Here is a 42,325-nt window from a genome sequence, read left to right on the forward strand (position 1 = left end):
CTCAGGTAAAGTTTCCATTAAATGATCAAGTTTAGCAGATTGATTAACTTTTTTAGCGCCGTCAAGTGACAGTAACTTAGGATGATTACATACTTGTCTTAGCTTTAATAACGCATCTAAAACTTCTATCTGACTACGTTTTAAGCCCTTCTCAGCAATAATATCCTTTAAGCGACTATCCATGGCTAAACGCACTGACTCATACAACTCAGCTTGTTTACCTTCAATACGCAGGGTTTGAATTATTATCGTTTTCGACGGTAGTTCAGTGGCTATTTTGTCTTTGGTTCTACGTAAAATAAACGGTTTAATGCGCTGATTTAATAACTGCTTACGCTCTTGATCACCATGTTTCTCTATAGGGTTTCTAAAAATTTTGGTAAATTGCCTTTGTCCGCCTAAAAAACCGGGCAGTAAAAAATTAAATTGTGCCCAGAATTCACCTAAATGATTCTCCATGGGTGTACCGGTTAAACACAATTTATGCTGCGCTCTGAGTGACTGAAACGCTTGGTATAATTTAGTTTTTGGGTTTTTTATATAGTGAGCTTCATCAAGAATAAGGTAATAAAATTTATGCTGACAATAAAGATCTAAATCTTTAGTGAGTAAGGCATAGCTGGTAATAATTAAATCAACGGGATTTTTGACGTCTTCATTACCTTCAAGCCTTTGCAGGCAACCGAAGTGCTGATAACGTTTAGTACCGTGTAAGACTTGATAAGAAAGTTCAGGGGTAAATTTTTCAATTTCATTGGCCCAGTTAAAAATAACACTGGTGGGCGCAACAATTAATACCGGCTTAGTCAATCGGCCTTGCTGCTTTTCAATTAATAAGTGCGCCAAGGTTTGAATGGTTTTACCTAAACCCATGTCATCAGCCAAAATACCGTTTAATTGATACTCCCGCAAAAACTGCAACCAGTTGAGTCCTTGATGCTGATAAGTTCTTAACGTCGCGTTTAAACCTGTCGGCAGTGCCACAGCAGTTATTTTTTGAAAGTTTTTTAGCTTATCTGCCAGCTCTCTTAACCTACTTGCGCCTGCTGTTATCATGCCTTGGTCATCTAGCATCGATAACGTTTGATGTCCTTGAAAGCGTGATAGCTCCATGGTGCCGTCTTTATTTAACGCATTAGGCATAAAGAGTTCAATAAACTGCTTTAATATTGGCTGTACGCTTTGATAACGCAAGGCAACAAATTCACCATTGTCTAGGTCAACATAAATAGGAGTGTCGGGCGAAATAAGCGGTTCTTTTGCGATAACTAAACCATCTTGATCTACATTTTCGTGAGTAACTTGTTCAGGGGCAACCTTGTCGCGATCAGCTTTGTCACGGTCCAAGAGGGCCGATCTAGGTAATTGTTCAATAGCACCCAGCAAAATAGGAAACGCGGGCATTTTTTTACCATCAATGGTTAAGTTTAACCCTAACGAGAAAAAATCATGATCATCGGTTTCAATCACTTCGGCATCAAATATGCTATCGGTGGCGAGTGATTTATAATAAAAAGCATCGGCAAAGCTAATATGCCAGCCTAAATCTTTAAGTAAGGGGATTTCTTGATCTAAAAACTGATGCCAAGCATAACGGCCTTGCAACATCATGGAAAATTTAGGCGTTTTATCGGCAAGTGAAGCGTCTTTATTCAAATACTCGGCATTAATAAAAGCGTAACGCTTAGGGATAGGCACAGGGCTAAACTTTAACTTGGTCAATTTATCAATAACCGCTTGCTCAAAAGCTAAGTCTCGATAAATCTTTACCTCAATTGAAGCCTCGCTTGAGTTCTTACTAGAACTATCACTTGAACTCTCGTTTTCATCCTCACTATCACCATCAGGTAAGCTTGCTGGTGTAATCGTAACACTCTCATTATGCGGATTAACTAAATTACCCTGATAGGAAAAATTAACCCTCACATTACCCGTTTGTGGATTTTTTTCTAGCGGAGTAGAAAAGTACAAATGCACGTCGGGCTTGGTTAGGTCTTGTGAGAACTGTGTTTTGGGTTTAGGTAAGCGTTGCACAGCATCACCTAACGACATAGACAGCTTATTCATTACCCAAGGCAATCTATCTTCTTCAAAAATGGGTGAGTTAAGTAAGTCGGCTTCAAAATCACAGCGAGTATTGGTATTAATTTGTCCAAAGCAATTTTTTTCTTCATCATAAAAACAAAGTGGTTGTGCTTTAATAATTTGAATACTGCTTGAAGGCTCATTAAAAACCAGCTTTAAAGTATGTAAATTATTATCCAGTGCTAGCCACTGCCATTCAGCTTCTATGGGCTCACTTAAGGTAATGGCTTGATCTAAATTGAATTTTGTATCCCAAAAACAGCGATTTGTTTTTATAATCTGTGCAAATAAATCAAAATACTTAATATCATCGCCAAATTGGTTAGTACGCATAAGCTCGGTAATAACCGCGACATCCTCGTTAGTCGCATAGGCACTATTAATTAACGAACTGGTAGAATATTCACTGCCAAGGGAGCTGCTCCAGCCGCCACTTTTTTTGGCGCGCGTTGATTTTATCGCCAAAGTATAATAATCGTCTTCGTTAAAACCGTTGGGTTTTAAAAAGTACAATAACGATTTTTGCTGAGGATTGGGTTGATATCTACTGGGCTGGGCTTGAAAGTGGCTAAGCCATCTATCAATAATTCTTTCAGGTGTGGCAATACTGTTTCGATCAAAATGTTCATGAATAAAACACTGCGCCAAGGCTGCACCATGTTTACAATCACGGCCGACATAACAATCACAATAACTGGCAATACCATCATGCTTAATATTTAACACTAAACGCGTTAAGTAAGTCGACTGATTAGAGCGCTCACTAAAAACGACACCACGAATTATTTCACCATCAAGGGCACAGGTTTTAATACCATCAGCCTGATAAATTCTAGCGCCTTTTTTCCACTCATTTTTAGTGAAGTGTTGTTCAAGTAATTCTGGGGTAAAAATGTTTTTGGCCATAAGTTCTTAATTATTATGCGTTCAAATAGGTTACATAGGGTGACTAGCTTAGTTAGCTTAGACAGTAATCAGCTCTCAAGAGAATGATTACTCTCAATTACCCTAATAATAGCTAAGGATAGAGCAGGGGATAATGTTAATAGCGAGTCAGGTATTATTTTAGCCGAATAATATCATAAAGGCTTATTTTTCATAAGGTGAACAGCGATATTTTGTTTGTTAGTAATGCATTAATTTTAAATAACTACGTTTGAGATTGATTGTTGTTTACAATGGTAAAAAAAAATCATGTAGTTAGGTTTTAATGTCATATCTTATTTCGGTTACCCTATTGTGGGCTTTTTCATTTAGTTTAATTGGCGTGTATTTAGCAGGGCAGGTTGATGCTTGGTTCTCGGTATTAATGCGTGTTGGTTTGGCTATGTTAGTCTTTTTACCCTTTTTACGATTTAATGAAATTAGCTGGCAAAGCGCCGTTAAATTAATGGGCATAGGTGCAATTCAATTAGGCTTAATGTACGTTTTTTATTATCAGTCATTCTTGTATTTGTCAGTGCCTGAAGTTTTATTATTTACGGTGATGACCCCTATTTATATCACCTTATTAAATGATGCTTTTGAGCGAAAATTTCACCTCAACTTTATGTTAACCGCATTACTGGCAACCTCAGGTGCTATTGCCATTCGTTTTAACGGCATAGACGCTAACTTCATTACTGGTTTGCTCTTAGTGCAAGCTGCTAATTTATGTTTTGCTACCGGGCAGGTCTGTTATAAACGCTTAATGGCTGCTCAGCAGCTAAAACAGTCTATCAATCAAAAAGCAATATTTGCCTGGTTTTTCATCGGTGCGTTTTGTGTGGCTGTCATTTGTTATTTAATTTTTGGTAATGCCAATAAGCTACCGACAACTGAGTTGCAATGGGGCGTATTAGTTTATTTGGGCATTATAGCCTCAGGAGTTGGTTTTTTTGCTTGGAATAAAGGTGCTACTTTGGTTAATGTTGGTGCACTGGCTATTATGAATAACTTGCTTATCCCTGCTGGCATTATCGTAAATTTAGTGATTTGGAATCGTGATGCTGATATTGCGCGATTAGTCTTTGGCGGCTCACTCATTGTCCTGTCGTTAGTACTGAACCAATGGTTAGAGAAGCGCAGAAACGCGTATAAAGCCAGTGAATAAATAGCTGAAGCCTTAAATAAAACGACAAAGCTATAAAGCGACCAGGCTTTAACTTAAATTGGCCACCGAAAGTATGCTTGTCCCCGAGTTCAGCCGAGCAATTAAAAAAGGCCGATGCGTAATGCATCGACCTTTTTCTCTCTATGTAAATTCGGCTATTAAATGTTATCGTTTAAAGCAAGACCTTGTCTTTAATAGCCACTCTTGACCTGTATCAAGTCGTTTAAGCAAACAAGTACCGGCTTTTTTTCTTAATTCAAACACTAAAGCCGGTTTTATTTCCTTACTATAAACTTTTACCCCCTGTGGTGAGGTTACCGGCGGAGTCGTCAATAATAATCGGCTCGACTGTTGAAAGACATCCTGTGTTATTGGTATCTTCTTGCCCGCCAAAGCATTGCTAACGACAGCAACAATTTCAGCGCGGGCTTCACTACTGTTATCAGGCAGTAATGCCGCAAATGATTCATGAGCCTGCAGAGCACAAGCTGACAGAAGACTTAAAGACAGCGCGACAAAAGTAAGTTGTTTAATTATCATTGAGTTTTACCAGCTCTGACATGGCGGAATTTATCAAAATAAATATCATCAATAATCGCATCTTGTCGTGGCGTGCGAGTATTAAACTTAGCGCCAAAATAATTAACCGAGTTGCTTGGTTGAGATAACGTTGATTTCGTCGAACTAAAACCATTAATCGATTTACGGCTTAACTTAACAGATGGTTCGACAATCACAGGACAAGTATTATGTGTTTGATAATAAAGCGCACTAGCGAGTAACATTTCTTCTTTATCACCCAGCGAGTGCAAATAATCCTCCTCAATAGGACAACCTTGTACTTGATAGAGCTTACCTGCTTCAGGCAACTTAGCGGGTACTAAACCATCGGAATAATCACCAAAACCGGCATCATTTTCTCCTTTAAACTGTACAGTGAAATAGGTAGAGCCACAGTTATCTTTACTAAAGAAACCGTAGGGTTTTCCGCAGGTTGTTTCACCTATTTGAATAACTTCTATGCCAACACCAATTAACGAATTGATAAATGATTCACTCGCTGAGCAGGAAGAGCCGGTGGTAAGCACATAAACTCGAGCTAAATCTAAGGTTGGCAGTGCTTGATCCGCTTGAATAATTGAGTCGCCACCAATTAAACGTCTTAAATCAATGGTCACATCAAGAAAAGGTGTCTCGGTACTGGCATTTTTATCGTTGTAAACAATTTTTTCGTATAGCTTACCCTCGGTAACATCTTTACCGGCAACCATATAAGCCAATTGCGACGACAGCGCTAAAAAACCACCACCGTTATAACGTAAATCAACCACTAAATCAGTAATTTGATTTGCCGAAAAAAGCGTAAATTGATCAAAGAGATCTTTTTCTACCGTAGAAATACTAAAAGAATTTAATAATAAATAACCGACATTTCCCTGTGGCGTAGCTATTGTTTTAGCTAACTGTAACGGTACTGCGGTAATGGCGGCAGTTTGCAACGTTACTTGATATTCTTCATTATTAATATCAATAAACTTAAAGGTATGACTTTCGCCTTCGTTGCTACTATATATGGCATTCTCCATAATATTAATGTCACTTTGCGCCGTGGTATTAACAAAATCAACCCCATCAATTTCCAGCAGCTTCGAACCACGAGAAACGCCCGCCGTCATTGCTTGCGTATTTGGCGTGACATTTTTTACCTGCCAACTTCTCGGTGGAGCAATACTGCTTTTTTTATCAAAGGTAATACCGTAGCCATAGCTGACGCCTAATTGTGTGCGCTCTTCAACATTACTTGTCGGCTCCATCCAATGAAACTTATCTTTCGGAGCGCCAGAATCTGTTACCGCTGTTGTTTTAAGTTGCTCGAAATAATCGATTAAATTAAAGTTTTTTGGATTTTTATCAATTACTTCTTTGTACCAAAGGTAAGTCTCATGAGTAAAGGCACGTTGCCAATGTTTTTCAAGTAGCTCACTGCCTGGTTTATCTGGATAAGTGATATGAGTAATAGGGCTGCTGCCACTGCGGGGATCCTTACATTGAGCAACAAAGTCACTTGACGGTTGAAATTGATCTTGCAGCCAAGTAGGCCCAGTGACGGTTTTAGTCACTGGAGCTTTAGTAACCTTAGTTGTTCCGCCAGAGCCACCACCACAGCCAGTGAGCATAACTAACGGCAGTGTTATGGTTAACAATAATTGCGGAATTCTATTTTTTTTACTTATGGTACTTTGTTCACTTTTGTCAATAACAACTGTCATCTACACTATTCCCTTTTAATATGAATCCATTTAAGTCGTCTTTGGATAAAGTAATATTCTATAACTTAGGCCAAAGAAAAAAATCGTATCTTAAGTTATATTTAAGTAATTAACAAACACTTACCATGATTTACAAACCACCATCAGGCAGTTTAGTCGGCTCTAATAATACTTCTTAATACATTAGATCTGGTTTTTTTTGAAAGTATGGATGTCCCCAATTATATTTTTAAGCGAGTATCCTAGTTACTTTATTTTTTTTTCATAAATAGGGTATTTTATTTGTAAATTTAATTTCTAATTTTTGGACTGTAAAAATGAACATTCTGATTTGGATAGGTAGTACCTTGTTAGGTGCTGGTGCTGTTTATGTACTAGCGATTATTGCTTTCGCCACATACGTGATACCCCCTCAACACATGACGCCACCCCTGTAAATACTGGAGTCAGTAAACAATATCATGTAAAGGAAGGCAAAATTATTTATGTGATGGATGGTTACTTCTTTCAGATCGGCGGCAAAGAAATAGAAGGAGCAGATGTTGGGACCTTTGAAGTGATAGACCAGTCCTATGCAAAAGATATAAATTTTATTTATTATGATGGAAGGCCCATTGAAGCTGGCCTCCCAAATTCAGTCGAATTTGTTGCATCTGAGCTCAATGGCAATTCCCAGTGTGATGGTATTTCTTACCTTAGTGTTAACACCTAAGGTTAATCGTTGGCTAAACATAATATTATCTACGGCTTTTATATTTATGCTGGTCGCAACAAACTTAACCCAGACTTGGGCGTTTTATCTATTTTTAACGGCGGTAGAGATTGTTATATCAATGGCCTAAAATTGATGAGAAAGATTAGATGAATAATTTACAAAAAGTGGTGGTTTCTCTGCACTTGCCCAGGCGATTATTTATCTATTGGCCTTTGTTTATTTTGGTGTGTTTTTCGACTTTCCTAGTGATGGCGATACAGCGTAAAAGTTGAGTTTTTTAGCTGATAATCAACTGATGTTATCTGTTGTGAACTTGGTTATGTATGTGTTTTTTGGGGTTTTGTTAGCGGTATTAGTGTTGGCGTTATACTATCGTTTTAAAAATCGTGCCTTAGTCTTGTCGCAGCTTGCAGCAGTATTTGGCTTTATTTGGGTTGGCCTTGTTATTGCCAGTGGCATGATTACTAATATTGGCTTGGCAGCGGTGATTAAACTTTCGGTTAATGAGCCAGCACAAGCGATGAGCTTATGGTTGACCGTTAATATTATTGTTGAGGGTTTGGGCGGCGGCAACGAAGTCGTTGGCGGATTATGGCTGTTGTTATTAAGTTGTGCGGCGTTAAAATCTTATCAGTTTTCTAAGAGACTTAACTACTTTGGTTTATTGATTGGACTTGCTGGTATTCTAACTATTTATCCTGCGGATATACTCACCGAAATATTTGGCTTAGGTCAAATTGTCTGGTTTGTTTGGTTGGGGATAAGCATGCTGGTTACCTGCGAGGTTTATCATAAAGAAGCTGAGCATGATTAATCACGCTCAGCTTTGTGTTTATTGCAATTAAGCTAACTTAAGATAACTAAAGTTAGCTGCCACTCAGTTTTATGGATTGGCTTGTAAAGTTACCGTGAACCCTTCGGCATCTTTGTAGCCATAAACGTCGATATACCAAGTGCCTTCTGCTGGCGTGGTTAAGATACAATTTTCGCTATTGCCATTTTTATAGGGACGACAATCATAGCTCGATGAAGTAGATTGTGCGCCATGGTGAACGTAAAGGTCTGCGTCACCAGTGCCACCACTCATGTTAACTATCATAGTAGAATAACCTGCAGGCAATACTTGGCTATAACGTTGCCATTGTCCTTTAGCCACTGAAATATTAGCAAACTCGTTATTAATAATATCAGGAGTATTTCCGCCTGAAGTACTAAAACTGCCCGTTAAACTCAGCCCTGAAAAAGCAGCATAGGCTTTTAAACGAACATAATAAGTACCCCCTGCGGATGTACCAGAGCAAGACTCACTATTGCCATTTTTATAAGGGCGACAGTCATAACTTGAGTCAGTGGGTGCTGAGCCAAACTTAACATACATATCCGCATCACCCGTGCCACCGCTGGTTGTAAAGCTAATGTCGCTAGCACCTGCCGGAACAGCTAGAGTAAAGACAATATCAGCACCGGATCCGGCGCTAATATTGGTTTGTGTTACGCCATTTTCTAAAACATTATCACTTTGTGGTGGCTCGGTAACACCGTCAATAATACTTAGACCTGATGCGCTACGGCTAAGGGGCAATACTTCACCTATGCCGCTGGCTTGCCACCAATCAATATTTTGTGGCAAGGCCAGAGGATTGGCGTTACGTGCTTCTCTGGTTAAGGTTGCTGCACCCGAGCTGAACTGCGCGGTACGTACTTCTAGTTTTTCAGGGGTAACACTTAATACTTTAAACTGTTGAATGCTGGCTAAATCAATGGTCCAAGATTTAGGGTTGTTTGCTGAGCGAGCAGGTGCGCCCCAGCTACCTTCACCAACATAGACAGTGCCGCCTGTGGTTGTTTTTACAAAGTTGTTACCTGAGGGCTTAAGTGCTTGGGTAATTTTGTTAATGTGGGTGTCAGACTCAACCACTAAATTCATTTTTTGGCTGTAAAAGCTGTCGGCCCACCAGTTATGCAAAATGGTATTGTCAGACTTGCCGCTGTAATGTGGATACATAGGTTTATGATACTGGGCCACACGCCACTTTGCGCTACTGCCATTGGCAGAGAGATCTTGATTTAACCAATTATTCATTGCGGTAGCGTAACTTGAATAACCACTGTTTTTATATTGGCTATTTAAGGTATAAACTCGTAACAGTGACGACACATTAAAAGCGCCGTAGCTGTCTTTACTGTCACAAACTCCATCTTGATTATAATCTACGCCAAACACTTGGCAGAGTGTTTTATAGTTGCCATCTTCATGATTACCATGAGTAGCCACAAAAGGATAAATACGTTGGTAGCTAATGCCGTCAATAAGATCATTTGACAAGGTTAATTGCCAATCTTTAAGGTACTCCTTCATTTCTGAAGCCGAGTTCGCATTAGTATAATCACCGCCATGCATCACGAATAATGGCCTTATTTTGGCCACTAACTTGTTGCCTTTTTGGCGTGTTGTCCAGCCCGTACGTGTGTCTCCACCAGCAATAACAGTAAAACCTGTGTTAGTGGTAGGTGCCGTTTTAAACCACAAGCGATCGCCACAACCGCTACTATCACAAACGCGATAAAAAACGTCAGTGTTTGGCGTTAAACCTTTTAAAGTGACGAATTGACTTTGCAAACTACTCGCAAAGGTGTGCGATGCGGTTACTTGTTTGGTTTGCCAGGTTTGCTCGTTAGTACTAACACCATATTTAACATGATGGTTACTGCCTGATGTTGGTGTAAAGCCTATAGTGGCCTGCTGTGAAGGGTTATGATCCCAAATTAAACGGTTATACTGGCTACCCGCATAAGTTACTGAACTTGCTAGGCTTAAACCAATGGCTAAACTCACAATACTTTTGTTCATTTCCTTGCTTCCTTTTGTGATGTATTTTCATTAATAACGCGACTACTTAGCTGCGAGGTGGTATTTGCCTCAGTCAGTGAACTGACTAAAATTACAAATGCTGCGTTACGGTAAGGCAATATTGCTTGCTGACCCGCATGGAAGTTAACGGCCAAGGCGCCGCTGTTAAATTGTGTGAAGTGTTGTGGTAATAGCTGCTGATTAGCCGATGTCCAATAGTCACCTTTATGAATAAAAGGGAAATAATCATTATTTATGTGAGGTTGGCCAGGACGTTGTGGGCTTTTTATTAACGACTGCAATTCATCGGGAGTAGGAAGGCGCCAATTGTGTTGATTACATAAACCTTGTGTATTTGTGTGCCGAATCAGATCGCTGGTATCGCAGCGTTGTGCTTCAAAGTAACAATCACCAAAGTTTTCTTTGCCCTGTATTTCATCAAACCAAGAGTAAGTCCAATAACCATCATGGATAGACTCATTGTCTGTTTTTACTTCCCAAAGCACATTTAAGCTAGAGTCAACAACACACGACCAAGGGCCTTGCCATGATGAAATGACTTCACCGATATTTATCATTTTAGTGAAGCGGGCATGTACTGGTGTTAAATGAACAGGCAGAGAAAATCGACAATAAAAGGTTAATAACAGCAGCATGAGTAATGAAATTAAAAGTCTAATTTTCATAACGAATACTGCAATTGTATGGCTTTATGATGACGAGTATGTGCAATTTGGCTACGATCAAAGGCTGATACCCACATACAAACTCCGGTTTTTAAAGAAACATCATGTTTTGAGTGGGTATTTTTTTTACGTACTAATTCCAACGTCCATACACCATTGCTCCAATGGCCCCTTGCTCGGACGTCAGCTCTATCGCCTTCAAATCGATTTGATCTATACAGTACTGAGGGCAAGTAACTACCTTCAGGTAACGTATCTAATTGAGACTGATAGGGCTTTGAACTAAACCAAGGCAGTACTTTTTTATCTGCTATTGAATAGTTAATTGGTAAGCGTTTAGGGATGATGAAGTTTGGTTTATACCATTGCCAATTCATCACATAAGCGCCGCTTTCTTTACCATCAGCTTGATAACCCGCACTGTAACGCCGTTGACCATATTGCACGGAAGCAGGTGCACCAATAAAATTATCATCGGCCAAGTACATATCGTTAGTACGTACTGCTTTCCAATGCCATAAATCACGTACGGTATTGTTTAAACTGGCGTGATAGCCCTTGCCATGCCAATTACTGGGTTTACCTTCAATGGGGGTTTTTCCTAAATGCGCGGTGCCGTCTGCGCCACTGTTACAGGTGTTAGATAACATTACGGCAAACTTATCTTCGTAATGACTCTGTTCATCAAAGCGATAAAAACCATCTTCTTTAACTTTCCAGCCTTGTGCTGTTTTTAGCAAAGGTAGGTGCTCAATACTTTGTGTTGGATCTTGCCAAGTGAATAAGAAAAATGTTTCTTGTGCATTTGATAACGCTTTAATGGTGACTTGTGTATTACCATCAACAAAATTAGCACCGCCAATGGTATTTATGGAAATGCTGGGGGTTGTAAGCCATTGAGGTTCATTGGCGTGACCATCTATTTCAATCAATACATCCATGGGAATCGCTGAAACGAGCAATGAATGTTTTACTGGAATATTAAGTAAATAAAGTAAGCAGGCAATAAGAGCAATAATGGCAAGTTTTAGCCAAGCTATATGAGTAAGAGAGGAGGGAAATAAACGTACCAGCACGCCTTTGCCATGTTGTAGTACGTATATCCAACTGTGCATAACCAAGTAAAGTAAAAACAGTAATGAACTGGTAAAATGTAATGGCTGTAAAGTGGTTACCATTAAATCAACGCTGATAAATAAGCCGGTAAATACACTTAATAGTCCCGCTGTGTAACCTAAGCGATTAACCCATTGATGATATGACTGATTGCGGTAGCCCTGTTTATGCTGGCTTTTCTTTAGCTGAGGCTTATTTAACCGGCTCTTACTTAGCGGGCTCTTATTGAATTGGTAATAAATAAAATAGAGCACTAAAGCACTAAAAACATAACCAGAAATTAAATGCATACTATGAACCGCACCACTGATTAAGATAGCGTCAAAGTGCATGAGTACAGGAGTATTCAGGCTAGATATTCTTAGTCCGGAGAGTAAGCTTAATAGCACAGTGCCCATGGCAATAATATGTAGCGAAACGAAAACTTTACGGTTCAAACTAACTCCTATCCTTGTATGTCTTTCACTCAGATATGTTTACACTAAATTAACAAGTTGTGAAGTGAATAATGGATGAGAAGTTATAATTAAATTTTCTGTAGTTCTGTTTTTATTTAATATTGTTTTTATACAGTAGTTTATTGGCTTTTTTTGTGAAGAGTGCCTTGTGAAATAGATATTGAATAGAGTTTACTTAGATGTTAAATAGATGTTAAATAGATGTTATTTTCGTGTTGTTTTGGGAATAACGAGAAAGAATAGAGAATAACTAGGACATCCATGAATAACCTCAATATGCAGGATTCAGTTGGAGTCATCAACCTCACTTTTAAGATCAGAGTCTTCAGCCTTACTAACATAGAACAAGAGCAAACGATTTTTCGCTGAGTCAATAATAGTTATTCATAACAATACTTTTATTATCAAGGCGATAGTCATTATAATATCTCATTATTAATTTAGTTTTATTGCTGCTTTATCAATTGATAAAATAGTAGGTGTAATTGAAAGCCAGCCTCAGAGTATCATCATCATCATGATTGAAGTAAAAACAGCTGCTTACCGCCGTGCTAGCTTTGCGTTAGCGTTAGGCTCTTTCCTTGTATTTTGTAATTTGTACATGTTCCAACCCATGTTGCCATTGATGGCTGAAAAATTTAACGCCAGTGCGATTGAAATTAATTGGCTGCTTGCGTCATGCACATTAATGCTAGCGCTTACTCTTGTTCCGTGGGCTGTAGGCTCAGAAATTATAGGCCGTCGTAAAGTGATGATGCTGAGTCTTTTCTTATTGCCATTTACGGGCATGACCATGTTGCTAACCGATTCATTAATAATGTTAACGTTAACGCGTGGGGTAATGGGTATTGCGCTTGCGGGATTTGCTGCTGTTGCTGTGGCATATATGGCCGAAGAGTTCACCCCAAAAGCATTTATGATTGCCGTTGGTGGTTATATTAGTGCAAATTCATTAGGCGGTATTGCAGGGCGTTTATACGGCGGTTTTGCCACCGAATATTGGGGATGGAATATAGCCGTTATTGGTATGGCTATTGCCAGTTTAGTTGGTGCGCTATTAGTGAGCCGACTGTTGCCTGAACAACAATGTTTCACTCCTAAAAGAGGGCAGTTTCGCAACCATAATAAGCGTGTAATTGGTCATTTAAAACAGCGTGAATTATGGCTTGCTATGCTTATTGGCGGTTTAAACTTTGCGTTAATTGTTAATCTTTATACGGTAATGGGGTTCCGTCTTATCGCGCCACCTTATTCACTGTCTATCAGCTTAACGTCAATGATTTTTTTGTGCTATCTAAGTGGTACTATTTCGGCAAAACTAAGTGGTCGTTGGAGCCTACATTACAGCCCAGTCAAGGGCATGGTACTAGGTACAACCGTGAGTGCAATAGGTATGTGGATAGCCGTTTATGATTCATTGTACGCAATGGTTGTTGGTCTATTACTTATTGGCTCAGGCGCTTTTTTCACGCACTCACTTGCCTATGCCTGGGTAAGTCAGAAAGCGAAAGTAGCGAAAGCAACTGCAACGGCGTTATACCTTGTGCACTATTACATTGGTGGTAGCTTAGGTGGTTTTTACTTAATTGCCTGCTGGCAATATAGCGCTTGGTATGGGGTGCTTGCAGGTGGCATGGTATTATATGGCTTAATTTACCTATTATGTTGGCGCTTACATCGCCATGCTTGTTCATTAACAAAATAAAATTTATAGCAGCGTTAAACTTGAACTTGAATTTAAAGTAAATGAGGTAATTATGCTGAAATCAAAGCTTACATTGGTAAATAAGAATAACTAGAAGAATAAGAAGAACATCCATTGTCATTTGAGAATACCCCCCTTGTACTAAGGTTAAAAATCATCTTAATACAGGAGTATTCTCATGACTAGCGCCAGAAAATAGCTGATTAGCTTGGTTGATACACCGTATTATCATTGTATTTCTCGATGTGTGCGTAGAGCATATTTGTGTGGCTATTTAGCTTGTGTTATTTTTTCGTTTTAGGATATTTATAAGCGAGTGTCCCCGTTAATTTTTTACGTTCATTTTCAGATTAAATAGCTACTATTATTTTGTTAATTTATTGCCAAATAAAGCGTAAAATGCTCAAAATTCCGTTTGTCGGAAAATTATCGTTGGCTTTATTACCTTTTTAAAAATTTTAGCCAAATCATTTAGCCCATTAATATGGGTATTACACAAAGGAGTATTTTTTGAAAATACTAATGTTAGCATCATTATTCGTTATGTCTGGGTGCACGTATTCAGGTTTCACAGGCTCATTAGATCAGCAAGATTGTTCTCAAGTAAAAAGAGATTGTATCAGTGGCGTTTATAGTGAATGGTTTGAGAGTAACAATGAACTAGCATGTACTTGCTCGTAACAATCACGCATTAATTAGAATTAACGAGGACAGTCTCTCAAAGTTGAAGAATATAAACCTCTGAACTAGGGTTAATACATAATCATAATTTGAGAGTTTTTGTTACGACAACTGCAAGAAAGCAATTAATTAGCTTAACAGACACTGCCTATTATCACTGTATTTCTCGCTGTGTTCGTAGGGCCTTTTTTTGCGGTGCAGATAAAAACACAGGGAAAAATTTTGACCATAGGCGAGGGTGGGTAGAAGATAAAACACTCAGTCTAAGCCAAGTGTTCGCTATTGATGTATGCGCTTACGCTGTTATGAGTAATCACACGCATATAGTGGTTTTTGTTGATGAGACTACCGCGAAAGCGTGGACAACTAGTGAAGTATTACAACGTTGGCATCAGTTATTCAAAGGTACATTCATAACACAGCAGTATTGTCGAGGAGAAGAAATCCCTGATTACCTTATGGCTTCTTTGCTCGAAACGGTTGAAGTGTATCGCAATCGCTTAATGGATATTAGCTGGTTTATGCGCCTACTCAACCACAGCATTGCCACATAAGCCAACCTTGAAGATAAATGCACAGGTCATTTTTGGGAAGGGCGTTTTAAATCACAAGCCTTGTTAGATGAAGCCGCACTTGCTGCCTGTATGGCGTATGTTGACTTAAACCCTGTTAGAGCTAATGTAGCTAAAACCCCTGAAAGCTCAGGGTACACTAGCGTAAAACAATGGGTAATATCCGCTAAAAAGGCTAAAAAGCCAAAAATCCTACTGCCTTTTGTAGGTAACCCACGCCAAGCAATGCCAAAAGGCTTACCGTTTGAGCTTGAAGACTATCTTGAATTAATTGAACTAACAGCTGGTTGTCTGCGTGAAGGAAAAGTTGGATATATTGAAGGAAATCAACTTGCTTTACTTAATCGCTTGAATATAAACCCTGAGAATTGGTTAACCTTGACCAAAGATTTCAGAAAGCTTTTTCATGGTGCTGTAGGTCACAGTGATGTATTAACTGATTACTGTGAACATAAAGGTTTAAGGCGGCGAACCAATGTTAGTTGCAGTGATAAACTTTTGGCGTAACGACTCAACACTAATCATCCTCTTACTTTAATAACAACACATCAAGCCGGATGTTTTTGTCATGTATATAAATAGCATTTCTGCTATTTATATACAAATTTGGTAAACACTGTTCGAACTCAGGGGTTATTAGCAATCATTGAGCTTCTTTTGAGTGGCTATTTTGCTTTAAGGGGGTATAAGCGAGTGTCCTAGTTAATACCTTTGTTTGGTGTCTACAAGCTAGCCCATTGCTGCTTTACACCAATAAGGTGAACAACGCCAAAAGTTAGACAAATAGCAGAGCTCCAAAGCCAAAATTCGTTACTGTTACCAATAGCAGTCGGTACAGAGGTAGCTGCTATGAAAATACCACCGATACCACGTAGTAAATAAACGGCAGTAATGGTTATAAGGGCTAATCGCATTAATGGCAGCTTTATTATTAATCCGGCAGCAGAAAAAGCAAAAAGTGACCAAATAGCCAAAACAATCACAATACCTGCAGTGATCATTGTTGGTTTTAAACTGCCTTGCTCGGCCAGCTTTGCCATGTGTTCACCTGCGCCAAAAAATCGATACCAAGATGCACCAAAATAGATGCAACCTATATGTAATAAGGAGGCAAGGGCACTTAATATGCCGGCAGTAATTAAATATCTATTCACAATTCCTCCTTATTTAACTGTTATAAATCTTGAATAATCGGTATTAATGTTGGCGCCAATTTGCGTTAATAAGTTCATTAAACCTAAGTGAGCTCGGTCAAAGCAGGGCTGTTCGCTATACATGCCCGATAGAAACTTTACCGCAGTACCACTGACATTATCGGGTTTTCCTGGACACGGTGTTTTAGTGGTAAAGTCGAATGTTTTGCTAACATATGCTTGACCTAACCATTGGCCATAACGCTGTATGTCTGGGAATATTTTAGACTCGAAGGTATTAAAATCAACACTGTGGTCTATAAATTTTAGCGCTTGATAACTGGCAAACAGTGCGGATTTATTTTTGTTAAAAATATAACTATCAACAATTTTTGGCATCATAGCGGTAAAGCCATCAACAAAGTCATCACTTAAGTTACGTACGCAGCCAAAGTCTAAAACGCCGAGTTGTTCATCGGTTAATACTAAGAAGTTACCCGGGTGAGGGTCTGCGTGTATTTTTTTCAGTGTTAAGGCGCTATACCAAAAAAAATCAAATAGCTTTTGCCCTAATTCATTCCTCTGTTGCTGACTTGGCTGGTTTTCTAGCCATTTATCTATGTGTTGCCCGGTTAACATTTCCATTGATAATACTCTCGCCGAAGATAGCGCGTGTTTAACCTTTGGAATAACAATGCCGTTTAGCTTCATATGGTGCTGAAACCAAGTTAGGTTATTGGCTTCAATCTCATAGTTTATCTCTTCAGATAGTCTATTTTTAATTTCGGCCAATATAAGTGTGAACACTTGTTGTTTTGGCATTTTTTTGGTGGTTTTAGCTAATAACCAAAACAGTTTTTCTAGCATTTTTAGGTCGCTGTCTATGGTTGCGCCTATGCCGGGATATTGAACTTTTACGGCTAATACTTCATCGTTAAACGACAACGCTCGATGAACTTGACCTATGCTTGCCGCTGAAAAAGCCTGACTATCAAATTCTTTAAAGAGCTGTTTGGGCGTATTGCCTAGCTCTTGAACCATTTGTTTTCTAACCAGCGCTCTATTTATAGGGGGTACTTCATGACAAGCTGACTTTAGTTTGTTACGAATGGTTTCTGGCAGAATGTCGGTTTCCATACTTAATAGCTGAGATAACTTAATTGCTGTGCCTCTAAGCTGACTTAATACGGTAAAAACGAGCTCTCCTATTTGCTCTTCATGTTGCTGCTGAGATTGCTCATTACTTTTAGCTGGTGAATTTTTAGCGTCAGTGCTTTTAGCTGAAAATGCTTTTCGTACTTTATAACCAGCGTGTTTTAAGCCTATTTTTGCTACCGCTGCGCCGGTAATAGCACTACGTGATAACTTTGAGGTAGGTACTTTTTTTGAAGTAAGCATAACTAAGCCGCTGCGGTTTGGTTTTTGTTTTGATTCTGTTTTTTTCTGTGTTGCATTATCAAACTTATTAATGGCGGAAACATAAGCCAAAAACCGGATTCAGGCATGATGGTAATACCAACAAGGGTTAACAATAAAAGGTTGAGTGATACTGAAAGTGGTACTAGGTGGTTATTTACTGAATCAAAATGTTTTATTAATAATCCTGTAATGAAGAGTACTTGCCCGAATAAGAAAAACCATACTGCTGCCGCTGAGCGGTCAGTGGTTAAGCTATTAATAATGCCGTTATCATACAGTGAGCTATATTCAGCTGCGAACATAATAACTGCAAATAACGTGTGACATGCTGATACCGCGATAATCCAATTACCTTGCCAATTTTTCATAATATATCCTTATTAAATTGTTAAATAGAGTGAACCCTGATTAGCGTTTACAGCCCAAATGATTTATTCATGACTAATTTATTTAAGAAACCGCTGCCCATAAAGCGGAATAGGTGTGCTTTTACAAAAAAGCTAACCAGATCAGTTGCTTTAGAGACAATGCCGCTTCTTAATATTTCTACGCCAAGGTTGAGCGACATATCTACCATTTGTGTGGTATTGCTGAATTCTTCTGAGTCATCGTTAACCCAATACAAAAGTACTGCTAATAAGTAGTCATTAGCGAGTTTTGCTGTGGCATCGGTAAAAGGGGATTGAGCAATTTCGCCTGCTTGCTCTGCTTCGTTAAGTAAGTTACGAATAAGATCAACAAACTCTTCTCTTACGGGGGCAACGTCTTTAAATAAAATGCTCGGTGATTGCATTATCATGTTGATGCTATCGCAGACAAACTCTCGGTTGGGCAAGAAGTTATTCAAGTAGATATCGATGAGTAACTGCAGTTTTTCTTGTAAAGAGTACTCAGATAGATCGTCTTCAGCTAAAAACTGCTGAGTTGTTTCTGTGGCTATTAAGCCGTAATAGCCGTAAATCAGTTTGTCTTTATTGGCGAAGTATTTATAGATAGTTGCATCACCAATGCCAGCTTCTCTGGCGATTTGCTTCATACTGGTGGCTTCAAAGCCATTTTCACTAAATAGATCAACTGCTGTGTTGATTATTTTTAGTCTGATCTCTGCTTGCTGTTGCTTAGATAATCTCGCCATAAGACACTCTCTATCGTTTAATCGATTGTTTTAAGTGTTTATATGATAGAGCGTATCGTTATTTATTCCAAGTATTGATTTACTTTAATCTGCTATTTTAAATTTATACTGATTTTATGTTATTTTTTGCTGCATACAAGCTGACTTCTGGATTCCCGATCAGCCATTTCGGGAATGACGGTGTGCGACACTTCGGGAATGATGGCTGATGAGTTTATGCACAACAACCACAACTTAGTCGTCATCTTCGAGTGTCTGATCGAAGATCCATGTTTTTTCAATAAAGGAAAAAAAGAAAAGGGGACAGCCATACATTGGCTAATAATTAACATGGACAGTTGGTTTACTATTAGTTTTATTCAATAACCGTTATATATGTTAGAATTTAACAATATTATTATTTAAAATTATTAGGCGTATTTCATGTCTGAACACTCAATTTTCGACATTTGTGTTGAACCTATAGAACTTTGTAAATTAATCAAAATTGCCAAAATGGTTGGCGGTGACGGCGAAGCTAAAACCATGATCACTGAAGGTAAGGTTCTAGTAAATAATGAAGTTTCAGTTCAAAAGCGTAAAAAAATTCGCCACGGCGATATTATCGAATATAACGGTCAAATTATTGAGGTCGCTTATAATCCCAGCAAAAAATCAGCAGAGTTTATTAGTACAGTAGTTTCAGTCAGTAAAAAATCAAAAAAGAAAAAAATAGCTTACAACAAAGCTAAAAGTAAAGCGCGGGCACTTTCATCAAAAAAGGTTACTGAACCATCAATCGAACGCTCGAAATAAAGTCTATTTCACTTTAATTATTCGTTTTTTATTCGTTAAGTTTTACAGTAATTTAAAGTTAATCGCGGGGGAATTCTTTTCCCCGTTTACTCTGACCTTATTTGTTTTCCGTTCTCTTATAACTGCATTTCTCTTTATTGAAAACCGAAAACCTAACAGTAAAAAGCTAGCCACTATTAGGTGAGAGTAGCTTTTATTTTAGCTGCTGTTATTCGGCACTGTTATTAGTGACTAGCGCTAACGAGTTACTGCCAAATACCAGGTTCAGTCTTACCCTTTAATTCGGGAAAATCATCTGCAACAAAATTTGGTTCAATACCTGCCTTGCGCTGTGCTTTGTAGTGCTTAATTACCTTTATGGCAATATTTGATAGCAGTAACAACGCGATGAGGTTTACTAAGGCCATCAGCCCCATAGAAGCATCCGCAAGCGCCCAAACAACATCGATTTTTGCTACGGCGCCAAACATCACCATGGCCACGACACACAAACGAAACAGGGGTAAATATTTGCGCTTGTTGTTGGCTAGGAACAAAATATTGGTTTCCGCATAACTGTAATTTGCAATAATGGAAGTGAAGCAAAATAGGATTATTGAACCGGCGATGAATGCACCACCCCAAGCGCCAACGTGAAAGTCTAAGGCGGCAATGGTGATAGCAATACCATCGGCATTACTACCGGTATCACCCGCAAGCAGAATTATCGCGGCTGTTGCAGTACAAATGACTAAGGTGTCGACAAAAACGCCAAACATTTGAATGAAACCCTGTGAAGCAGGATGATTTGGATTAGGTGTCGCACTTGCTGCTATATTTGCTGCGCTACCCATGCCGGCTTCGTTAGAGAATAAACCACGAGCTATGCCCGCTTTCATTGCTTGGGCAATGGCAAAAGCAACAGCGCCGCTTGCTGCTTCTTGCCAACCAAAGGCACTTTTGATGATTAAGCTAAATACAGCGGGTAATTTTTCAATATTCATCAAGACGACGATAAAGGCTACAAGTAAATACGCCAAGGCCATAATAGGTACTAAAACCTCAGACACTTTAGCAACTTTCTTGATGCCACCCATGATCACTAAACCACTGGCTATCGAGATGACAATGCCAACCAGTGTGGCATCAAAGTCAAACACCGCACTCATAGCACCGGTAATGGTATTGGCTTGTACTGCATTAAATACTAGGCCAAAGGCAATAATTAGTAGTACGGCGAACAACATGCCCATCCACTTTTTCCCTAAGCCTTTATGCATGTAATAAGAGGGGCCACCACGAAATTGTCCTTCTTCATCTTTTACTTTATAGACTTGAGCAAGGGTTGATTCGATCATTGATGTTGCCATGCCTAAGAAGGCAATAAGCCACATCCAAAAAATGGCACCGGGGCCACCTGTGGTTAATGCGACGGCAACACCCGCCATATTACCTGCGCCAACACGGGCAGCCATACTGGTACAAAATACTTGGAATGAAGATAAGCCGTCTTTAGCGCCATGACGACTGATTTTCATCAGGCTCATTGCATGACCAAGGTGAGATATTTGAATAAAACCTAAACGTAGGGTGAAAAAGATACCTGCACCGACTAATCCGTAGATAAGTACCGTATCCCATAAAAGCGAATTAATTAAATTGATTAGTGTTTCTAACATAGACTGCTCATATTTCAGGTGAATAATTGGCGTGAATTAATAATAACTCAGGGCTTTGCTAATATAGCCACTATATCGAATGTAGCCGCTATAGCTGGTGTCGCAGGTAATACCGCTGAGTCAGGGCCAAAATTTTTCGCAACTCTACGCTATTATGCCTACTTAGTGTAGTAACACTTTGTCGTTACTATTTAGATTCGCTCATTACATCAGCTAATTTTGGGGGAGGGCTTTGTAAGCTAGCAGTCAAAGCCCTTACTGAAAGGGTAAATGTTTGGCTATAACGCCCAGTATGCATGCTCTAGGCTATCTTCTCGCTCAGGTAAACCGCGTGATAATCGAGGTGAGTGCTGAACCAATACTTCAAAGCTTACACGGTTAGCATATTTGCTGATTTGTGATAACGATGAGTAAGTCATTGCTGGCTGGGAATGTTTACTGGAATCTTGAACATTCATTTTATGATAAACATTTGCGCTTAAGTCATGTAATACAGCGGCAAGGGCAGCATCGCCCGCACCATTGGTATTTTTAATATTATCTGGTCCACCCATATATGGCGCAGTGTGGGTATATATTTTTATCGGATTTTCACAATCCTTTAATAACATTGGTCGTGAAAACTCATAGCGATTAAAATCGGCTATACCACCTGGCAGTAGTGGGTAGTCAGTGACTCTTTTATGTTCGTCATCGACATAACCCGCCATAAATAAACCTTCTGGTCCGGCAGTACAAATAACTAAATCAACCCAGTCTAAACAAGCGTCAGCTGCTTTTAATGGATCATCAATACCTGTTATTGCCTCAGCTTCATCTTCATTCATGGCAAGAATATTGACATGATCTTTGACAAACTTTTGCCAAAACTCAGGCTCTTTTTCAATAAGAAACTTGGTACCTAGCGTTAAAACTACTGGCACACCGGCCTTATTGGCACACTCTACTGCTTTAAAGGTAGCTTGTGTCATGCTATCGCCTTCTTCAGTACGCATTAAATACGAACTAATAACCAAAGCAGCGGCATTACTAATTAAGGATTCATCAATCGATTCAGGTTTTAGCTTATTTATCAAACCGGCATTAATGGCGAAGGTTCTTTCACCGCTATCATCAATTAAGGTAAAACAACGGCCGATTGGGCCATCTACCGGTTGTAAATAGTTTAAATCAACACGAGAAGAAGTATTGCTGACAAAGCGATATGCGTAGTCGCCCACTTGAATGTTTTCTGACATCACCCCTAATAACACCGATCTGTCATCGGCAAGCACAGAGTAATTATGCATAGTATTACCTATGGTACCGCCAGCAAACTCATAGTTGATCAATTGCTCGTTTTTTAAACGTTGGTATAAACGATGCGTAACTTCATCGGGAATTACTTGCGACATACCCCGTTTAAGGGAAAACTCAGTTAAGAACTCATCATCAACTTTGGCTTCAATATCAACAAGGATTTGATCAATACCCACAATATAACTGCGCGCTAATTTAGGCTCTGAACTAACTTTATTGGTGAGTGGGGTCTTATTCTCAACTGGAAAATAATGTTTATGTTGACGACGGCCTGGAAATTTCATTGCGATATTATTCATGAGTTCGGGAAGGGAAATTATAACTTAACAAGCTAACCAACTACCAATAAAAACAGCTAAATTTCGATATTACCGCTCAGCTAGGCTAACAAGGCGAAGTTTTAAGCATAACTAAGGAGCAGGTTGGCTTAGCTCTGGCATGGGTTGCTTAAGTTTCCAGCGGATATTTATTGACTGACTACCTTCGTAAGTTAAACACCTTCACAGAATAATGACTTTTTAGTCAATGTACTCTCAATCTAGGCCATCTTAATATGCTTTTTGGGGTAGCGAAGATGTATTTTAGTTGGGTTTTAGCCGCTTGGCACTCAGTATTTTGATAGACAATATGCTAAGTGAAAAGCGAAATTATACGGCTATATTTACGTCTTATATGAGACGGTTATGATTTAAAACTGGTCGACTCCCGTTTAACAAGTCTAGGAATGTATTTATAGTTAGTTGAATTATTCGCTGCTACTTGTTTGGCTATTAACTCAAGGCCGATGTTGGCGGCTTGCATGGCCATTTCTTCAATAGGATAGTTGAGCGTAGTCAATTTTGGTCTTGAATAGCTTGAAAGTAAGACATCATCAAAACCGAGTACTGAAATATCTGATGGTACTTTATAACCATTGTCTTCTAGGGTCGAAATTGCTCCTATTGCCATGGCATCGTTATAAACAAACAAGGCAGAAAAACGCTTGCCTGAGGCCAGTAGTTTTTGCGTAGCCATTTCACCACCTTGCAGGGTCGGTTCGCCATATTCGATAAGATCTTCTGCAATATCGACTCCAGCTAAGGCTAGTTCGTTTTGAAAGCCTTGTAGGCGGAGTAGCGGATCGTCTATTTGATGTTTACTGGAAATACAGGCAAAGCTTTGATGATTTAATGCCAGTAGGTGACGCGCGGCGATTTTACCGCCCTCGAGATTATCTAACCAAACACAGCGCTGTGCTATTTCTTCAATATAACGGTCAATAAGTACTAAGCCAGGGACTTTACTCGCCAATTCAATTAAGACATGGTCCGATAGTTTTTTGCTATGTACCACCATCACATCACATCGCCTTTCAATCAATAGATTGATGGCCTGAATTTCTGTTTCTGCACTTACCAATCCGGTACTTAATAATAATTGCCTATTGTTTTGCCGGGCTACTTGCTCAACACCGTGAGCTAATGAAGCAAAAAAGGGGTCGATTAGCGCGGGAATAACGACACCTAAGATTGTGCTCTTTTGCGTGACTAAAGCACGTGCATTGGCATTAGGGCTGTAGTTTAAGTCGTTCATGACCTTAGTTACATTCTCAATTGTCTTTTTACTGACTTTAGGGCCATTGTTTAATACGCGAGAAACGGATGCCACTGAAACACCAGCGAGACGTGCTACGTCTTTTATTGTTGCCATAGGGTAAATGTTTACATTATTGAGTTTAGTTAAATACCCAGTGAATATACACTAATCAATGGTCAGCCATCAAGATTAGCCTTATTAAAGTAAGTTCTTGCACAAAAAAGGGTAAACGTTTACCCTTTGTTTTTTAGTTTAAATAATTCACCGTAAAAATATTATGACTATCGAATTTGATCCTACCGAACATCCTCATAGAAGATATAACCCACTTATTGACGAATGGGTATTGGTTTCTCCTCACCGAGCAAAGCGACCTTGGCAGGGGCAGGTAGAGCAAGTTGATGAGCCGCAAAAGTCTGCCTATGACAAAGACTGTTTTTTATGTGCTGGTAATACTCGCATAAACGGTGAAGTAAACGATGACTATAAAGATACTTTTGTTTTTACTAATGATTTTGCTGCGATAAAGCAAGACACGCCAATAGTGAGCAGTGATGACCCATTATTTAAAATGGCAACAGAGCAAGGCGAAAGTCGTGTTATCTGTTTTTCAGCGGATCATAGCAAAACCATACCTGAGCTATCGGTTAATGAAATTTCTTGCGTGGTAAATACTTGGCAAAGTCAATGTGAAGAATTAGGCAGAAACTATACCTCGGTGCAAGTCTTTGAAAATAAAGGCAGTGTTATGGGCTGCTCAAATCCACATCCCCATGGGCAAGTTTGGGCGCAACAGCAAATACCGACCTTGGTAATGAAAAAGCAAAAGGCGCAGCAGGCTTATTTTCAGCAACATGGCAGTAATTTATTGCAAGACTATGTTGTTAGAGAGCTCAAAAATAAAGAACGTATTGTGGTAATAAATGATGACTGGTTAGTGGTGGTGCCGTATTGGGCTGCTTGGCCATTTGAAACTTTAGTGTTACCACGCTTTGCTGTGTCACGTATTACTGAGCTTAATGAATCACAAAAGTTATCACTCGCGGATATCCTCAAGAAAATCACCATCAAGTATGACAATTTATTTAATTGCTCTTTCCCTTATTCAATGGGCTGGCACGGGGCACCTTTTGATAATCAACAACATGATGAATGGACTTTGCATGCTAGCTTTTTTCCGCCACTGTTAAGGTCTGCCACTGTGCGTAAATTTATGGTCGGATATGAAATGATGGCAGAAGCACAGCGCGACCTTACCGCCGAGCAAGCTGCACAAAGGTTGCGTGATTTGTCTGATGTTCATTATAAGGAGCAAAGTTAATGCCAAAAAATGTGCTTAAACATGCGCCTCAAAGTGTTTTGGAATCCCAAGATGATGAGCAACAAGCATTTGCCCAGCAATTATTGGTCAAGAAATTATTTGTAGCGCAATTTCAAAGCGCTGTTGAGCTAGTTTGCCATGCGCCAGGTCGAGTTAATTTAATTGGCGATCATACCGATTACAATGACGGTTTTGTCCTGCCGGCGGCGATTAATTTCGGAACGACTATTGCGGCATCGAGGCGTGAAGACAAGATAGTAAAAGTGTATGCCCATGATTGTGACCAACAAATCAATGAGTTTAGCCTTGATGATATTAGCTTTGATCAACAAATGATGTGGAGCAATTATGTTAGAGGTACGTTACAAGCGCTAATGAAGAAATACCCTGAAATTAAAGGGGCTAATTTAGTGGTTACCGGTAATGTTCCGCAAGGTGCTGGTTTAAGCTCTTCTGCCAGTTTTGAGATTGCCATCTTAAAAGCCTTTACCCAGCTTTACCACTTGGACTTAAATGGCATCAATGCCGCGCTCATTGGCCAGCAAGCAGAGAATGATTTTGTTGGTTGTAACTGCGGCATTATGGATCAACTTATCTCGGCCATGGGACAGCAAGGTCATGCCATGCTACTAGATTGTAAAGATTTGTCCTTTGAAGAGGCAGCGATTCCTGATGATTTAACACTGTTTATTGTTAATTCTAATGTAAAGCGTGGCTTGGTTGATAGTGAATACAACTTAAGACGTCAGCAATGTGAGCAAGTGGCTAATCATTTTGGTAAATCGGCTTTACGGGAAGTGACCATGGCGCAGCTTAATACTGCTAAAGAGCAACTTGAGCCAGTATTATTTAAGCGTGCTCGACATGTGATTAGTGAGAATGAACGGGCACTTAACACTTTGAAAGCATTGAACAGCAATGATATGGCGGCAATTAGTTTGGCGATGAAAGAGTCTCATATTTCTTTGCGTGATGACTTTGAAGTCACAACTAAGGAAATAGATGGCCTAGTCGACATCATCGGCAGTGTCTTAGGTATTGATGGCGGTGTTCGAATGACCGGTGGCGGCTTTGGCGGCTGTGTGGTCGCTTTAGTGCCTAATCATTTAGTGGCTAAGGTAACGGGTGTTATCAATAGTAAATATCAGCAAGCATTTGGCTTGAGTCCAAGCATATATCACTGCAGTGCCTCACAAGGTGCGTTTAGATAACTTGCAGCAGTGATTTTTGGCTTAAGAGAGCAGCAGGCTTAAATGAACAATGAACTCAAAAAAATAATATAACAATAAGGTGAACAAGCGATGGAATTTACAAATAAATTGGGGACCATAGATAGCACAATCTTTATTGTCTATGTTATAGGGTTGCTGTGTCTAGCCTTGTGGATTTCTCGTAGTGAGAAAAAAGAAGGTGCAAATACCGAAGATTACTTTTTAGCCAGTAAATCATTACCTTGGTGGGCAATTGGAGCTTCATTAATTGCTGCCAATATTTCTGCTGAGCAAATTATTGGTATGTCTGGCTCGGGTTACGCCATTGGTTTAGCCATAGCCTCTTATGAGTGGATGGCCGCGATTACCTTAGTATTAGTGGGTAAATATATGTTGCCTATTTTCTTGGAAAATAAAATATTCACTATGCCACAATACCTTGAACAACGCTTTGATAACAAAGTAAAAACCACCATGGCTATATTTTGGCTGGCGGTTTATACCTTTGTTAACTTAACTGCAGTGTTATGGCTAGGTGGTATGGCCATTGAAACGGTTGCTGGCGTCGATTGGATGTTCGGCATGATATTTTTAGCCGTTTTTTCAGTGGCTTACTCTTTATACGGTGGCCTTAAAGCCGTCGCTTTTACCGACATATTACAAGTAGTGTTATTAGTGTTTGGCGGCCTATTGCTCAGCTATTTAGCTTTAGATGCCGTTTCAGATGGCCAAGGTGTTTTAGCCGGTTTTGGTATTCTTACTGAACAAATGCCTGAGCATTTTGACATGATCTTAAGTCCGGAAAATGAACATTATATGAGCCTGCCTGGCATCTCGGTATTACTTGGTGGTATGTGGGTAATGAATTTTAGTTATTGGGGCTTTAACCAGTATATTATTCAGCGCGCTTTAGCGGCTAAAGATCTTAAAGAAGCACAAAAAGGTATCGCTTTTGCTGCTTATCTTAAATTGTTAATGCCAGTTATTGTGGTATTGCCAGGTATTGCCGCAGTGGTACTTTATCCGACACTAACCACACCAGATCAAGCTTATCCATCAATGATGGCAATGTTGCCTGTTGGCATTAAAGGTTTAGTCTTTGCAGCTTTAGTCGCGGCTATCGTATCTTCACTGGCCTCAATGACTAATAGTATTTCGACCATCTTTACCATGGATATTTATAGCCAGTTTAAGCCGAACGAAAGCCAACGTCACTATGTACATATTGGCCGTATTGCTGCGTTAGTTTCACTGTGTATTGCTTTACTTGTTGCTCAGCCACTATTGGGTAAGTTTGACCAAGCGTTCCAATATATCCAAGAATTTACTGGCTTCTTTACTCCTGGCATAGTGGTGATATTTGTTATGGGTATGTTCTGGAAACGCGCTACTTCAATGGGCGCATTATCAGCAGCCTTGGGTTCAGCGGTATTTTCGCTAGTGCTTAAGTTTGCTTGGCCTGAATTGCCCTTTATGGACCGAGTTGGCTTAGTATTTTTATTGTGTTTAGCGCTTTGTTACTTAGTCTCTAAGGCGGGTAAGCCCAATACTAGTGATAGCAGTGTGAGTTTAGAGCAAGTGAGCTTTGCAACGGCTAAGTCATTTAATGTCGCTGCCGTAGGTGTCGTTCTTATCCTTACCGCTTTATACGCCACTTGGTGGTAAGGAAAGTAGTTCTTTAAGCAGTAAGTAAATGAAGGTTAATTGCCAGCTATTGCTAATACAATTAATAAGCAATTGACCTTTGCTATTTTCAATGGAGACAAACATGCAAGTACAAGTTATCAATAGACCTTTACGGTTTGAACTCTCTCATCAAAGTGTTGAGGGGGTAATTTAATGGTTCAATTGGTTACAGAGCTGGAATCAATAGAGCACCAATCAACAGAGTTGCAATCAATCATACTCACCAATGACTATGGCATGTCAGTTGAAATCATTAATTTTGGTGCTCGAATTAAGTCAATTAAATTTCCTGTAAACGGTGTGCCAACAGAAATGATATTGGGTTATGCAGCACCACAAGAGTATATAGATGATGAGTTTTATTTAGGTGCGACCTGCGGCAGAGTCTGCAATCGTATTGCTGGCGGCAAGTTTGAACTTGCTGGTCGTCAATATCAGTTAGCCTTAAATGATGGTGAAAACTGTTTACACGGCGGGCCGGATAATATCTCTTTACGTTATTGGCAAGTATGTAAGCGAACACTAACTAATAGTTCGGTTACTTTATCTCTCGTTTCCCCAAACGGTGACCAAGGTTTTCCTGGAAACCTTGAGTTGACTGTTAGTTATCAATTAAACGCGGATAATAAACTAAGCATACAATACTCGGCCAATACTGACTTAGCTACACCTGTTAATTTGACCAACCATGCTTATTTTAATTTGGGTGAAAAAGACTGCCAATCACTCTATTTACAAATGATGTCATCGGCAATTCTTGAAACTGACGCGGCTAATATACCCACAGGTAAAGTCCTATCAGTAGCAGAGACCGATTATAATTTTAGAGAGCCGGTTTCTATCGGCTATCGACAGCAGCTTACTGAAGATAAATCGCTGCAAGAAAAAAATGGTTTTGACCACTGTTTTATTTTGGATAATAGCCCTGACGAGCAGCCGAAAGCAATTCTTACTTCGCTAGAAAACCAAGTTAGCTTGTCTGTTTATACCAACCAAGCGGCAATACAGCTTTATACTGGTTATTATTTAACTGGCCAGTTCAGCGCCTACCAAGGGCTGTGCCTAGAAGCACAGAATTATACCGATGCGGATAACAACAAGCACTTTCCCAGTAATATCTTAAAGCCAAACCAACAATATAACCGAAAAATAAGTTATAAATTTGAGTCGATAAATTAGTTGAATACTTGGCTGCTAAATCTGATGTAAGCTATTATGCCTAAATGATGGATACTGCTGTTGACTAGATCTAGGGAAGACAAGTCTTCCATGGGCACTATTAAGTTTAACTAGAATATTAAAAGGCCGATACCTTAAGTATCGGCCTTTTTGCGTTATAGCTTTACTGAGCCATTGAATATAGAAAAGCATTGCTCATAAATGAGTACCTGTTCTTTAATTCGCTATTCTTGCTTCATTAGCTGTTCAGCAGAAGGCTTAACTTTAACAGCACTGTCCACTTTTATAATAGGGATGAGTGCGGCAATCTTATTTTTGTTAGCTAATGTAAGTATCCTACGTACTTCAGACTTCAGCTATTGACGCTTGCGCTACGGCAAGATCATTTTCAATGGTTGATCCTGAAACACCAACAGCGGCAATTATTTCACCGTGAGCATTGTTAATTGGCAGGCCACCAGCAAAGGTTATTAAGCCGTTATTAGATTGTTCTATCTGATATAGGGCGCCACCGGGTTGTGATTTTTCTCCCAGTAAATGACATGGCTTAGCAAATAAAGCCGACGTTTTTGCTTTTTTCATCGCGATATCTATTGCCCCAAGTAGTGCGCCATCCATACGTTTAAAGTTAATCAAATAACCCGCACTATCAACAATCGCGATGTTAACCATAATATTAAGCTGCTCAGCCTTGTTTATTGCCTTATTTATAACGTATTCGGTTTGTTCTAGTGTCAAAGTCTTCATTGTTTGTGTCAGTAGTAAAAAAACAATATGTATATTGTATTCACTTATGTGAGGTATTTATATAATCTTTTGCTAAAGGTACAGCAATATTAAGCGGTTAATAACATTACGGCGTAGTTTGATCACTGCCAGAGCATAGTTTTATCGATTTCACTAACTGAGGAGAACATAAATACGCTAAAATAGGAGCTATTATTTTATCTTTGAGCCCTTTACGTCAATGACCTCTGAATTAACGACCTCTTCCACAACGCCTGCCAACACTTTTGCTGAGCTGGGCCTGATTTCACCCTTATTAGCTCGATTAACTGAGCTGGAATATCAGCAGCCAACGCCCATTCAAGCGCAGGCTATTCCAAGTGTATTAGCGGGACGTGATTTAATTGGCGGGGCAAATACCGGCTCAGGTAAAACTGCTACTTTTGCCTTACCACTGTTGCAGCAGCTTTCTAAGCAACCAGGTGTAGTAAAATCATCAGCGAGTAAAGGCACTCATAGCAGTAAGGGGAACTATGTTGCGGGCCTGATTTTAGTACCTACCCGTGAGTTAGCTAAGCAAGTTGCCGACAGCATTAAATCTTATGCGGTGCATTTTAACGGCGCAATTAAAACTGTCGCTGTTTTTGGTGGTGTTTCAGTTAATACACAAATGCTGGCATTACGTGGCGGCACCGATATTTTAGTAGCGACGCCGGGTCGATTACTCGATTTAATTTCAAGTAATGCCATTAAGCTCGATAGAGTGCAAACCTTAGTGCTTGATGAAGCTGACCGTATGTTAAGCCTAGGCTTTACTGAAGAGCTAGCTGCGTTGTTGGCGTTGTTGCCAAAGAAAAAGCAAACCTTATTATTTTCCGCAACCTTTCCTGAGCAAGTACAGACATTAACTCAAGAATTGCTTAACAATCCTGTTGAAATACAATTACAAAGTGCTGACAGCAGTACCTTAGTACAACGTGTTTTTACCGTTAATAAAGGCGAAAAAACAGCGCTGTTAGAGCACTTAATCAAGCAACATAAATGGCGACAAACACTTGTTTTTGTTAATGCCAGAAACCATTGTGAGCATTTAGCTGAAAAACTCGCTAAACGTGATATCACTGCAGAAGTGTTTCATGGGGATAAAGGCCAGGGCGAACGTACTCGTGTACTTGAAGGCTTTAAAGCTGGCGAGATCGACGTGTTAATTGCCACTGATATTGCTGCTCGTGGTTTAGACATTGAAAAACTACCTGTGGTAATCAATTTTAACTTACCGAGAAGCCCATCAGACTACATGCATCGTATTGGTCGAAGTGGTCGTGCTGGTGAAGTGGGCTTAGCAATATCGCTTATCGATTACGAAGATTATCATCATTTCAAAGTCATCGAGAAGAAGAATAAAATTCGCCTTGAACGTGAACAAGTAGAGGGTTTTGAAGTCGATGAAGAGATCACTGCAGAACTTTTAGAAGCAATGAAACCGGTAGCCGCACCTGAAGGCTCCGGCAAGAAAAAACGCAAAAAGAAAAAGTCAGTAAATGCCGATATCTGGGCTGGATATACTAAACCAGAATAATTTCCTTCATATTGACTAATTTCGCGATTTAAGCGGTTTTTAAGCTAATCATATTTAGCTTAAAAACCGTTTTTTTATGGCACTTAGTGGGCGGTAACTTTTGATACCATGCCTTCGAGACTACACATTCAATACTATCCTTCAACACGACACCTTTAACATATCACCTTCGACACGACCCCTTTATAATACCGAACGTTAGGCTTAATAGCTTATGTTGAACACTTTAGCTTCTACATCTTTGCTAAGCTTTTATGCTGCGATACGTTTATTACGTGCTTCTACTTTTGCTAACCAGATTAGTGGTGCAATGATAAGGATGGTGCCGACTAACATGGTTAAATCGGGCACTTCATCAAACCAAATAACACCTACTGCGACAGCACATAACAAACCACTGTATTCAGCGCTGGCAATTTTACTGACTTGACCAGAGCGGTAAGCAATAATACAAATACCCGCATAAATTAAAATAAAGCTGCTTGATCCCGCTGCAGTAATCATAGGGGCAAAGTCCCAAGGTTTTCCTTCCCAAACCGCCAGTGAAAATGCGACTGGAATACCCACTATATTTGTCATCATTAATGTTTGAAATACATTTTGCTTTTTGGGTAGCTTTCTAATTAATAAGTTATTAATCGCCATAGTGATCGCAACAATAAATGCCGCTATTGCTGCCCAATCAATGTAAGTTGGTCTGATCACTACTAATACGCCAATGAAACCTAAAATAGCGACAGTTATCGCCTGCTTTGACAGTTGCTCTTTGAAAATAATCAAAGCGAATGGCAGCATTAATAAAGGCGCGGCATAAAAAATAGCGTTTGCGGTTGCTAATGGCATGGCACTGATGGCAAATACCATAAAAATAGCACCAAGCAACCAAATATGACCACGTAGAATATGCCATTTTAAGCCAGGTAATAGTGGTGCTCTAGTGGCAAAAAAACATAACGGTAATAAGATGGCAACGGCGCTAATTTGACGAAATAAGACAAATTGATAAACGGCAACATCTTGCGATAAGGTTTTGATTAAGGCATCAGAAAATACCGCAATTAAGTTACCTATTACCAATAAGGTCATAGCGGTTCCGACAGATAATTTTGGCATTGTGATGCTCCTCTTTCTAAATAACAAATAACGATTAATGAAGCAGATCATATGGCAAAGCTATGTATTATGTATAATGATTAAAATACATTTACTATTAGCTGAGTTAATAATGAAATTACCACCATTACGTGCGTTACAGTGTTTTGAGGCGGTAGCCCGACTTAACAGCTTTTCAAAAGCCGCAGATCAACTTAATGTCACGCAAAGTGCGGTAAGCCACCAAGTTAAATTATTAGAAGAATACTTAGGTGAGCAGATGTTTAGTCGCCACGGTCGCTCGTTTGTCTTGAGTGAAGTTGGAGAGCGTTATTTTGAAGAGATCAGCCATTCATTAAGTAATGTGGCTAATGCTAGTCAGCTAATTAGGGAAGGGCAGTCGGGTAAAATACGTTTGGCTTTGTATAGCTCGGTTGCGGTTAAGTGGCTTATTCCTCGCTTAGACGATTTACGCCAACAGTATCCTGAAATTGAACTATCACTCAATATGATGGCTGATGAGCCTAAGTGCAGCGATCAAGTCGCAGATTGCTTTATTACAGTTGCTCCGCCAAAAAATAATTTTGTCGTGGAGTTTTTATATGCAGAGCGTTTGTATCCCGTCTGCGGCAATAAAATATGGCAGAAAATAAAAGATAAACCCTTGCCTGAAGCTATGTGGCAATATCCGCTATTGTCAGTGCAAAATTTATTTCCTGGAGCAGAGCTCGGCGAAGATTGGCGTCAATGGTGTCGACATGGCGGCTATGAATTACCAAAAACCGCGACAATGAATCATTTTAGCCATATGTTACTCGCTGCCGAAGCCGCACGTTATGATCAAGGCATTACCTTGATGAATCATTATTTGATGTCTGATCAAGACCGACAACAAAACTTTGTGCGTATTCCCTTGCATGAAGTGCATACCGGCGATAATTTCTATTTTGTCTATAAAAAGTCACGTGCCAAACAAGCTGATATTGTTAAGTTGGGTCGTTGGTTGAAGCAGCAATGTTTAGAGTAAAAATAAATCAGGCGGATTGATCGCAATTAACATTAGCAAGACACGCAGTGCGGAATATTTTTGCTGGTATGGTTGTAAATTATAGCCAAGATGTTTATCAATTATGAAAAGCCGCTTTGAAGAAACGCAGTAAATTAATATTGAACTCGCCAGGTTTAATACAGCAATCAATCTGATCTTTATGCTTAGTTTGGCTAAGGTCTAACTCTTCCATGGCAATAGCTTGATTAAGTCTAGTGTTATAAAACACGCGGACAAACGGTAGTAATGGCTGGCTTTTATTTAAACGACTTATCAGGCCAAGCTTGCCACTGGTTAGTTTTACTAATGTTCCTATTGGGTAGATGCCAAGGCAGTTTACAAATTGTTCAACCAAGGTATTATCATAACTATCTGGTGCATCTTTCATTAAAATTTTAAAAGCTTTGATTGGATGCATACCGACTTTATAAACTCGTTCTGCCGTCATAGCATCATAACTATCAACAATGGCTATCATACGTCCTACTTGGCTGATTTGTTGTTCAGTTAGTTGTTTTGGATAGCCTTTACCATCAAGTCGCTCATGATGTTGCTGTACTACCTCTATTACGAGTTCTGGTAAGTCTGGACTTTCTTTTAGTACCTCTAAACCTAAGTCAACATGGCTTTTCATCACTTCATACTCTTGAGGTGTGAGTTTGCCTGGTTTGTGTAATATTTCTGGCGGCACTAATACCTTACCGATATCATGCAAAAAGGCTCCGAGAGCCAGATTTTCAATAATCTCACGGTCAAAGGCTAAATGTTTAGCAAATAAAGTCATTAAGATGGAAACATTGAGCGAATGTTCTACTAAGTATTCATCTTTAATGCGTAGGCGTGTCATGCAAGCTAAGGCATCTTGATTTCGAAATATGGAGTCGACAATGGCATCGGTAGACTCTTTAGCTTCTAATACATTAATGGTTTTGTGTTCGGTAAGGCTGTTAAGAATTTTATGCTGTAGGCTTTTGGCGTCATCATAGAGTTTACTAGCCTTGGTCATCTCTTGATCTAATGAAATCCCGTTAGTGGATTTTTTAGCCTTGGTTGGCGCTATTTTTCCCTTAATTTCGGGCAGGATTTTATCTGTTTTTTCTGCTTTTTTTTGCCTACTGGGGTCTACGGTTAAGTGAGTAATCCCCGCCTTAATCAGTTTTTGGATATTTTCTTTAGAACTTATATAGCCTTCAGATTTTACGTTGACTGATTTACCTTTGGTGCGCACAGACAAAACATACATGCCAGGCTCAAGTTGATTAACGGTTATTTTCTGGTTAGAGGACTCTTCATTTTTGCTCATAAGGTTTTGCTCATAAGGTTTTGCTCATAAGAAGTAGCTCACATCAGTAGTTTAACCATTAAAGTTGCAGCTAAACTAAACGAAAAATAGCAAGCAGTATAAGAGAACTTTACTTGCGTTTTTTTATTAAAATAGTATCCGTAAAAGTAAAAAGGGCGGCCTTGTTGATATCCTACCCTACTTAAACTTATCATAGTTTGCTTAGTCAAAATCTAGCGGTACTCTTTTATGGTGTAAATTTTGTGGCAGTGGCTTATAAATCGATATCAATGCCATAGGAGATGAATACTCTCATGTCATCATCGGATAAGTCGGTTTTACTGACGCCAAAGGTAAAGCCAGACTTACTTAAACTGGCACTATAATCGATAAAACTTTCACCCGCGTAAAATTCATCAGTACCAGTGCCAATGTGTAAGGTCAGGCCAATCTCAGATGCCAATTCAAAACTTACATCACCCGATATATAGGAATCATCGGCAAAATCAGCACCTTCAGCCTCGGCGAGTACCGCATAACTTAACGAAAAAACGCTATAAGATAAGCTGGCGCTAATTTCACTGAAATCTACGTCATCTCTACTGTCAGGGTAAGCATAATAAATTAACCCAAGGTCATAACCCAAGCCATTTATTTCTCCAGCAAAACCGCCATAGAAGTCCAGTTCATAGCTCATCTCTGGAGCCCAGTCAGCATTAGAAACCCAAGTGCCGGCATAAAAACCTGAGTCTGAGGTATAATCTATACCGCCAGATACGGCTGATTGACCATTGGTTTGCTCTAGACCTCGCCAAAGATAGTTATTGGTTACGGCAACATTGGCAGATAGACCATCAACCGCATAAACGTTACTACTAAATAAAAATGCAGTTAATATTGAACAGCTAAAACATATTGCTAAGAAAGAGTTCTTCATATTTTATCTCCTGAAGCATTAATAGTTGTACTTGAGTGTTTTAAGTACATTAAATCATAGGGTTATTTTATAGCCAGTGTGGTAAGTATAGCTATAAGCTAAATTCTCGCATTTTTTCTTCAAGGTTCCTGACCAGAGTGCTGAGGTTTTTAACATCTTCTCTACTTAAATTAGCTTTATCGGAAATATTATGAGAATTATCAGCTATCTCGGTAACATTTTGGTTAATCTCGTTGACTACCATGCTTTGCTCTTCAGATGCGGTAGCAATTTGAATGTTCATATCACTTAGTTGCTCAACCAGTGCCAATATGTCCGTGATGATGTGGCGGTTTTTCTGACAAGAGTCAATGCTATGATTAGTCATTTCACTGGAAGAGCTGACTATTTTCACCGTACTTTGTGTTTCTTGTTGTAAGGAGTTTATTTTCTCTCGAATGTCTTCAGTGGATTGTTGTGTTCGACTTGCCAATGTTCTCACTTCATCGGCAACAACGGCAAAGCCACGTCCTTGCTCGCCAGCTCTAGCCGCTTCGATGGCCGCATTTAGGGCTAATAAATTTGTTTGTTCTGCAATTGATTGGATAACATCTAAAACAGAGCCGATAGATAAGCTTTCATCGGCGAGCTTTTCGATAGAGCTTGAAGCCGATGACATTTGTTGATTTAACTCATCCATATCATGTTCTAAGTTTTCAGCAGAATTATTGCTCTCAATGCATTTATCACTGGTTTCTTTCACTGTATTGGCTGCATCTGCAGCATTGCGAGCCACCTCCTTGATAGTCGCAAGTAATTGGTTCGTGGCCACTGCCATGCTATCAGCATTATCGGTCTGACTTTGAGTTTGGCTCGTTGTCTCATCCATATTAATTAACATTTTTTCAGTCGACTCAAGTAGGGTTTCGGATAACTGTTCGACGCAGTGGAGAATATCTCTTATTTCACTGATTAAATGATTAAATGAATTGGCTAAACCAAGTAGTTCATCATTACCGCTGTATTCAACGCTATGACTTAAGTCTTTATTTTTACTTATTTTATTTACTTGGCCAATAAAGTTGTTGATGGGGTTAGATATACCGCGTCCAACCATAAAACCGGATATTAGTGTCAGAGGGATCAATATCACCATAATGACGCTAATAATAAGCCAGATGCTATTCAGCATATCTTCTCTATCTTTCATTGCTTCAGCAACATCAATTTCACTTAATATTGCCCAATCAACACCTTCGATATTCAGCGGGGCAAAAGCTGATAAAACTTCTACGTTGCGGTAGTCTGTAATATGTTTAATGCCGCTTTGTCCTGATAATGCCGCATTGGCACTTTCGGTTGCTACTTCTTGTAAGCCGATGCCAGAGTCACTGGCAATTATTTTATCAAGGGTTGCTTTATTTGTGCCCACAGATTCTAGCGCACTGATATAGCCTTTTTTATCTTCAATCAGAAAACGGCTTTGACTTCTAAGTAAGTGGTCATCACCAATAAGGTAGGTTTCTCCTGAACTCCCCAACCCCACTTTTTGCCATTGTTTGTCATAAGTCATTAAATTATTGATCTTAGCTATTGGCATTTGAAAAATTAATATACCAATCTTTTCTCCTGAATCTGAAAATATGGGGGAAGAGATAAAAGCCGCAGCGGCATGGTATGAAGGGAAGTAAGGTTTGAAATCGATTAAAAAGCTAGCGTTTTTATTTGTACTACTATTTGCTGCGTTAAAAGCTTTAGCAAGACCTGTATTTTTGTACGGACCTGACAACAGTGAGGTGGCAAAATCAAGCTCTTTAAAGACAGAGTAAATGACAAAACCGGTATCAGGTTCAACTAAAAATATATCGTAATAACCAAAAGCATTTAAGTATTGGTCTAAGTGTTCATGATATTTCTTGTGTAACAGGCTGTACTTTGAACCATCATCCGCAAAGACTAAGCCATTTTTACTGCCCAACGGGTTAGGGTTAGCACTGATGTAAGCATGTTGTATTGATTTGGTATTTTGGTTTAGCTGCTGATATTTTTCGATAGAACTTAATGAAGAAGAGGGGTTTTGGTTCTTGTATTCAGGGTCAAATTCATTACGATAATAGCCTTTAATCTTATCGTTATCTCGCAGTGAGGTTTGACTATCGTAATTAAAAAAAGGCTCAGGTAGTTGCTGCATCATATCGATAATCATGCCGTCATTGGAGTAAGTAATGACTTCTTTTGTTATGGTTTTAAAGTAATTTTCAATTTGAGTTTTTTGAATTTCTCTAATAGCAACGAGCTGGCTAAATGCTCTTTTCTCCATTGCTGTTGCTGCAATGGAGGTTGCTTGCCAACCAACTAAGCCACCTGCTGTTATGATACCAATGGCAGATAATACCACTGACGCTAAAATAATCTTGTTGGATATTTTCATTGGAACCGCTCATTAAAAGCAAACCATAATATCTAGTTTAGTACTTTTCCTTATTGTTGTATCTTTTTTGAACAGCTGAGGAGTGGCTGTTTAACTTGGTAAGTATGCTTACTATGAAATTAAAAGCTAACTTAGGATAAGTACTAATTTACCGGTAAGTTATTGACACTGTTTACGGCTCACATTGCATACTAAAGTTAGTTAACCATACTAGGGGAGAAAACATCATATCGAGTTCTGCTTTGACCAGTTGATGATCATGGTTAGCTGAAAACCATAAGACGATACTTTCATGTTCGCCCACTTCAATCACTTTTATAGTGGTTAGCTTGCCCCATTTTTTATGTTCAATAACTTCAAAACCAGCCACTTCAAAGTGATAAGTATCAATTCGGCTACTGGCTTGTCGAGAGAGGGTAAAGCGCTGTATTCCTTGCAGTAAATTCAGCCTAATTTGTGTGCCTAAGGTATCAATATCATATAAGGGATAGTGATCTACTTTATAATGAGAAATCTCAGTATCTAAAGTGACCCTAGATTTCAGGCCATTATCAGCAATAACCGCATGCATATCTCTTTTTTTTAGTCCGGTGATCTTTTGTGAAAATCCAGGGGTTAAAAAATGTTTATACAGAGGCGAGTATTGCATGGTCGTTTTTTGTTGATAAGTTGAGTCAAGCCAAAGATAACTCACTTCACTGAATGAGGTCACGATTGCTTCAGGCAATGCCGTGTTTTTATGCCATTTTATCGTTCGCTGTAAATAACCGACATTACTGCCTAGAAAATAAATATCATATTCAAAGTTTTTTTCACATTGATGTAGGCCATTTAATTCTGCCGTGGTTAACTCATTCATTTCAACAGCAGCTAATTTCGGCATAAATGCCAATATGCACCAGCTTAATAGCGTTAACATTTTTAATGTTTTCTTGCTGAAGATGGTTAATCCGGTCAATTCAATCACCATTGTTTGTTAGCTGCGTGGAATAAATAAAGTAATGTGGTCAGCACGGCAATATTTGCCACCACAGTTAACCTATATCTTATTTGAAAGGTTTTTTTTCTATTTTTATGCTTTAGCCATTGCTGTGCTACAGCGGCACCGGGCCAACCCCCTAACAATGACAGAAAGTGCAGGGTTGATTCTTTGATACGCCAATAGTCATTTTTTGCTTTGTACTTATCAACCAGGTAAAACAAAAAGCTAAGCACATTGAGGCTTATGATAAATATGAAAAGCATCGTTGGGATATATTGATTAAAAGATAAAGCAGCTAAAGCTAACAGGTAAGTAACACTTAAAAAAATTGCCAACACTTAATACTAGCTCCATTGATGTTTAGTTATTACTTAGTTCTCATCTACTTTTGTTTAAGTGACCAGCTACCTAGACACCGTTACTTATACGCAGATTAGTTAAAAGTGATGATGATATTGTCAATTGTATTTAATTACTCGGGTAATAACTAGGGCAGGTGGAGTTATTGTCACAAGGTAGTAATGCTAACTTTACGTCATTTTAAAACGCCCCTGCCTTTAAACAATAATACCATTTTTCATTTAGCTCGCTAGTGGTGCTACTTGTGAACAGTGCTGTTTAATTTAGAGCACAAGTGTTCAAATATATGATAAATACGTTGCTAAAAGGTATCGATTCAACTAATTTTTAAGTAAGGGAATAATTAAGGTTATTATCTAAGTTAATAAGGATATTTACTGAAGCTCTTGTTATTTAGATGCTTGATACTTAGGAGGAAATGATGAAACTAATTAAAAAAATTTTGGTGGTTATGGACTCTAGTTCTGATCACCAACCAGCATTAGTTCAAGCCATTAATATTGCTAAGAAAACCTTAGCAAGTATCGAACTTTTATTGGTCGCTTATAATAGTGAGTTTGTTAGTCATTGGAACTTTAATCAAGCACAATCAGCGGCTTTGCAAAAAGAGTATTTGGCGTCTAAATTACGTTGGTTAGAAACCTATTTACCAGAAGTGAAACCCCTTGGCATAGAGGTTTACATGGATGTTGTTTGGCATACCGATGTTAGTTGCGCCGTGTTGGCCAAAATCGAAAGTAATGGTGCATCATTGGTGATTAAATCAACCAAGCAAAACTCGACTATCAATAAAATATTTTTTACCCCCTGTGATTGGCAATTGCTAGAGCATTGTCCCGTGCCTTTATTATTAACTAAAAATATTAGCGACTATTCATATCGTAAGGTTATGGCGGCAGTTGATCCGGAAAGAAGCCATAATAAAGCCGAAAAGTTAGATGCTGAGATCATACAAGCAACATTAGCAATGGCTGAGTTATTCAAGGGCCAAGCCCATGTTTGTCATTGTTATCAGCCAATAGGCATAGAGTTATGGCAAGGTATGAGTTCAGTTGGTATGGACCATAGTTTAATTAACGGTGACTTTCATGAATATAGTGATGCAATTAAGCACCACCACCAAGTAGCCTTTAAGGCGTTATTGCGCGACTACGCCTTTGATGAGCAGTCGACTCACCTTGTTGCTGGCTCTGCCGAGTTTGAATTACCTGAGTTGGTTAACACTCAGCAAGTAGATTTATTAGTGATGGGCATGGCTAATAATGGTAAATTTATTGGTAATACCGTGGAAAAAATACTCGATAATGTCGGTTGTGATATTTTATCGCTGAAATGTTAAAGAAATACTTATTGTCAATCCCCAGTTACTTAGTCGTTATGATATAGTTTTACACTCGGTAAAAATAAATGTTTACTTTTTCAACAAAGCATTGTAAATTGGCCTCGTTGTTTAGCATTCCTCTGTTAAACAAGTTTAATCCTCAGTGATTTTTCGTGTTTTGTCTTTCCCTTTCACAGTCAGCCAACACCTTATAAAAGTTATTTAATTAAAGCTTTTGCTGTATGAAATTCCGATTTTTTTTGGTTAATTCATCGTATTATTTTCGTTTTACACTGTACAGCTATAGAGCTTTTTAATATTGCATTGATATGCAATTCAAGGAGTTATATTATGTCTTATACTTATCAAGGTAAGATTTATGCTATTGCAGCACCAGTAAAGTCTATTTCAATCAACAAATTAAATGTTGTTGTTAAAGATCAAGCGGGTTCACAATTGTTTAAATTTACTAAAGTTAATGAGTCTAAAGATTTTCTAGCTATGCTATACCAAGCATAATTAGTACAAATCAAAACCGTCGGCAAAGCTGACGGTTTATACAAAAAAACCAGAGTTACCTTAATAAGGTATTCTGGTTTTTTGCGTTTTAAAGCCTTTTTCTTGTTAAAGGCCTCTTGGCTGAGCACTGCGCGATAACACCACGCGTTAATCCACTTTATTAACTGTTACTTCTAGATACTTACTATTACCTGCATACCATTTTTGTACATATATAGAGCCTAAAATGGGTGGCATGCCATCTTTGGGGATCTCTTTATAGCGGACACTATTTTTATTTTCTTTTTCCAGTTCAAACTTGATTTTAATTTCAGACATTTTGATTGTTTTGCTAAGCGAAAGTGCCTTTATTGTAATGTATATAAATTAGCTGTCGAGGTTTTAGCTAAAAATTACCTTACGATGGCTTCAGGCCTTATTCGTCCAC

Annotated in this window: 34 protein-coding genes and 2 pseudogenes; 15 read left to right on the forward strand and 21 right to left on the reverse strand. The window is 39.0% G+C overall.

Annotated elements, in window-relative coordinates:
• Window positions 1-2,991, reverse strand: a 2,991-nt coding sequence (locus tag HRT50_RS04300) for an SNF2-related protein (protein ID WP_291611698.1), incomplete at its 3' end; no start/stop codon positions are given.
• Between the two features lie 304 nt (window positions 2,992-3,295).
• Here HRT50_RS04300 and HRT50_RS04305 point away from each other — a divergent pair.
• The gene (locus tag HRT50_RS04305; RefSeq protein WP_291611700.1) at window positions 3,296-4,177 is read left to right on the forward strand and encodes a DMT family transporter; all 882 of its coding nucleotides are present in this window, start codon (window positions 3,296-3,298) and stop codon (window positions 4,175-4,177) included.
• A gap of 165 nt (window positions 4,178-4,342) precedes the next feature.
• Here HRT50_RS04305 and HRT50_RS04310 read toward each other — a convergent pair whose 3' ends face one another.
• Both HRT50_RS04310 and HRT50_RS04315 read right to left on the reverse strand, forming a co-directional pair.
• On the reverse strand, window positions 4,343-4,717 hold the full coding sequence (locus HRT50_RS04310; RefSeq protein WP_291611702.1) for a hypothetical protein: 375 nt from the start codon (window positions 4,715-4,717) through the stop codon (window positions 4,343-4,345).
• Complete coding sequence (locus tag HRT50_RS04315; RefSeq protein ID WP_291611705.1) at window positions 4,714-6,447, reverse strand: S41 family peptidase; 1,734 nt, start codon at window positions 6,445-6,447, stop codon at window positions 4,714-4,716. The genes HRT50_RS04310 and HRT50_RS04315 overlap by 4 nt, the downstream gene beginning before the upstream one ends.
• Before the next feature lie 490 nt (window positions 6,448-6,937).
• Here HRT50_RS04315 and HRT50_RS04320 point away from each other — a divergent pair, with 490 nt between their 5' ends.
• Both HRT50_RS04320 and HRT50_RS04325 read left to right on the forward strand, forming a co-directional pair.
• Window positions 6,938-7,159: a DKNYY domain-containing protein gene (locus tag HRT50_RS04320; protein ID WP_291611784.1), complete on the forward strand. Its 222-nt coding sequence runs from the start codon at window positions 6,938-6,940 to the stop codon at window positions 7,157-7,159.
• A 271-nt stretch (window positions 7,160-7,430) separates the two neighbouring features.
• The gene (locus HRT50_RS04325; RefSeq protein WP_367238776.1) at window positions 7,431-7,976 is read left to right on the forward strand and encodes a hypothetical protein; all 546 of its coding nucleotides are present in this window, start codon (window positions 7,431-7,433) and stop codon (window positions 7,974-7,976) included.
• Window positions 7,977-8,045: 69 nt separating this feature from the next.
• Here HRT50_RS04325 and HRT50_RS04330 read toward each other — a convergent pair whose 3' ends face one another.
• From HRT50_RS04330 to HRT50_RS04340, 3 genes are read right to left on the reverse strand one after another with little or no spacing between them, the layout of a single operon-like run.
• Window positions 8,046-10,013, reverse strand: coding sequence for a pre-peptidase C-terminal domain-containing protein (locus HRT50_RS04330; RefSeq protein WP_291611707.1), 1,968 nt, complete (start codon window positions 10,011-10,013; stop codon window positions 8,046-8,048).
• Entirely contained in the window at window positions 10,010-10,699 is a 690-nt protein-coding gene (locus tag HRT50_RS04335; protein ID WP_291611710.1) for a DUF1566 domain-containing protein, read from the reverse strand. Before HRT50_RS04335 ends, HRT50_RS04330 begins: the two co-directional genes overlap by 4 nt.
• Window positions 10,696-12,252, reverse strand: a complete 1,557-nt coding sequence (locus tag HRT50_RS04340) for an ethylbenzene dehydrogenase-related protein (protein ID WP_291611712.1) — start codon at window positions 12,250-12,252, stop codon at window positions 10,696-10,698. Before HRT50_RS04340 ends, HRT50_RS04335 begins: the two co-directional genes overlap by 4 nt.
• A 538-nt stretch (window positions 12,253-12,790) precedes the next feature.
• Here HRT50_RS04340 and HRT50_RS04345 point away from each other — a divergent pair.
• The 3 genes and pseudogenes from HRT50_RS04345 to HRT50_RS04355 all read left to right on the forward strand — a co-directional run bounded on the left by HRT50_RS04345 (window position 12,791) and on the right by HRT50_RS04355 (window position 15,738).
• On the forward strand, window positions 12,791-13,978 hold the full coding sequence (locus tag HRT50_RS04345) for an MFS transporter (RefSeq protein ID WP_291611714.1): 1,188 nt from the start codon (window positions 12,791-12,793) through the stop codon (window positions 13,976-13,978).
• Between the two features lie 199 nt (window positions 13,979-14,177).
• Window positions 14,178-14,249, forward strand: a pseudogene (locus HRT50_RS04350) (Type I secretion system protein TolC); the annotation flags it as partial.
• 715 nt (window positions 14,250-14,964) lie between these two features.
• A pseudogene (locus tag HRT50_RS04355) lies at window positions 14,965-15,738 on the forward strand (transposase).
• A 215-nt stretch (window positions 15,739-15,953) separates the two neighbouring features.
• On the opposite strand, the gene HRT50_RS04360 reads toward HRT50_RS04355, so the two are convergent.
• From HRT50_RS04360 to HRT50_RS04375, 4 genes are read right to left on the reverse strand one after another with little or no spacing between them, the layout of a single operon-like run.
• On the reverse strand, window positions 15,954-16,385 hold the full coding sequence (locus tag HRT50_RS04360; protein ID WP_291611716.1) for a hypothetical protein: 432 nt from the start codon (window positions 16,383-16,385) through the stop codon (window positions 15,954-15,956).
• A 9-nt stretch (window positions 16,386-16,394) separates the two neighbouring features.
• Complete coding sequence (locus tag HRT50_RS04365; protein ID WP_291611718.1) at window positions 16,395-17,762, reverse strand: AarF/ABC1/UbiB kinase family protein; 1,368 nt, start codon at window positions 17,760-17,762, stop codon at window positions 16,395-16,397.
• 2 nt (window positions 17,763-17,764) lie between these two features.
• Entirely contained in the window at window positions 17,765-18,151 is a 387-nt protein-coding gene (locus tag HRT50_RS04370; RefSeq protein WP_291611720.1) for a DUF6463 family protein, read from the reverse strand.
• A 47-nt stretch (window positions 18,152-18,198) separates the two neighbouring features.
• On the reverse strand, window positions 18,199-18,918 hold the full coding sequence (locus HRT50_RS04375; RefSeq protein ID WP_291611722.1) for a TetR/AcrR family transcriptional regulator: 720 nt from the start codon (window positions 18,916-18,918) through the stop codon (window positions 18,199-18,201).
• Window positions 18,919-19,341: 423 nt separating this feature from the next.
• On the opposite strand from HRT50_RS04375, the gene HRT50_RS04380 reads away from it, so the two are divergent.
• A complete protein-coding gene (locus HRT50_RS04380; RefSeq protein ID WP_291611723.1) occupies window positions 19,342-19,713 on the forward strand; it encodes an RNA-binding S4 domain-containing protein in 372 nt (123 codons plus the stop codon).
• A gap of 245 nt (window positions 19,714-19,958) precedes the next feature.
• On the opposite strand, the gene HRT50_RS04385 is transcribed toward HRT50_RS04380, so the two are convergent.
• The 3 genes from HRT50_RS04385 to HRT50_RS04395 all read right to left on the reverse strand — a co-directional run bounded on the left by HRT50_RS04385 (window position 19,959) and on the right by HRT50_RS04395 (window position 24,359).
• On the reverse strand, window positions 19,959-21,371 hold the full coding sequence (locus HRT50_RS04385) for a sodium:alanine symporter family protein (RefSeq protein WP_291611725.1): 1,413 nt from the start codon (window positions 21,369-21,371) through the stop codon (window positions 19,959-19,961).
• A gap of 278 nt (window positions 21,372-21,649) precedes the next feature.
• A complete protein-coding gene (locus HRT50_RS04390; protein WP_291611727.1) occupies window positions 21,650-22,954 on the reverse strand; it encodes an inosine/guanosine kinase in 1,305 nt (434 codons plus the stop codon).
• Between the two features lie 397 nt (window positions 22,955-23,351).
• Window positions 23,352-24,359, reverse strand: coding sequence for a LacI family DNA-binding transcriptional regulator (locus HRT50_RS04395; protein ID WP_291611729.1), 1,008 nt, complete (start codon window positions 24,357-24,359; stop codon window positions 23,352-23,354).
• A gap of 163 nt (window positions 24,360-24,522) precedes the next feature.
• Here HRT50_RS04395 and HRT50_RS04400 point away from each other — a divergent pair, with 163 nt between their 5' ends.
• From HRT50_RS04400 to HRT50_RS04415, 4 genes are all read left to right on the forward strand, one after another.
• Window positions 24,523-25,566, forward strand: coding sequence for a UDP-glucose--hexose-1-phosphate uridylyltransferase (locus HRT50_RS04400; RefSeq protein WP_291611731.1), 1,044 nt, complete (start codon window positions 24,523-24,525; stop codon window positions 25,564-25,566).
• Entirely contained in the window at window positions 25,566-26,777 is a 1,212-nt protein-coding gene (gene galK, locus HRT50_RS04405; RefSeq protein WP_291611733.1) for a galactokinase, read from the forward strand. The genes HRT50_RS04400 and galK overlap by 1 nt, the downstream gene beginning before the upstream one ends.
• 90 nt (window positions 26,778-26,867) lie before the next feature.
• Window positions 26,868-28,442, forward strand: a complete 1,575-nt coding sequence (locus tag HRT50_RS04410; RefSeq protein ID WP_291611735.1) for a sodium/sugar symporter — start codon at window positions 26,868-26,870, stop codon at window positions 28,440-28,442.
• A 174-nt stretch (window positions 28,443-28,616) separates the two neighbouring features.
• Complete coding sequence (locus HRT50_RS04415; protein WP_291611737.1) at window positions 28,617-29,642, forward strand: aldose epimerase family protein; 1,026 nt, start codon at window positions 28,617-28,619, stop codon at window positions 29,640-29,642.
• Between the two features lie 345 nt (window positions 29,643-29,987).
• Here the strand turns inward: HRT50_RS04415 and HRT50_RS04420 are convergent, their stop codons facing one another.
• The gene (locus HRT50_RS04420; protein WP_291611739.1) at window positions 29,988-30,380 is read right to left on the reverse strand and encodes a heme-binding protein; all 393 of its coding nucleotides are present in this window, start codon (window positions 30,378-30,380) and stop codon (window positions 29,988-29,990) included.
• A gap of 229 nt (window positions 30,381-30,609) precedes the next feature.
• Here HRT50_RS04420 and HRT50_RS04425 point away from each other — a divergent pair, with 229 nt between their 5' ends.
• On the forward strand, window positions 30,610-31,947 hold the full coding sequence (locus HRT50_RS04425; RefSeq protein WP_291611741.1) for a DEAD/DEAH box helicase: 1,338 nt from the start codon (window positions 30,610-30,612) through the stop codon (window positions 31,945-31,947).
• Between the two features lie 252 nt (window positions 31,948-32,199).
• On the opposite strand, the gene HRT50_RS04430 is transcribed toward HRT50_RS04425, so the two are convergent.
• Complete coding sequence (locus HRT50_RS04430) at window positions 32,200-33,060, reverse strand: DMT family transporter (protein ID WP_291611744.1); 861 nt, start codon at window positions 33,058-33,060, stop codon at window positions 32,200-32,202.
• A gap of 112 nt (window positions 33,061-33,172) precedes the next feature.
• On the opposite strand from HRT50_RS04430, the gene HRT50_RS04435 reads away from it, so the two are divergent.
• Window positions 33,173-34,066 carry a LysR substrate-binding domain-containing protein gene (locus tag HRT50_RS04435; protein ID WP_291611746.1) on the forward strand — a complete coding sequence of 298 codons (894 nt, stop codon included), beginning with the start codon at window positions 33,173-33,175 and terminating at the stop codon, window positions 34,064-34,066.
• Window positions 34,067-34,163: 97 nt separating this feature from the next.
• Here HRT50_RS04435 and HRT50_RS04440 read toward each other — a convergent pair whose 3' ends face one another.
• From HRT50_RS04440 to HRT50_RS04460, 5 genes are all read right to left on the reverse strand, one after another.
• Window positions 34,164-35,390 carry an HD-GYP domain-containing protein gene (locus tag HRT50_RS04440; RefSeq protein WP_291611748.1) on the reverse strand — a complete coding sequence of 409 codons (1,227 nt, stop codon included), beginning with the start codon at window positions 35,388-35,390 and terminating at the stop codon, window positions 34,164-34,166.
• A gap of 253 nt (window positions 35,391-35,643) precedes the next feature.
• Entirely contained in the window at window positions 35,644-36,306 is a 663-nt protein-coding gene (locus HRT50_RS04445) for a TorF family putative porin (RefSeq protein WP_291611750.1), read from the reverse strand.
• Between the two features lie 91 nt (window positions 36,307-36,397).
• Window positions 36,398-38,716, reverse strand: a complete 2,319-nt coding sequence (locus HRT50_RS04450) for a methyl-accepting chemotaxis protein (protein ID WP_291611752.1) — start codon at window positions 38,714-38,716, stop codon at window positions 36,398-36,400.
• A gap of 172 nt (window positions 38,717-38,888) precedes the next feature.
• On the reverse strand, window positions 38,889-39,674 hold the full coding sequence (locus HRT50_RS04455; protein ID WP_291611754.1) for a DUF3108 domain-containing protein: 786 nt from the start codon (window positions 39,672-39,674) through the stop codon (window positions 38,889-38,891).
• A gap of 5 nt (window positions 39,675-39,679) precedes the next feature.
• A complete protein-coding gene (locus HRT50_RS04460; protein ID WP_291611755.1) occupies window positions 39,680-40,036 on the reverse strand; it encodes a DUF1294 domain-containing protein in 357 nt (118 codons plus the stop codon).
• Between the two features lie 440 nt (window positions 40,037-40,476).
• On the opposite strand from HRT50_RS04460, the gene HRT50_RS04465 reads away from it, so the two are divergent.
• On the forward strand, window positions 40,477-41,397 hold the full coding sequence (locus HRT50_RS04465) for a universal stress protein (protein WP_291611757.1): 921 nt from the start codon (window positions 40,477-40,479) through the stop codon (window positions 41,395-41,397).
• A gap of 333 nt (window positions 41,398-41,730) precedes the next feature.
• Window positions 41,731-41,898 (forward strand): hypothetical protein, encoded by a 168-nt coding sequence (locus HRT50_RS04470; RefSeq protein ID WP_291611759.1) that lies wholly within the window; start codon window positions 41,731-41,733, stop codon window positions 41,896-41,898.
• Between the two features lie 147 nt (window positions 41,899-42,045).
• Here HRT50_RS04470 and HRT50_RS04475 read toward each other — a convergent pair whose 3' ends face one another.
• Complete coding sequence (locus HRT50_RS04475) at window positions 42,046-42,216, reverse strand: hypothetical protein (protein ID WP_291611761.1); 171 nt, start codon at window positions 42,214-42,216, stop codon at window positions 42,046-42,048.
• Between the last annotated feature and the right edge of the window lie 109 nt (window positions 42,217-42,325).

It is taken from the genome of Colwellia sp., assembly GCF_013215345.1.
GTDB lineage: Bacteria > Pseudomonadota > Gammaproteobacteria > Enterobacterales > Alteromonadaceae > Colwellia.

Coding starts and splice junctions, on each gene's coding strand:
- HRT50_RS04305 (WP_291611700.1), top strand. CDS start 3,296: ATGTCATATCTTATTTCGGTTACCCTATTGTGGGCTTTTTCATTTAGT.
- HRT50_RS04310 (WP_291611702.1), bottom strand. CDS start 4,717: ATGATAATTAAACAACTTACTTTTGTCGCGCTGTCTTTAAGTCTTCTG.
- HRT50_RS04315 (WP_291611705.1), bottom strand. CDS start 6,447: ATGACAGTTGTTATTGACAAAAGTGAACAAAGTACCATAAGTAAAAAA.
- HRT50_RS04320 (WP_291611784.1), top strand. CDS start 6,938: ATGGATGGTTACTTCTTTCAGATCGGCGGCAAAGAAATAGAAGGAGCA.
- HRT50_RS04330 (WP_291611707.1), bottom strand. CDS start 10,013: ATGAACAAAAGTATTGTGAGTTTAGCCATTGGTTTAAGCCTAGCAAGT.
- HRT50_RS04335 (WP_291611710.1), bottom strand. CDS start 10,699: ATGAAAATTAGACTTTTAATTTCATTACTCATGCTGCTGTTATTAACC.
- HRT50_RS04345 (WP_291611714.1), top strand. CDS start 12,791: ATGATTGAAGTAAAAACAGCTGCTTACCGCCGTGCTAGCTTTGCGTTA.
- HRT50_RS04365 (WP_291611718.1), bottom strand. CDS start 17,762: ATGCTTACTTCAAAAAAAGTACCTACCTCAAAGTTATCACGTAGTGCT.
- HRT50_RS04370 (WP_291611720.1), bottom strand. CDS start 18,151: ATGAAAAATTGGCAAGGTAATTGGATTATCGCGGTATCAGCATGTCAC.
- HRT50_RS04375 (WP_291611722.1), bottom strand. CDS start 18,918: ATGGCGAGATTATCTAAGCAACAGCAAGCAGAGATCAGACTAAAAATA.
- HRT50_RS04380 (WP_291611723.1), top strand. CDS start 19,342: ATGTCTGAACACTCAATTTTCGACATTTGTGTTGAACCTATAGAACTT.
- HRT50_RS04385 (WP_291611725.1), bottom strand. CDS start 21,371: ATGTTAGAAACACTAATCAATTTAATTAATTCGCTTTTATGGGATACG.
- HRT50_RS04390 (WP_291611727.1), bottom strand. CDS start 22,954: ATGAAATTTCCAGGCCGTCGTCAACATAAACATTATTTTCCAGTTGAG.
- HRT50_RS04395 (WP_291611729.1), bottom strand. CDS start 24,359: ATGGCAACAATAAAAGACGTAGCACGTCTCGCTGGTGTTTCAGTGGCA.
- HRT50_RS04400 (WP_291611731.1), top strand. CDS start 24,523: ATGACTATCGAATTTGATCCTACCGAACATCCTCATAGAAGATATAAC.
- galK (WP_291611733.1), top strand. CDS start 25,566: ATGCCAAAAAATGTGCTTAAACATGCGCCTCAAAGTGTTTTGGAATCC.
- HRT50_RS04410 (WP_291611735.1), top strand. CDS start 26,868: ATGGAATTTACAAATAAATTGGGGACCATAGATAGCACAATCTTTATT.
- HRT50_RS04415 (WP_291611737.1), top strand. CDS start 28,617: ATGGTTCAATTGGTTACAGAGCTGGAATCAATAGAGCACCAATCAACA.
- HRT50_RS04425 (WP_291611741.1), top strand. CDS start 30,610: ATGACCTCTGAATTAACGACCTCTTCCACAACGCCTGCCAACACTTTT.
- HRT50_RS04430 (WP_291611744.1), bottom strand. CDS start 33,060: ATGCCAAAATTATCTGTCGGAACCGCTATGACCTTATTGGTAATAGGT.
- HRT50_RS04435 (WP_291611746.1), top strand. CDS start 33,173: ATGAAATTACCACCATTACGTGCGTTACAGTGTTTTGAGGCGGTAGCC.
- HRT50_RS04440 (WP_291611748.1), bottom strand. CDS start 35,390: ATGAGCAAAAATGAAGAGTCCTCTAACCAGAAAATAACCGTTAATCAA.
- HRT50_RS04445 (WP_291611750.1), bottom strand. CDS start 36,306: ATGAAGAACTCTTTCTTAGCAATATGTTTTAGCTGTTCAATATTAACT.
- HRT50_RS04450 (WP_291611752.1), bottom strand. CDS start 38,716: ATGAAAATATCCAACAAGATTATTTTAGCGTCAGTGGTATTATCTGCC.
- HRT50_RS04465 (WP_291611757.1), top strand. CDS start 40,477: ATGATGAAACTAATTAAAAAAATTTTGGTGGTTATGGACTCTAGTTCT.
- HRT50_RS04470 (WP_291611759.1), top strand. CDS start 41,731: ATGTCTTATACTTATCAAGGTAAGATTTATGCTATTGCAGCACCAGTA.
- HRT50_RS04475 (WP_291611761.1), bottom strand. CDS start 42,216: ATGTCTGAAATTAAAATCAAGTTTGAACTGGAAAAAGAAAATAAAAAT.